General features: G+C 41.5%; 59 protein-coding genes. All 59 read left to right on the forward strand.

Annotation, left to right across the window (positions count from 1 at the left end):
• Nucleotides 1-750 (forward strand): ParA family protein (locus AKG39_RS06365; RefSeq protein ID WP_050739545.1); only part of this gene is annotated, 750 nt, incomplete at its 5' end.
• Nucleotides 751-759: 9 nt separating this feature from the next.
• Nucleotides 760-1,662: a ParB/RepB/Spo0J family partition protein gene (locus AKG39_RS06370; RefSeq protein WP_050739546.1), complete on the forward strand. Its 903-nt coding sequence runs from the start codon at nucleotides 760-762 to the stop codon at nucleotides 1,660-1,662.
• Between the two features lie 145 nt (nucleotides 1,663-1,807).
• Nucleotides 1,808-2,176, forward strand: coding sequence for a hypothetical protein (locus tag AKG39_RS06375; protein WP_050739547.1), 369 nt, complete (start codon nucleotides 1,808-1,810; stop codon nucleotides 2,174-2,176).
• 1 nt (nucleotide 2,177) lies between these two features.
• Nucleotides 2,178-3,044, forward strand: a complete 867-nt coding sequence (locus AKG39_RS06380; RefSeq protein ID WP_050739548.1) for a radical SAM protein — start codon at nucleotides 2,178-2,180, stop codon at nucleotides 3,042-3,044.
• A gap of 79 nt (nucleotides 3,045-3,123) precedes the next feature.
• Nucleotides 3,124-3,999 carry a ParB/RepB/Spo0J family partition protein gene (locus tag AKG39_RS06385; protein ID WP_050739549.1) on the forward strand — a complete coding sequence of 292 codons (876 nt, stop codon included), beginning with the start codon at nucleotides 3,124-3,126 and terminating at the stop codon, nucleotides 3,997-3,999.
• A complete protein-coding gene (locus AKG39_RS06390) occupies nucleotides 4,000-5,016 on the forward strand; it encodes a relaxase/mobilization nuclease domain-containing protein (RefSeq protein WP_050739550.1) in 1,017 nt (338 codons plus the stop codon). It begins immediately after the preceding gene.
• 308 nt (nucleotides 5,017-5,324) lie between these two features.
• On the forward strand, nucleotides 5,325-6,125 hold the full coding sequence (locus AKG39_RS06395; protein ID WP_050739551.1) for a hypothetical protein: 801 nt from the start codon (nucleotides 5,325-5,327) through the stop codon (nucleotides 6,123-6,125).
• A 13-nt stretch (nucleotides 6,126-6,138) separates the two neighbouring features.
• The gene (locus AKG39_RS20660; RefSeq protein ID WP_278277925.1) at nucleotides 6,139-6,264 is read left to right on the forward strand and encodes a hypothetical protein; all 126 of its coding nucleotides are present in this window, start codon (nucleotides 6,139-6,141) and stop codon (nucleotides 6,262-6,264) included.
• Between the two features lie 130 nt (nucleotides 6,265-6,394).
• A complete protein-coding gene (locus AKG39_RS06400; RefSeq protein WP_126981255.1) occupies nucleotides 6,395-6,742 on the forward strand; it encodes a hypothetical protein in 348 nt (115 codons plus the stop codon).
• Between the two features lie 24 nt (nucleotides 6,743-6,766).
• Nucleotides 6,767-7,309: a plasmid mobilization protein gene (locus tag AKG39_RS06405; protein WP_050739553.1), complete on the forward strand. Its 543-nt coding sequence runs from the start codon at nucleotides 6,767-6,769 to the stop codon at nucleotides 7,307-7,309.
• 77 nt (nucleotides 7,310-7,386) lie between these two features.
• Complete coding sequence (locus AKG39_RS06410; RefSeq protein WP_050739554.1) at nucleotides 7,387-7,806, forward strand: single-stranded DNA-binding protein; 420 nt, start codon at nucleotides 7,387-7,389, stop codon at nucleotides 7,804-7,806.
• A gap of 138 nt (nucleotides 7,807-7,944) precedes the next feature.
• Nucleotides 7,945-8,532 carry a DUF7768 domain-containing protein gene (locus AKG39_RS06415; protein ID WP_050739555.1) on the forward strand — a complete coding sequence of 196 codons (588 nt, stop codon included), beginning with the start codon at nucleotides 7,945-7,947 and terminating at the stop codon, nucleotides 8,530-8,532.
• Nucleotides 8,533-8,574: 42 nt separating this feature from the next.
• The gene (locus AKG39_RS06420) at nucleotides 8,575-9,585 is read left to right on the forward strand and encodes a DUF3991 and TOPRIM domain-containing protein (protein WP_050739556.1); all 1,011 of its coding nucleotides are present in this window, start codon (nucleotides 8,575-8,577) and stop codon (nucleotides 9,583-9,585) included.
• Between the two features lie 157 nt (nucleotides 9,586-9,742).
• Nucleotides 9,743-10,432 carry a hypothetical protein gene (locus AKG39_RS06425; RefSeq protein ID WP_050739557.1) on the forward strand — a complete coding sequence of 230 codons (690 nt, stop codon included), beginning with the start codon at nucleotides 9,743-9,745 and terminating at the stop codon, nucleotides 10,430-10,432.
• An 11-nt stretch (nucleotides 10,433-10,443) separates the two neighbouring features.
• Entirely contained in the window at nucleotides 10,444-12,384 is a 1,941-nt protein-coding gene (locus tag AKG39_RS06430; RefSeq protein WP_242852566.1) for a VirD4-like conjugal transfer protein, CD1115 family, read from the forward strand.
• A gap of 45 nt (nucleotides 12,385-12,429) precedes the next feature.
• Entirely contained in the window at nucleotides 12,430-12,675 is a 246-nt protein-coding gene (locus AKG39_RS06435) for a pilin (RefSeq protein ID WP_050739558.1), read from the forward strand.
• Nucleotides 12,676-12,720: 45 nt separating this feature from the next.
• Nucleotides 12,721-12,957, forward strand: a complete 237-nt coding sequence (locus AKG39_RS06440; protein WP_050739559.1) for a hypothetical protein — start codon at nucleotides 12,721-12,723, stop codon at nucleotides 12,955-12,957.
• A 116-nt stretch (nucleotides 12,958-13,073) separates the two neighbouring features.
• Nucleotides 13,074-13,310: a hypothetical protein gene (locus AKG39_RS06445; protein ID WP_050739560.1), complete on the forward strand. Its 237-nt coding sequence runs from the start codon at nucleotides 13,074-13,076 to the stop codon at nucleotides 13,308-13,310.
• A gap of 64 nt (nucleotides 13,311-13,374) precedes the next feature.
• On the forward strand, nucleotides 13,375-14,193 hold the full coding sequence (locus AKG39_RS06450) for a conjugal transfer protein TrbL family protein (RefSeq protein WP_050739561.1): 819 nt from the start codon (nucleotides 13,375-13,377) through the stop codon (nucleotides 14,191-14,193).
• A 17-nt stretch (nucleotides 14,194-14,210) separates the two neighbouring features.
• Nucleotides 14,211-14,441 (forward strand): hypothetical protein, encoded by a 231-nt coding sequence (locus AKG39_RS06455; protein WP_050739562.1) that lies wholly within the window; start codon nucleotides 14,211-14,213, stop codon nucleotides 14,439-14,441.
• A 36-nt stretch (nucleotides 14,442-14,477) separates the two neighbouring features.
• Nucleotides 14,478-14,798 (forward strand): hypothetical protein, encoded by a 321-nt coding sequence (locus AKG39_RS06460; RefSeq protein WP_050739563.1) that lies wholly within the window; start codon nucleotides 14,478-14,480, stop codon nucleotides 14,796-14,798.
• Between the two features lie 4 nt (nucleotides 14,799-14,802).
• A complete protein-coding gene (locus AKG39_RS06465; RefSeq protein ID WP_050739564.1) occupies nucleotides 14,803-15,402 on the forward strand; it encodes a prepilin peptidase in 600 nt (199 codons plus the stop codon).
• Nucleotides 15,399-16,118: a Flp pilus assembly protein CpaB gene (gene cpaB / locus AKG39_RS06470; protein ID WP_050739565.1), complete on the forward strand. Its 720-nt coding sequence runs from the start codon at nucleotides 15,399-15,401 to the stop codon at nucleotides 16,116-16,118. The genes AKG39_RS06465 and cpaB overlap by 4 nt, the downstream gene beginning before the upstream one ends.
• 46 nt (nucleotides 16,119-16,164) lie before the next feature.
• Nucleotides 16,165-17,064 carry a P-loop NTPase family protein gene (locus tag AKG39_RS06475; protein ID WP_050739566.1) on the forward strand — a complete coding sequence of 300 codons (900 nt, stop codon included), beginning with the start codon at nucleotides 16,165-16,167 and terminating at the stop codon, nucleotides 17,062-17,064.
• Nucleotides 17,061-18,395, forward strand: coding sequence for an ATPase, T2SS/T4P/T4SS family (locus AKG39_RS06480; protein ID WP_050739567.1), 1,335 nt, complete (start codon nucleotides 17,061-17,063; stop codon nucleotides 18,393-18,395). Before AKG39_RS06475 ends, AKG39_RS06480 begins: the two co-directional genes overlap by 4 nt.
• Nucleotides 18,392-19,330 (forward strand): hypothetical protein, encoded by a 939-nt coding sequence (locus AKG39_RS06485; protein WP_050739568.1) that lies wholly within the window; start codon nucleotides 18,392-18,394, stop codon nucleotides 19,328-19,330. Before AKG39_RS06480 ends, AKG39_RS06485 begins: the two co-directional genes overlap by 4 nt.
• Before the next feature lie 8 nt (nucleotides 19,331-19,338).
• The gene (locus AKG39_RS06490; RefSeq protein WP_050739569.1) at nucleotides 19,339-20,217 is read left to right on the forward strand and encodes a hypothetical protein; all 879 of its coding nucleotides are present in this window, start codon (nucleotides 19,339-19,341) and stop codon (nucleotides 20,215-20,217) included.
• 14 nt (nucleotides 20,218-20,231) lie between these two features.
• Entirely contained in the window at nucleotides 20,232-20,636 is a 405-nt protein-coding gene (locus AKG39_RS06495) for a DUF4320 family protein (protein ID WP_050739570.1), read from the forward strand.
• The gene (locus AKG39_RS06500; protein ID WP_050739571.1) at nucleotides 20,633-21,193 is read left to right on the forward strand and encodes a hypothetical protein; all 561 of its coding nucleotides are present in this window, start codon (nucleotides 20,633-20,635) and stop codon (nucleotides 21,191-21,193) included. The genes AKG39_RS06495 and AKG39_RS06500 overlap by 4 nt, the downstream gene beginning before the upstream one ends.
• A 57-nt stretch (nucleotides 21,194-21,250) precedes the next feature.
• Nucleotides 21,251-21,766 carry a hypothetical protein gene (locus AKG39_RS06505; protein ID WP_050739572.1) on the forward strand — a complete coding sequence of 172 codons (516 nt, stop codon included), beginning with the start codon at nucleotides 21,251-21,253 and terminating at the stop codon, nucleotides 21,764-21,766.
• 275 nt (nucleotides 21,767-22,041) lie between these two features.
• Nucleotides 22,042-22,896, forward strand: coding sequence for a Fic/DOC family protein (locus tag AKG39_RS06510; RefSeq protein ID WP_050739573.1), 855 nt, complete (start codon nucleotides 22,042-22,044; stop codon nucleotides 22,894-22,896).
• Nucleotides 22,897-23,169: 273 nt separating this feature from the next.
• Nucleotides 23,170-23,706: a hypothetical protein gene (locus AKG39_RS06515; RefSeq protein WP_050739574.1), complete on the forward strand. Its 537-nt coding sequence runs from the start codon at nucleotides 23,170-23,172 to the stop codon at nucleotides 23,704-23,706.
• A gap of 76 nt (nucleotides 23,707-23,782) precedes the next feature.
• Nucleotides 23,783-28,180: an InlB B-repeat-containing protein gene (locus AKG39_RS06520; RefSeq protein WP_050739575.1), complete on the forward strand. Its 4,398-nt coding sequence runs from the start codon at nucleotides 23,783-23,785 to the stop codon at nucleotides 28,178-28,180.
• Nucleotides 28,181-28,340: 160 nt separating this feature from the next.
• Nucleotides 28,341-28,616, forward strand: a complete 276-nt coding sequence (locus tag AKG39_RS19710) for a hypothetical protein (RefSeq protein WP_126981254.1) — start codon at nucleotides 28,341-28,343, stop codon at nucleotides 28,614-28,616.
• A 154-nt stretch (nucleotides 28,617-28,770) separates the two neighbouring features.
• Nucleotides 28,771-29,925 (forward strand): hypothetical protein, encoded by a 1,155-nt coding sequence (locus AKG39_RS06525; RefSeq protein ID WP_126981253.1) that lies wholly within the window; start codon nucleotides 28,771-28,773, stop codon nucleotides 29,923-29,925.
• A 42-nt stretch (nucleotides 29,926-29,967) separates the two neighbouring features.
• A complete protein-coding gene (locus tag AKG39_RS06530) occupies nucleotides 29,968-30,939 on the forward strand; it encodes a DUF8195 domain-containing protein (RefSeq protein WP_050739577.1) in 972 nt (323 codons plus the stop codon).
• 23 nt (nucleotides 30,940-30,962) lie between these two features.
• Entirely contained in the window at nucleotides 30,963-31,343 is a 381-nt protein-coding gene (locus AKG39_RS06535) for an ASCH domain-containing protein (protein ID WP_050739578.1), read from the forward strand.
• 61 nt (nucleotides 31,344-31,404) lie between these two features.
• Nucleotides 31,405-31,716 (forward strand): hypothetical protein, encoded by a 312-nt coding sequence (locus tag AKG39_RS06540; RefSeq protein WP_050739579.1) that lies wholly within the window; start codon nucleotides 31,405-31,407, stop codon nucleotides 31,714-31,716.
• Complete coding sequence (locus tag AKG39_RS06545; RefSeq protein WP_050739580.1) at nucleotides 31,703-31,966, forward strand: hypothetical protein; 264 nt, start codon at nucleotides 31,703-31,705, stop codon at nucleotides 31,964-31,966. Before AKG39_RS06540 ends, AKG39_RS06545 begins: the two co-directional genes overlap by 14 nt.
• A 3-nt stretch (nucleotides 31,967-31,969) precedes the next feature.
• Complete coding sequence (locus tag AKG39_RS06550) at nucleotides 31,970-33,682, forward strand: hypothetical protein (RefSeq protein ID WP_050739581.1); 1,713 nt, start codon at nucleotides 31,970-31,972, stop codon at nucleotides 33,680-33,682.
• A 124-nt stretch (nucleotides 33,683-33,806) separates the two neighbouring features.
• Nucleotides 33,807-34,553 carry a hypothetical protein gene (locus tag AKG39_RS06555; RefSeq protein WP_050739582.1) on the forward strand — a complete coding sequence of 249 codons (747 nt, stop codon included), beginning with the start codon at nucleotides 33,807-33,809 and terminating at the stop codon, nucleotides 34,551-34,553.
• A complete protein-coding gene (locus AKG39_RS06560; protein ID WP_242852567.1) occupies nucleotides 34,546-36,579 on the forward strand; it encodes a VirB4 family type IV secretion system protein in 2,034 nt (677 codons plus the stop codon). Before AKG39_RS06555 ends, AKG39_RS06560 begins: the two co-directional genes overlap by 8 nt.
• A gap of 2 nt (nucleotides 36,580-36,581) precedes the next feature.
• Entirely contained in the window at nucleotides 36,582-37,640 is a 1,059-nt protein-coding gene (locus AKG39_RS06565) for a peptidoglycan DD-metalloendopeptidase family protein (RefSeq protein ID WP_050739583.1), read from the forward strand.
• 25 nt (nucleotides 37,641-37,665) lie between these two features.
• Nucleotides 37,666-38,598 (forward strand): hypothetical protein, encoded by a 933-nt coding sequence (locus tag AKG39_RS06570; protein WP_126981251.1) that lies wholly within the window; start codon nucleotides 37,666-37,668, stop codon nucleotides 38,596-38,598.
• A 12-nt stretch (nucleotides 38,599-38,610) separates the two neighbouring features.
• Nucleotides 38,611-39,699, forward strand: a complete 1,089-nt coding sequence (locus AKG39_RS06575; RefSeq protein ID WP_050739585.1) for a hypothetical protein — start codon at nucleotides 38,611-38,613, stop codon at nucleotides 39,697-39,699.
• Nucleotides 39,700-39,960: 261 nt separating this feature from the next.
• Complete coding sequence (locus AKG39_RS06580) at nucleotides 39,961-41,046, forward strand: tyrosine-type recombinase/integrase (RefSeq protein ID WP_050739586.1); 1,086 nt, start codon at nucleotides 39,961-39,963, stop codon at nucleotides 41,044-41,046.
• Complete coding sequence (locus tag AKG39_RS06585; RefSeq protein WP_050739587.1) at nucleotides 41,036-42,478, forward strand: tyrosine-type recombinase/integrase; 1,443 nt, start codon at nucleotides 41,036-41,038, stop codon at nucleotides 42,476-42,478. Before AKG39_RS06580 ends, AKG39_RS06585 begins: the two co-directional genes overlap by 11 nt.
• On the forward strand, nucleotides 42,465-44,015 hold the full coding sequence (locus AKG39_RS06590) for a tyrosine-type recombinase/integrase (RefSeq protein WP_050739588.1): 1,551 nt from the start codon (nucleotides 42,465-42,467) through the stop codon (nucleotides 44,013-44,015). The genes AKG39_RS06585 and AKG39_RS06590 overlap by 14 nt, the downstream gene beginning before the upstream one ends.
• Entirely contained in the window at nucleotides 43,993-44,412 is a 420-nt protein-coding gene (locus AKG39_RS06595) for a DUF6262 family protein (protein ID WP_050739589.1), read from the forward strand. Before AKG39_RS06590 ends, AKG39_RS06595 begins: the two co-directional genes overlap by 23 nt.
• A gap of 4 nt (nucleotides 44,413-44,416) precedes the next feature.
• Nucleotides 44,417-44,608, forward strand: coding sequence for a hypothetical protein (locus tag AKG39_RS06600; RefSeq protein ID WP_050739590.1), 192 nt, complete (start codon nucleotides 44,417-44,419; stop codon nucleotides 44,606-44,608).
• Nucleotides 44,609-44,708: 100 nt separating this feature from the next.
• Complete coding sequence (locus AKG39_RS06605) at nucleotides 44,709-45,161, forward strand: hypothetical protein (protein ID WP_050739591.1); 453 nt, start codon at nucleotides 44,709-44,711, stop codon at nucleotides 45,159-45,161.
• A gap of 108 nt (nucleotides 45,162-45,269) precedes the next feature.
• Nucleotides 45,270-45,593 (forward strand): hypothetical protein, encoded by a 324-nt coding sequence (locus AKG39_RS06610; protein WP_050739592.1) that lies wholly within the window; start codon nucleotides 45,270-45,272, stop codon nucleotides 45,591-45,593.
• Nucleotides 45,594-45,597: 4 nt separating this feature from the next.
• Complete coding sequence (locus AKG39_RS06615) at nucleotides 45,598-46,062, forward strand: DUF6710 family protein (RefSeq protein ID WP_050739593.1); 465 nt, start codon at nucleotides 45,598-45,600, stop codon at nucleotides 46,060-46,062.
• 135 nt (nucleotides 46,063-46,197) lie between these two features.
• Nucleotides 46,198-47,238, forward strand: a complete 1,041-nt coding sequence (locus tag AKG39_RS06620; protein ID WP_050739594.1) for a leucine-rich repeat protein — start codon at nucleotides 46,198-46,200, stop codon at nucleotides 47,236-47,238.
• Between the two features lie 56 nt (nucleotides 47,239-47,294).
• Complete coding sequence (locus AKG39_RS06625) at nucleotides 47,295-48,008, forward strand: hypothetical protein (RefSeq protein WP_126981250.1); 714 nt, start codon at nucleotides 47,295-47,297, stop codon at nucleotides 48,006-48,008.
• A gap of 73 nt (nucleotides 48,009-48,081) precedes the next feature.
• On the forward strand, nucleotides 48,082-48,291 hold the full coding sequence (locus AKG39_RS06630) for a hypothetical protein (protein ID WP_050739596.1): 210 nt from the start codon (nucleotides 48,082-48,084) through the stop codon (nucleotides 48,289-48,291).
• Nucleotides 48,292-49,302, forward strand: a complete 1,011-nt coding sequence (locus AKG39_RS06635; RefSeq protein WP_050739597.1) for an ImmA/IrrE family metallo-endopeptidase — start codon at nucleotides 48,292-48,294, stop codon at nucleotides 49,300-49,302.
• A gap of 251 nt (nucleotides 49,303-49,553) precedes the next feature.
• On the forward strand, nucleotides 49,554-50,339 hold the full coding sequence (locus AKG39_RS06640; RefSeq protein ID WP_242852568.1) for a Fic family protein: 786 nt from the start codon (nucleotides 49,554-49,556) through the stop codon (nucleotides 50,337-50,339).
• Nucleotides 50,340-50,494: 155 nt separating this feature from the next.
• The gene (locus AKG39_RS06645) at nucleotides 50,495-57,055 is read left to right on the forward strand and encodes a DEAD/DEAH box helicase family protein (RefSeq protein WP_050739599.1); all 6,561 of its coding nucleotides are present in this window, start codon (nucleotides 50,495-50,497) and stop codon (nucleotides 57,053-57,055) included.
• Nucleotides 57,056-57,671: the final 616 nt, after the last annotated feature.

The following is a 57,671-nucleotide window of genomic DNA, read 5'->3' on the forward strand; positions in this document are numbered from 1 at the left end:
AATTTAGGTTGGGAACTTGGTGTTTTAGGAAAAAAAGTATTATTAGTTGACTTGGATTCCCAAGGAAATTTGACGATGCAGGCAGGTATTCTCAGACATGATGAATTAAATATGACAATCTCTACATTGATGACAAATTCTATATTTGATGAAAATCTTCCCAATTCAGAAGATGTAATTATTCATAAGGAAATGATTGATCTTCTTCCTTCCAATATCGATTTATCAGACGTCGACAGGCATTTAATCAATGCAACCATGAGAGAGTTTGTCTTGAAAGGAATATTGGATGAATTTAAAGCTTATTATGATTATATTTTAATTGACTGTATGCCTACACTGGGAATATTGCCAATTAATGCGTTGGCAGTAGCAGATACGGTTATCATCCCTTGTGCTCCTGAACTTTGGGGAATTAAAGGAATTGAAGCAATATATAACACGATTAAAACTGTCAAAAAGAAGAATATCAATCGAAAATTAGTGATTGGTGGAATATTAATTACTAAGTATACGCCAAAATTAAAATCAACCCAAGAAATGGAAAATATTATCATGGAGGTTTTTGGGGAACGAATCAATATTTTTGAATCTAAGATACCTTCGTTATCGAAGGTTGCGGATGCAGGAAAATTATCCTTGAGTGTCAGAGAACTGCACGATAAATTCACGACTAAAAAAGATAGAGAAAGTTTAATAAAAGCTGTTGATGCATATCATAATGTTGCTTGTGAAATAATCAATAAATAGGTGGAATAAGTGGATACTCAAATAAGAAGAGAAGGTTTATTTAACATCATTGACGATGAGATTGACAATGGATTAATCATGATTGAAACAGATCGCCTGATTGGATTTGGTGATCATATTTTTGCACCTTATCCGGAAGTGGATATGCTAGAATTGATGAAAAGCATTGAAATTAGAGGTCTTTTGACACCAATTATCATCAGGGATCATCCAATTAAAAACGGTATGTTTGAAATACTTGCCGGTCATAATCGAGTAACTGCTTGCAATCGATTGGGCATTGGTGCAATACATGCGCGAATTATGGATAATGTTTCAGATAATGAAGCCAAGCTAATTGTTATTGAAACAAATCTCTTTCAGCGAAATATGGAAGATTTTAAGCTATCTCATCGTGCGAGAATTATTGCTGAGTGGCATGCTCTAATGAAAAAACAAGGATTAAGAACGGATCTATTGAAAGAAATTGAAAACATTGATGTCAATCCAGGTGACAAAGGTGAAGAAAAGCCATTTCATCTAGGGAAATCTCAAATATGGAATTATGTTAAGATTAACGATTGTTTATCAGATGGTTTAAAGGATTTGATGGATGTTGGGAAATTACCCATTAAATCAGCAGTTGAATTAAGCTATTTGGAGCAAGAAGATCAAGAACTAGTTAGAAATTTTATTTTTGATGGTAATAGAATTTCAGATGCAAAAGCCAAAGCAATTAAAAAAATGGCTATGGAAAGAGGGTTAACAAAGGAATCTCTGAAAAAACTAATATTGCCTAAAGAAAAAGATAAAAAGAAAGAGTTTATGATTCCAAATGATCTTTTGGATAAATATTTTGATAATACGGAAGAATATGAAATCAGAAATATTTTAGAGCTGGCCTTATCTGTTTATTTTGAAAACAGAGGTTAATATTCTAACAATAATTAATTAGAAGCTCAGGTGATAGTTGAATACTTAAGTCTCGTTTTAACTTCTTCCACTCAGTGGAAGAAGTTAAAACGAAGAAAATATAAAGGAGGGGTATGATATCGAATAGATATCATACAACAAAAAAATGGCAAAATTAATTTGGGAAAAAGAATCAGGAACAAGATACTTTCAAGACGATTTATTAAAGTATAAGTGCTATGGTTGTGAAAAAGAGTTTATTGTGGGACGGAATCATAAAGAAACGTCAGAACAGTTAATCTGTCCCTATTGTGGTCAAGCCAAAGCTCTGGATGAAATATCAGAGTGTGGAGGGGAATGTCTGGAAGAACTTGAATTAGGTTGCTTCGGGATATATTTTACAATTGATAAGAATGGAGAACCGGTTACACAGCCAATTGATCTGTTTGAAAAAGAACTGTTCTTTAATCGAGAAAGCATGACTGAAGAAGAAAGAAATACCCTAAATGTCAAAATAGTGAAGCAGATTAATTAGGATGAATTCGAACAAGTCGATACTCAGAATTTTTCCAAAAAAAACCAGTTATACTCCGGAAGATCGGCTAGCCTATTATCCGGAGGGGATTATCCAGGCACCGATGTTTTCACTGTTTCCAAAGTTTGATGAAATACACATATCCTGTTCCTTTACCTGGGATAAAGATTATTGCATTAAACTTCAGGAACAATATCAGGCTTTCACGGATCAGCCAGTAAAAGTTGGGGGTCCGGCCTTTGTAAGTGTAGCGAAAGAATTTACACCCGGTTTGTATCTCAAGCCGAATATTGTTTTTACCAGCAGGGGGTGTAATAATCAATGCCCCTGGTGCATCGTTCCAAAAATTGAAGGCCGACTAAAAGAATTACCTATTTGTCCTGGAAACATTATCCAGGACAATAATTTTTTACAGACAAACAGGAAACACAAAGATAAAGTTTTTGAAATGCTGCGGGCACAACGTCGAATTCAATTCAAAGGCGGGCTGCAACCGAACCTGATTGACGATCACTTTATTGAAAATATCAGAAGTCTGAAGATTGATGAATTATGGTTGGCCTGTGACACGGATCAATCGTTGCCGGCGTTCAAAAAGGCATGTCAAATGTTAGTTAAAGGAGGTTTTAACCGAGAAAAGATCAAGTGCTATGTTCTGATCGGTGATGATATGGAAGCCAATGAAAACAGACTACAGGAAGTCTATCAAACCGGAGCCATGCCATTTGCCCAGTTACTAAGAGACTTCACATCATGTAAAACAGAGTATACAAAAGTATGGAATGCGTTTGCCAGGCAATGGCAGCGACCTGCTTCCATCAATGCTCACATGAAAAGAGGTACACAATTCAAAGACTATTCAACATAATATTCTGTTTCCTCGGGAAACAGGATTCATTGAACCCAGGAAGGGTTCTTTTTAATTTAAAAAAGAAAGGAAATAAAAAATGGCGGATTATACTGAGGCGTCAGTTTACGCAAGAATAGAAATTAACCGACTTATTGATTTTAAAGATCATATTTTTGCAAAATACGATGAAAGTAAAATGAAAAGTATGATGGAGTCCATTGAAGATTATGGCGTGAGAGAACCCATCTTAGTGCGTCCGCATAATGAGTTTGAAGGAATGTTTGAAATCATAGCCGGTCATAATCGAGTAGATGCTTGTAAAAGATTGGGGAAAACAGATATCCATACAATTGTTTATCATGATTTAAAAGATGATAGTGATGCTGAACTAATGCTCATTGAAACGAACATCAAACAGCGAAATCTGAGTGATTTTAAAATTTCAGAAAAAGCGAGAATTGTGGCCCGACGGCATGAACTTATGAAAACGCAAGAAAAAAGAAAAGCCCAATTGTCAGAAATAGATCAAGCTAAATTCAGTGAATTGGAAAAAGAGAATCCATTTAGTATTGGAACTCGACAGATTTTTTATTATGTTCAGATACATGAGAATCTGACAGCAGGACTCAAGAGCCTTTGCGATGCTGGAAAACTTAGTCTTAAAGCAGCTGTTGAATTATCCTATATTGCGGATAATGATCAGGATGTGGTAAGGTCGTTTATGCTGGAAGGAAATAAAATATCTCAACAAAAGGCAAATATAATTAGAAAAAAAGCAGAGAGCGCTCAAATTACGAAGGATGTTCTGAATGAAATATTTTCTTCGAAAGTAAAAAAGAAGACAGAAAAAACGTATAAAATATCAAGTGAAATCATCGAAAAATATTTTGAGAAAGATGGCGATGAAGATGAAGATGATATACAATTAACCATTGCAATGGCTCTTGAACACTATTTTTCCAAAGACAGTTAAATGGCAGTTTTTAAGATCATTAAATTTAAAAATAGTCAAACCAGGTCAGGTATGAAAAACTGCATTGATTATGTTAAGAAAATGGAAGACGAGAATCATCTTGTTTCTACAATCAACTGTTCATCCGATAGTGCATACGAAGAATTTTTACTCACTAAGAACATGTATCATAAAGAAAACGGACGCCTTTATATCCATGCCGAGCAGAGCTTTCCCCCAGGGATAAGCTGTGATCCTCAGCTACTTCATGATATTGGGCGCCGACTTATCGAAGAAACCGACATTTTTAAGGGTTTCCAGGTTGTGATCGGTACCCATACAGATTGTGATCATGTTCATAATCATTTCTGTATCAATTCAGTGAATGCCGAAACCGGGGCAAAGTGGCATATCAGCAAAGCGGATCTGGAAGATATTAAAATAAAATCTTTGGAACTGTGCCGTGAGGAAAATATTGCGATCTGGTGGGATAAGAAGAACAGCGCCGGGAAGGAAGTCCTTCACGAGCAGAGTGATGATAAGCTGCATACCGTCAAACAGGGAGAATATGAAAAGCAAAAGCAAGGACAAAGCTGGAAGTTTGAATTATTTCTGGCAGTCAAAGAGTGCACTAAACATTCTTTCAGTCAGGAAGAATTTATATCAAACATGGGAAAGCTTGGTTATGAGACACAATGGGATCAACATAAGCACATCACCTTTACAACTCCCGAAGGAAAGAAGTGCAGAAACAATAAACTTTATCCGCCAGAACGATTTACTAAAGAAAATTTACTAAAGCAGTTTGAGAATAATTGCGAACGAAGAAGTGAGCGCACCAGGAGAATACACCAGAAAGAAATGGATGATTTTGTGAAAAATGCAAGTACCGTGCTCACGGCTTTGAAAACCGGTAAGAGTAATGGAAGTAACTACTATCCCTTAACGCACATGAAAAAGAAACTGGAGGGGGAAGCACTGAGAGAGAAGATGAAGCAGAAAGAAAATAGTAGTTACGATTGGGAACAGGAAATGTAATGATGTTTCCCGAGGAAACAAGGAGTGTCTTCAAAAGAAATATAATTGAATATAAATAAATCGCAAAAAAGTGCACCCGGTGCAGTAGCAAAATGAGACAGATGCACTGGATCAAAAAGTGCACCGGGTGCAGTAGCAAAACGAAACAGATGCACTGGATCAAAAAGTGCACCCGGTGCAGTAGTAGAACGAGACAGCTGCGCTGGATCAAAAAACGCACCCGGTGCGTAAACGGAACATGAAAAATGGGACAAGGTAAAAGCACACAGAAAAGAAGTTAAAATTAATTCACAAGGAGAGTAAAAATTATGAAAAGCAGTAAGGGCAGATCATTTGATCAAATGCTGTTTAATAAGAAACCTAAAAAAACATGGGGCCAAAAAGTTGCGGATACAGTCATGGAATCGACCGATGAAGAGATCGAAGAAGCCATTGTTTGCGAAGTTGAGGATGATCAGCAATCAGACGATCGTCATTTATACCAGGAAAAGATTGATCAGGCAGAAATGGCAGAGTATGACACACCAGTAGCTGCTGTAAAAGAAAAGGAAGAATTAAAAATTCAAAAGAACAGTGAGATACCAAAAGAAAATAATATGATTCAGGCCAAGCAAAAAGATATTACAACGCTGGAGAAAATAATCACTCAGCTGCAAACAGATATAGAAGAAAAAGAAGCTGAAAATAACCGGATTAAATTTCATAACAGCGAAATGAAGGAAATTATCGTGAGTATGGGCTTAACCGGAAAAGTGGAATTACTGGAAAAATTAAAAAATGAAAATAACAAGAAAGATTTTCTCATAAAACAATTTGAAAATAAATTAAAAGACAACAATGCCTATATTGAAAACCTGAAAACCAATTTATTTTCTGGAATTAATCAGTTGTTTGAGCAAAAACCCATGATTGAACTTCAAATTGAAGAAATAAATAATGAAAATATTTCTAAAATTGCCAATGAGAGTGAAGAAGCCATAGAAAATAAGGTTTTAAATTTAAAAAGTGAGGGAAAGAGTCCCCGGCAGATCGCAAGCATCACAAATTTAACCACAATAAGAATTGAAGAAATATTAAAAAAACACGAAAAGCTGAAAAAATATGCCTAGAGGGAGGCCGATCGTGCGCGTATTTTCTTTTTCAATGACCGGGGCGTTACAAATGCCCATTTGTAACGCCCAAAAGACCGGAGTTGAGACGAAGGGCAAGATTCCCGAATGTTTACAGATGGGCGAACGGCCCATCTGAAACATTCAGATCTTGTTTTCTCTTGCCAGAGAAAATGAAGAATGGGGGATACCCCCAAACCCCCGAAAAAGAAAATGACTGTTTCCTCGGGAAACAAGTTTATATGAAAATAATGATGGAGGACAAACAAATGAATGAACTGGTTTTTAAAAATACGTTAGAATTTGCAGATTGGTCTAGTGGCAAAGAAATTTTCAACATGGAATATCTTGGCAGTTTAGATGGACATAAAAGCCAAAACTGTTTCGAAGTGGATATTGAAAAGAATGGTGTTTATTTGATCGGTATCGAAAAAAGCGAAAAGGAACTGTTCTTTAAAAGTGCTGAAGATTTATCAAAATGGACAGAAGTAAATAAAGTAGCAGATCTGATCAACAACGGATTAAGTGATATCTATGTTGGGTTTAATCAATTTGACTGTTTAAAAGACGGTCAGGAGATTCGGATCTACATTGATTCAGTCGCCTGTTCCCTATAAAATTTTGTTTCCTCGGGAAACAGGATGGAGGTGATTCCTATAAAAAAGAAAACATTAAGCAGCTTGCGCCTGGAAAAAAGGTTGTCCCAGGAAGCCCTGTCAACGATGATCGGCGTGGCGAGAAAGAAAATCTATCATTACGAAAATGGATTGACGCTACCCAGTGATGAAATGAAACAGCAGCTTTGTCTGATTTTTCACCTTGATCTGGAAGACCTGGAAGACATTATCGAAAATACGGTGGATGCTGCCAAAGAAAAAACGCGAACCTATCCCTGTACTATATCATTTCGCTGTACAGAGGATATGTATTTAAAAATAGAAGCAAATGCAAAGCTGGCCAATATGACCGTCGGCCAGTATGTGAGAGAAACCTATCACGGTGGACAGCTTGTTGTTTTGGATGGACTTAGAGAATTTTTAAGCGATCTTAAAAAAATCGGGACGAACCTGAATCAACTGACCGCCTTATGTCACATGGGAAAGATCACTGCACCGGACTTAAAATCAATACAAAAGACAATGAATGAGATTTTTATCAAGCTGAATCGAATGATCAGCAAATGATATGAGTTTTTTTTATTGAATGGGTTAATTCGTGTTTCCTCAGGAAACAGATTTAAAATAAATTCAAGGAGAAGATGATGAACAAAGTTATTTTAGTCGGAAGGCTAACCAGAGCGCCGGAGGTCAAGAACACGACAACCGGTAAGGCGGTGGCGACCTTCACCCTTGCGGTGGATCGTCGCTTTAAAAATAAAGATGGACAGAAAGAAGCCGATTTCGTACCCATCGTGGTATGGGGGAAGCAGGCCGAGTTTGCAGGACAATATTTAGGCAAGGGTAGTCAAATTGGTGCATCCGGAAGATTACAGGTGCGCAGCTATGATGGCCAGGATGGTCAACGCCGGTATGTAACAGAAGTGGTTGCGGACGAGATTAAGTTCCTGTCTTCCAAACCAAATAATAATAACGGAAATAACCACGGCGATCCACCGCCTGAACCCATGGGAATCGATGAAGACTTTCATTTAATGGCTGATGACGATGAGATCCCTTATTAAAATGAGAATGACTTTAGACATAATGCTGATCAATACAGAAACTTACCTAAACAGACATTACAGATAATGATCTGTTTTTTTTATGCAAATACTCAAAGCTGTTTCCTCGGGAAACAAAATTAAAGGAGGATAATCGGCATGAAGTTGGTTTATGTGTGTTCGCCACTAAAGGCAAACGAAGAAAGAAACATGGCAGAAAATTTAAAACAGGCGGTTGAGTGGTGCAGACAAGCGAGTGAACAGGGCGTTTTACCACTGGCTCCCCACACCATTTTCACCCAATACCTGGATGATACCATCCCGAGTGATCGGGAAAAGGGACTGTTAATGGGAATTGAACTGCTAAAGCAGTGCAAAGAAGTATGGGTTCATGGGAACATCTTGTCCCAGGGAATGGTTAATGAAATTATCATGGCGAAAACCCTGAACAAACCCGTCATTGCCAAGGACATGGATCGGGAAACCTACAAAGATCTGATGGCCTATCAGGGTGTTTTTAAAGAAGCATTTTCTGATGAACAGTGGGAAATGTTGTGCTTTGGGTTGGATGAGGGACTGGATGTTTCAAGCTATGCCAACTCCAGTATAGCAGCAAGTTGTATGATGGATCGGATACACCAGTTAAAAAATGGGCCGGATAATGACCCGAATATTATTGATATTTCAGAGATGAAACGCTATGAACCGGAAGCAGACTGTGAGGATGAATGGGAACAGGAAGCTTAAACCTGTTTCCTCGGGAAACAGGTCTACCGAAAGGAGCCGATAATGGGACGTTTGCCAGATGATGTGTTTGAAAAAATAACGCAGATCAGTATCATTGACTATGCGTTAAGTAATGGATATGAATTGCTTAAAATCGGGAATCAAGTCAAAATAAAAAATGAAGGTGGACTTTTTATTGATCCGGATTTAAACCGGTGGAAGTGTTTGTCTGATGATTCCAAAGCCGCCGGTGGTGGGATTATCCAGTTTGTGATGTATATGAAAGAGAAAAGCAAGGGCGACGTCATTCATGAATTGGCAGCCTTTATCAATCATCATCCGGAACCCAGCGAAGTCGCAAAGGACTATATCAAAAAAGCAAAAGATTATGCCAAAACCAATAACGGAAAATTTGAACCGCCAGAAAAGGCGATGAATTATCGACGGATTTTTGCATACCTGATCAAGACTCGCTGCATTGATCCGGAAGTGGTGAATTACTATATCAAGCATCACAAAATCTATGAAGATAAAAATCATAACTGTGCCTTTTGCGGCTTTGATGAAAAGGGTTTAATTAAAAGTATTTCATTAAGGGGAACATATGACGTACCTGACAAGGATGCGTTTAAGGGGATCGTAAAAAATTCAGATAAGAGTTATCCTTTTACGCACCAGGGAAAAGGGAATCGGGTTCTGGTGTTCGAAGCACCCATTGACATGTTGTCCTATCAAACCATCAAACGAAAAATTGGCGATATTAATCAGAATAAGGATCACTACATCGCATTAAACGGGGTAGCCCACATTGGATTGGTGCATTATCTGAAGACACACCCTGATATTGAGAATATTGTGATGTGTTTGGATAATGATGAACCGGGACAAGATAATACCCTATCATTGATTAACGCAGTTGAAGAATTACACCCCGGGAAATACAATTTTGATCTGAAACTGCCAACCGAACCCCATAAAGACTGGAATGAAGTGCTCAAAAACATTCACCAGGAGCGTGAAAAGGCAGTTGTTCGGGAGGACGATCCGGAAGACGAGTGGGAACAGGAAGCTTGAAGGAATTCTGTTTCCCCGGGAAACAGGAAAGAATTCGACTAAAAGGTTGAAAATCGTGTTTCCTCGGGAAACAAACGGATGAAGAAAGGACGGAGAAAGATGATATATTTCGATACCAGTTAAAGGGGGATTGAAAAATAAAGTGAAGGAGGAGTGATTGAAAATAAAAAAGTTAACATTAATAATGATGTTTGGGTTGATGGTGGTGATTACCAGTGGCTGTTTTGCAACAGATCTGTTTAAAACACCCGCAGTATCCGGTGACTGGTATCACAAAGACAGTAATACTTATATTGCTTTAAGCGATGATGGAACATTTACCATGGGTTATGGAAAAGGCAACGCCAACACTGGTGGAACCTATGATTATGACAAGAAAGAAATAACCTTGCATTTGGAATACACCGTATCAGCTGAAGGGAAAAAGGAGGATTGGGACACTAACAGCACGATCGGCAGTGGGGGAAAAATAGTAATGCCCTACGAACTCAGAAATGATGAAACCATGAAAATTAAATCCGAAGGAGGAAACCTGACCTACACAAAAATAGGCGGGGAACCAATCGAAACCACAACAGAGAATCTCATCGGCTCCTGGAAATATGAAAAAGGGGGTTTGCAGTTAGCGCTTTCCCAGGATGGAACTTATCGCATCACAGAAGATCATGGATCCCAGGATCAAACGGCAAGTGCCGAAGATCAGGGAACCTACACCTTTGAGAATGGTGTGCTCACCTTAAACAATGGGAGTAACATAAGACTGTTCAAGACCGAACTGGTCATGGCGGATCGTTTGTGCATGGAGAATGAAACCGGGACCTTCTTTTATACCCGGATCGTGAAATAAGGAGGGATGAGTTGACGCTGAAAATAATTCGCGCGGGGATGGCAGTGGCCATATTTGTGATTCTAGGCATTGGGTTTTTGTTTTTAATTCGAGAAATTGATGGTTTAATGACCGGACAGGGGCTTTTGTCCTACAATGTGCCGTTACAAACCGTCTTGGATGTTGTCCTGAATAATGAACGAACAAAAAAAATGTACTTACTCAGTTTGGCCTTTGCCTTTTCCATGGCATTGGTTTTTTTAATTGGACAGAATAAAAGCTACAAGAGCGAACTCAATTGCATTACCCCAGACATTGAAACACCCAAGCCAGCCGGACAGAATCAGCATGGCTCAGCACGCTGGCTGGACAAGAAAAAGAAGGACCAGGCATTTGATTACGTGGTCATTCACAAACACAACCCCTTTATTCAATTCTTATTAAAGAGTGGGAGAGCAGAAAGAAAGCAGATAAAAAAAGGGCATTATTGGGTTGATGAAACGGTCATGGAGAATAAAAAACCATTTAAAATGGGCGGTTTGGTGTTAGGAAAAGACAAGCAATTGATGGGAAATGAAAAAATTTATTTCATCGGGGAGGACGTTCACGGGTTAATCATTGGCGCCACACGATGTGGCAAAGGCAGAACCCTGGTACTCCAAACCATTGGCGTATTGGCAATGGCGAAAGAATCCTCCATTGTCTGTGACCCGAAAGGAGAGAACCATGATTACACAGCGCATTTTTTAAGAAAATGCGGCATTGATGTTTTTACCCTGGATTTTAAAGATCCCCTGAAAAGCAATCACTATAACTTCCTGCAATCCATCATCGATGCAGTGGCAGAAGGGAATCTATCCCAGGCCATTGACTATGTCTGGGATATTACCGGAGCGCTGGTGGGGGAAGCCAAGGGTGAGAAGTTATGGAGTAACGGGGAAGCCAGTATTATCGCCAGCTGCATTATGATTGTGGTGTTTGAAAATATGGATAATCCGGCGTATCAGAATCTAACCAACGTCTTCTATTTTATTGCGGAAATGTGTAAGGCACCGAAGCAGGGTGAAGAAATGGCACTGGCTCGCTATATGAAACAGTTAAAGGTAAAAAATCCAACCCATCCCGCGGTCGGACTGGTGGCCATATCGGATATTGCTCCATCCAAGACCCGGGGAAGCTTTTACACCAGTGCACTGACAACGCTAAGGCTTTTTACCAATCCACTGATTTATGAAATGACAAAAACAACAGACTTTCGGGCCCGGGATATTGGCACTAAACCTACCACAGTGTTTATGATTCTGCCGGATGGCAAAACTACCTATTACTCGTTAGCTTCGCTGTTCTGTACCCAAGTTTACAGTGGGTTGTCTGATTTTGCGGACAAGCTGGGCGGGCGGTTGCCGATCCGGGTGAATTACGTCCTGGATGAGTTTGGTAACTTCACCAAGATCCCGGAATTTGCAGGCCAACTTTCAGTTGGTGGCGGTCGTGGGATTCGCTTTAATCTATTTTTACAGTCATTGGCGCAGTTGGAAGAAAAATACGGACGGGAGATTGCCCGGATCATTCGCAGTAACTGTGAAACCTGGATTTATCTTCAGGCGGAGGATCTGGAAACCCAAAAAGAGGTTTCTGAACGACTGGGGAAATATACCACCACATCCTATTCCCTGTCATCATCTCAGCAGCACTATACATCAAATGCCAGTCAGTCCGTGAATCTGGTCGGACGTGAGCTGCTAACCCCGAATGAAGTCAGTCGCATCAGGCGGCCCTACAATCTGGTAACCAGCCGCAACGATCCGGTAATTATGACTTCACCGGATCTTTCCAAGTGGTTATTCAATGATTTCTATGGGTTGGGAAGCAAAGAGCATAATAATAAGTTGCGGATGATTCGCAGCGATGCCAGAAAGACGCACCAGGAAGAAGGCATTATCTTGTGGGGGATCTGGAAAAAATATCAATAGAGCTTCAGATAAATGAATGGTTCATGATGAAAGGAGGTGAAGGGATTGACTGGATTTGTTTGGGTAACAGGATTAGTTAGATTGATGTCGGATGCTTCAACGGCACTGTATATCATTTTACCGTTAATGGCGATATTGGTTGTTATTTGGAATATTGTACAGTATTTTCATGCCGATGATCATGAAAAAGCGAATTTTAAGAAAAACATTAAATACACAGTGATTGCGTTGATTGTCGGGATGACCGCCAATGGTTTTATAAACCTTTTGTTGGGTTATTTTCCAAGTTAAAGAAGCAAAAAGAAAAGCCTATTTTATAAATTAAAGGAGAGAAACATGGCACTTAAAATGTTAAAAGAAAAAGTATCGGACACGGTTGTATTGATTCATGCGCGTTTAACCCAGGTAAAGACGGATAAAGGCTCAGTCACCGAATATGCGGGACTGATTATTGTGGGTCTGGTGGTCGTTGGCGTCGTACTCTTTGGCTACCGGAATATCATCACCACCGATGTTTTACCAGCGCTTAAAACCAATATTTTAAATCTATTTACCAAAGTACCTACAGCCTAAAAGAGCAATGATGTCATAAACGGGAACGGTGAGGGCGTTGGTTGTCGGGATTTTAGTTGCTTTCAAAGTAAAAAGGAAAAAGCAAAGGTCTATTTTATTAATTAAAGGAGAAAAACATGGCACTTAAAATGTTAAAAGGAAAAGTATCAAACACGGTCGTATTGATTCATGCGCGTTTAGCCAAGGTAAAGACGGATAAAGGCTCAGTCACTGAATATGCGGGACTGATTATTGTCGGTTTGGTGGTCGTTGGCGTCATACTCTTTGGTTACCGGGGGATCATCATAACCGACGTTTTACCAGCGCTTAAAACCAATATTACAAATCTATTTTCCAATGTACCCACATCCTAAAAGAAAATGCCGGAACGAACGGAAGCGATCCGTTCGTTTCGACCGGGATTAAAGGAGGAGCGGGATGTATTCAATTTTCAAGAACTTTATATTTGATGCCGTCAACAATAGCGGCATTGTAACCGGGAGTATCAAAACCCTGGCAGAACATGTTTTTTATATCGAACAGTGGATTGGTGATGCTTCGGGTTTGGATTTTACCGCGTCACTGACCCATATTTTCTATCAATTGGCTTTGTTGCTGCTGGCCATCAAGTTTACCAAAAATGGGTTTGAAACCTACATCACCTGGACCGGTGGCGATCCGGATTCAGACCCCTGGGCGATGCTGCAACGAACGGTGAAAGCAGTTGTGTTAATCGTCGCCTTTCCGGTGCTTTATGATATCTTTGCCCGGGTTTGTACCGGGGTGCTCTATGAGATTCTCAACAGCATGAATACCAAATTTTTATTCGATGATAACTTTAGCAAAACTCTGACGGAAGCGAATATTGGACCTTTTGCACTCGGCATTTTTTACATCGGGGTGCTGGTGCTTTATTTTCAGATGGTGGGACGGGGGATCCAAATGTGGATGATGCAGATCGGCTTTCCGCTGGCCTGTGTGGGACTCATTGAAAGTGATAACGGCGTGTTTGCACCGTTTATGATGACCTTTTTTAAAGCCGGGGTGACAACCGTTGTCCAACTATCTTTGTTGTCACTGTCCTATATTTTAATGGCTACCGGTGATTTTATTATTGGTTTTGGGACCTTGACTGCCGGAATTGCGACCCCGGCCTTATTACAGCAGTTTATGGTGCATTCCGGGAATGCGAATTTATCCGGGAAAGCACTGACCATTGCCCGGGTGACAGAAGTGGCGGTGAGAGCCGTTAAATAAAAGACGAAAGGAATAACATGGAGACAATTGATTATTTTAAAGATTTGAACAGTCTCTACACAATGCTGTTAATGGGAATCAATGCCGGGGTGATCTTTCGGGTGGTCTTTTGCATCACGCATATGATTCACTCACCCGATGAACGGGGTGTTTATATGAGACGCATCCGAAACATACTGATCTTCTGTATTATGGCCAATACGATCATCCCGTTTCGGGAGGTGATCCTTTCATACATCATACGATAAATCTGTTTCCCCGGGAAACAGGAAAAGGAGGTAATAATGGAGAACCATGATGAGCTTTATATTCCCAAAGGAATTAAATCCAGTCGGGTGTTTATGGAAGGGATGGAAGTACGCGAAGTCTTTCTCCTGGGTGTGGTGTTGTGCGTCACGCTCATTGGATGTGCCCTTTACTACAGTATTACAAAAGACCCCATCGGCACGTTTTTCGGATTCTTAGGGGTGATGCTATCGGCCTATCTGATGCTCAAAAAAAGCGAGAACGATAATCAGTCGTTTCTTGATTTGGTCCAGCACATCTTAAGGTACTATCAGGGACAAAAGCACTATGCCTACATCCGCTTAAACGAGTGGGAGTAGATTGATGTTTATAGCAGCGATCAGCTTTATGTGTGTGCTCGGATTTTGGTTTTTGATGGGTATGGTATTAAAAATTCAGTGTAAAAAGGCGTCTTTTCCCAATGCATTTTTTTGGGCAACGCCTTTTCTATTTACTTTACTGGTTCTGGATAATCCGGTGACACTGTTGCGAACCGGATTATTTATATGTTTGATGTTTTACATCGGATACTTTGATGTTAAAACCCAAACCATTCCCCGGTTTGTCCATCCCCTGATTCTGCTTGTCGGGTGCATCGGCGCAAATTATGGGTGGCTGGTCGACCAGGCAATTCCCGGGATGCTCGTCATCGGTTTGCCGATGTACAGCATCTATTGGGTCTTAAAACGAACCATGCATTATAAAGATGCAATTGGTTTAGGTGATATTCGATTAATGACGGTGTGTGGCTTTTATCTGGGCCTGACGGTGGGACTGTTTGGACTGATTTTAGGTTTAATCTTTGCCATCGTCTGGTCAATCAGTAAACGGCTGAAACGGGATGAAGCCTTTGCGTTTGGTCCGTTTCTATGTACGGGTTTTATACTGGCATTAATGTTTAGTGAAAGGATGGTGTTTTTTTGAAAAATGGAGGAAAGATGCTCATCGGCTTTTTTTGTGTCGTTTTTTGCCTTTTGTTTGCCTTTGTCATTGTGCCAATGGGTACGGGATTAATAGGTAAGACAACGGAAATCGTCAGGGTGAAGGATACAATCCGAGTGGGTGATCAAATAAGTAATAAAAATGTGGAGGTTGTGGAGGTCAGCGGGTACAACTTGCCGGCGAACGTCACCAAAAAACTTGATCAGGTGGATGGCAAATACTCCATGGCCAAACTGGAACCTGGGGATTATGTCCTGGAAAGTAAATTGGTAAGCGATATGATCACCAGTGGCAATTACATGAGTTCATTGGATGGATCAAAACAGATTATATCCGTCACCATTAAAGAATTTGCCAACGGGATTTCAGGAAAGCTGATGCCCGGGGATGTGGTAATGGTTTTGAACAATGCCGAAGCAGCCAACAATCGCAGTACCGCCTATCCGGAACTCCAATATGTGAAGGTATTGGCAGTTACCGCCCAAACCGGGGTGGATATGGGCGGTGAGAAAGTATCGGATGATACAGAGCTGCCGGCGACGGTGACCCTGTTGGTTAATAAAACCCAGACACAACTGTTGACCGGCCTTGAAAAAAGCGGCAATATTATTTTTGCGCTGGTTTATCGTGGGGATGAAGACACCGCAAATCAATTTTTGCAAAAACAGGAGGAAGTATTTAAAGCCGGCGGTTTTTAAGTTGTTTCCTCAGGAAACAAAATAATCAGAAAAAGGAGACGTCATTATGGAAGTAATCGGAGTATGGGGTTCCCCCGGGGGCGGTAAAACAACCCTGGCCATGGAGTTGGCAAAGACCATCAGTGAGGAAACCAAAGAAAATGTGGTTCTGATCTTTACAGAAGATCAGGCCAGTCCTTTGTCTTACTTGTTTCCCGGACGCAATAAGGAAGGGGGATCACTGGGAAAGATCATCACCATGGCCGGGTTTGACCAGGATGAATTAATACGGACACTGGTCAATCATCCCAAGAATAAATATCTGGCTTGTTTAGGATACCGGAATGAGGATTGCAAGTTAAGCTATCCGGATGTGGTTGAATCTCAGGTCATTGATCTGTTTGTAACATTGGGACAAAAGTTTAAATATGCGGTTGTGGATGGTCAGTCAAATTTTCATAATGATTGGATTACGCAGTATGCTTTGCGGTATGGCAGGTGTGTGATGGTTGGAGGCGGTGACTTAAAGAGCATTGCCTTTTTTAATGCCACCACCACCTTGCTTCAGGATTTTCCCGGGTTTCGGGACTCGGCCATCCGGGTGGCTAATAATCCCTGGGATTTTGAAACATGGCGATTAATCGGTGAAAAATACGGAGGGGTGCAACACTATTTTCCCTATTGCATGGATGTTCAACTCGCCTATCTGGAAGAACGATCCATTGAATCTATCAAGACGACCAAACGTAACCGTGAGTTTGTCAGAGAACTAAGCCGATTACGGGAATCCCTGATGGCTGAAACATCCGAGTATCCTCATGAAAACCGATCAACCCGAAAACAGAAGCGATCAAAGAAAGAACGCATCCCAAAGCAACGGGTGGAGAAGTTTAAGAAAGAAAAAACAAGAAGAACACCGATCTTTAAACTGCCCTTTAAAAAAGTGAAGGAGGAAGGATCTGAATGAATAACTACAAGCGAAATCGGGAATTAATCGATGTGATCGCCAGGGTCCAGCAATATATCAATCAAATCAATTCCAAGGCATTGGGAGAAGCGAAAAAGAATGAAGAATTGATTAAAGCCACCATCAAGAAGTATATTCAGGAACATCGGGTAATGGTGGAAGGGTTTACCAGTATTGAGCTTCTGAATCGGATTTTCAGTGAAATGGGAGAATATGGGATCTTAACCCCTTATCTGAAAAATGCGGATAAGAAACTGGAAGAAATCAACATCAATGGATTTGACAATGTCGTGTTGCACTACAAAAACGGTGATGTGCTTCGGGCACCGGATACTTTCCTGTCAGCGGAATCGGCTAAAAACATCATGATCCGGTTACTGTTTCAGCAATCGGAAGAATCACTGTCAGCGGCCAACCCGATTGTCAAAGGATTCCTGGAAAATAACATCCGGATCACCGCCACCTGTTCTCCGATCATCGATGAGGAACGGGGGGTTCAGGCATCCATCCGGTTTGTCAATCCCAGTAAATTAAAGCGGGAGGATTTCATTAATAAAGAAACCCTGACCGATGAAATGTTTGATTTTCTCAACCTGAGTATTTCCTTCGGGGTCAGTATCTGTGTCGCCGGCTCAACCAACTCCGGAAAAACAACCGTGACGGGTGGGATTCTTGGAGAAGTACCCAAGCATAAACGGATTATTACCATTGAAGAAAAAATCCGGGAAATGGATTTAATCACCCGGGATGAAAATGGCGTTATTGACAACAATGTGATCCATTGGAAGACACATGGGGATATCACCCAAAGCGATCTTCTGGAAACGGCGCTCACCAGCAATCCGGATATTATTGTCCCCCAGGAAATGAAAGGGAAAGAAGCCTATGCCGCTCAGGAAGCAGCCAGAACCGGCCATGCCGTTATGACAACCACCCATGCCAACTCCTGTCGGGCAGCCTACACACGAATGCTGACCCTTTGTATGCTGGGATCCTCACTGGATGACAAGGTGTTGTACCGATTGGTCAATGAAGCGTTTCCCATTGCCGTTTTTACCAAACGGCTTGATGATTATTCTAGAAAGGTCATGGAAATAACCGAATGCATTCTTGATGAATATGGGAAGGCCACCTATCAAACCTTGTATGACTATGAAATCGACCATTCCGAAAAGATCTCTGATACAAAAACCATCATTAAAGGGCATTTTGTCAAGAAAAATAACATGTCCAGGGGATTTAGACAGTGGCTGGTTACCAACGGCGTACCAACGAGTACCATTGATCGTTTCATTGATCAGACCCTGGAGGATGGAGGTGTACCCTCGTGAATATGATCACCATGACGGTCTTTGTGTTCCTATTGGTTGGTACATTTCTGCTTTTTAACATATCGCCCTTTGAGCTGACCAGCCAGCTCATGGATCTGCTGATCTATGACAAAAAGGATATTAAAACCGTGATTAAAAAGACGGTAATAAACGATAAGAAATCGCCCTTACAGGGGATTATCAATACCATCCGGGAAGCTCAGCTGATCTTAAAAGCCACTGGTCGGGAAAGCGTGTTTGCAACCCTGGTCATGGTATCCACTATTCTCTTTATTGTGGGGATCGTTATGGGGTTAATGATGGAAAACATTGCGCTCTCCGGCGTTTTAGGTGTGGGTCTTAGTTTATTCCCCTTCTGGTATATCAAATTGACAGAAGTCAATTATAAGAAAGAATTAAACGATGAACTGGAAACAACCCTATCTATTATTGACTCATCCTATGGCAGATCCAAAAACATTGTGAAAGCAGTGGAAGAAAATCTGTATCACATCAATCCACCCCTTTCAACTGTGTTTGAGTCGTTTGTCTTCGAAGTCAGCTATGTCACCGCCGATATCCCAGGGGCAATATTACGACTCAGTGAGACGATCGATAATCAGGTTTTTAGAGAATGGTGCCGGGCGCTTATTGCCTGTCAGGATAATCCGAATCTCATTAACACGTTATCGGGAATTGTTTATAAGCTAACGGATATCAAACAGAACAATGACGACATGGGAATCGAAATGTTTGAACCGGTGAGAACGGCGCTCACCATGATTTGCCTGGTGCTTGGTGCACCGGTTTTGTTTTATCTGATCAACATAGAATGGTTCAACGCGCTCACCCAATCCTTTGGTGGAAAAATTGTCCTGGCTATTGCTGCCTTTGTGATCTTCATATCCATTAATGGTGCGGTTAAATTGACGAAACCCGTTGAATACAGTCGATAGGAGGATACATGAATAATACGCCCTACTATTTAGGAATTGCGATGGTTTTTGGCTATGGCCTGTTTCAGATGATTGGGGGAGCCTTTAATCTGCCATCGAATCGGGAGATTCGAACCCTCATGTCCATCAGTAAGAAAAAGAAAGAAAAAGTCCGCTTTTCGGATACCATTATTTTTAATCTGTCTTATCGCTGTGTGAATTTTATCAAGATTAATCCATATAAACGAAAAAAAATGGCCAACACACTTAAATCCCTTGGCATTACCGACACCCCGGAAATGGTATATGCCAAAGCGTTTGTAAGGTCAAGTTTTTACGCAGGACTGGGACTTGTTTTAATCGTTGTGCATCCGCTTTTCACCGGTGTGCTTGTTTATTACGCCATCCAGAGTTTCATGAAAGAAATTAAAAAAACGGATCATCTGATGCGGGCGCGTCGGGAAAAAATCGAACAGGAACTGCCCCGGTTTGTTGGAACCATTACCCAGGAAATCAAACAGCGACAGGATGTATTGGGGATCCTCATTGATTACCGGAAATATACGGATAGTATCCTGGGTGAGGAACTGGAAATCACCATTGCAGATATGAAAACATCCGATTATGAAAACGCCATATCCCGATTGAATGCCAGAGTGGGAAGTTCCCTTTTGTCCGATATAATCCAGGGTTTGATTGCAATTTTAAGGGGCGATGATATGTTGATATATTTTGAAAATCTCAGCATTCAGTTAAGAGCCTTTGAAAAGACCCGGTTGAAAATGGAAATGCTGAAACGTCCGCCAAAGATGAAGAAATATACAATCTTTCTACTAATTACGTTTCTCATGATTATTTTTTATGCCATTGGTTACGATATTATGAATACATTGCCAAATATTTTTTAGGAAGGAGCAAAACCATGAAGGTAGACAAAGGTTCAGCGGTGATTGAATTTGTAGTGGGAATTACCCTTTTATTTGTGGTGGTGTCCCTGGGTTTTAGTTTGTTTTCCGTATTCCCCCAGTACCAGAATCTTGATTATATTGCCAAAGAAATGTTACGGGAAGCGGAATTGGCTGGCAATACAGGAACAAATGTTACCAATCGGTATGATGATATTCAAAAAGTTGCGGGACTTGAACCAAAGTCAATCAGCTTTGACGGAACCAAATATATCGGCGGAACAAAAAACGTTCAGATCAATGATCGTATCCAGGTAACCGTGAAATCCGATTATACACTGTTTAGCAGTTTTGTTGGTGGCGGTTTTACCGTTGAGTTGGTAGCTACAACCAGTGGCAGAAGTGGAGTGTATTATAAGTGAAACGACTATCACGATTTTTTACTTCAAGGGATGCCGGGGTTTCGGCTCCGGTAGTGGCGGTGTTAATTCTGATTGTTGTGATGACGATGTGTGCCGTTTATGAACGCTTGAGAATTGTCACGATTGTATCGCAGCTGGATCAGGCGGTGGAGATGTCAGTCCAGGGTGTCGCAACCGAAAACTGGGATAACGTGTACCAGGGAGTCCGGGAAGGGTATGCAGGAACCTATACTAAAGACGCATTAACGGATGATTGGGAAGCGGTTATGAATAAGGAACAGATCCTTGATCAGATGAACCACATGATTGATTTTAAAGTGAAAGGGTCGACCTGGGTGAAGGAGGATGATGCCGGAAACGTTTTGTTTTCCATGAAGCCAAAGGAAACAACGGTTAAAATCATCAATACCTCATTGGCAGCAGACGAGGGGGACGCATTGACTGTAGAAACCACCAATACCATTACGGTTCCCTGGTTATTTCTCGGGGCCATGTTTGATGCACCGCCCATTGTGGTGGAGCGAAAGACGGTGTGTGGCTATACACCGAAGTTTTAGAAAAGACCATGTGATTAAAAGCGGTATTAAATAAAAAAAGTTGGGAGGGATACGGATGTGAGGAATAACATAACTAATTTAAGGCCGATATATGATATAAAGGCAGAACCGGAGCGATCCTATTTACTGGCAAAAGAAAAACCACTGATTGATATTTTAAACGAGATTCAGCCTAATAATCATTGGCAAACCGACTATTTTCATGCTCAATTTGACGAAATCGATATGAAGCCGATCCTGATCAGGAGTTTAAACTATTTAAAAGCACACCAAAAAGAGTATATCGATATGAGTTATGACGAAAATGCCGTTGTAAAATACCAGTCAAAAGAACTCATGGGACACCAGGTAATGATGGCCTGTAAAGCACTGCAATGCATTGAAAAAAGGAATTACAAGGATGCCTATTACCGATTGTGGTACTGTATAGACGGATTAAGCAGCATCACTTCAGAGGGGCGTTACATCAACTTAAATGAGTATTTAATTTATCGTTCTTTAATCAGTTATTTTATTCAATCCCTGGATCAAAAAGAAATGGCGATTAAAAAGAAATTAAGAGAAAGGATGTAACTATAAAAATGCTTGAATGTGTTATAATAAAGCTCAAAAAGGGGCAAATAGATTGAAAGTAATTTATTTACCGGAAGTTGGACTAAGAGCTCATTAAAGTTCTTTACAGATCATTTTTTAGGCATTAGGGTTTTTTATAAACTCCGCGAAATGAAAGGCAAATCGAGAATAATATAATTACCGATCATAACGATAAACCCAAAAATATCAGTTTAATGAATCCCGATGTTAAGCAACGTAAAATTTGATTAGGAAACGATTGAAAGGAATGCATTGTGAAAAACTATTTAACAACTTATGAAGAAATCGAAGAAACCAAAAATGTCGAACAAAAAGAAAAATACTGGAAAATCGGTTTTGGGTTAAATAAGATTGATTATCTAGAGCCATCCGAGTATCTAACCCAAACATTACTCCCGGATCACTTTGCCGGCAACCTCACATACCAGGAGGTCGAGAATGCGCTCGTTAGTCATTATCAGGTTCTGCCCGAAGATGCCCAGAATCTTAAAGAGCGGGAATGCGATATTGTTTCAACTCGGATTGCTAGTCTTCTTGATAACTCCGGATTTGTTCTAAGCCCAGTATCCCTAAAAGGTATCCATCGGGTTCTCTTTAAAAACGTTTTGCCGGAAGAATGGGTGGGAGAATATCGGCAGAAGAATATTTACAAGAAAGAGCCGGTTCTTAGTGGGGATACGGTTGCCTATGCCAATTATTTTATGATTGAAGATACGCTGCATTATGATTTTGAGAATGAAAAAAAGAAAAACTACACCGGGTTGGCGATTGACGAGAAAATTCGAAATATCGCCCAGTTCACATCTTCCATTTGGCAGATCCATCCTTTTCGGGAAGGAAACACCCGAACCGTGGCGGTGTTCATGGTGCAATATCTGAATTATCTGGGGTTTAATATTAATAACGAACCCTTTGAAAAGAATGCGACCTATTTCAGAAACGCTTTGGTACGGGCAAATTATACCAATCAAGGACGACAGATCAATCGTAATGATGACTATCTGATGAAGTTCTTTGAAATCCTGATGCTACAGACCAACGCTACTTTGGTGGATCAAGAACTGTACCTGCAATCAGAAAGTGAAACGGAGTGGGAGCCGGAACAATAAGTCTGTTTCCCGAGGAAACACAAATCACAGTTAGACTAGCAAAACAGATCAGGGACAATTTACGGATTGTTCTTTTTTATTGCGTTGACACAAAGAAATGCTGAAAAAAGTGATTGGAATAAAAAACAACCAATGAGATAGAAGTTTACGATGGGAACGACATTAGTAAGCAATACTAATAAATTTATAGATATTCAAATTAAACCTTGACAAGAAGTTAATTATGATGTATCCTGATATAATTTTTAGAAGTTGAAAGAAAGAGGTAAAATGATGAAAAGTAATGTAACAGCCCTAGTCACTTGGTTAAGCAAAACCAACTTGAAACAGCGAATGATTCTCGGCGTTGGCGGATTTTTGATGATCGGTATGATCGGCCTTGGCATTTATACACTTTTACCCAAAGATACAGCCAACCCAAATACTACCTCCAGTGATAAGACCGTTAAGGTTCAGGATATCAATACCGCCCAAACCAAAGCGGTGACAAGCGCGCCGGCGGAAACGAAGGTAGTGGAAGTACAGGCAGTAACGGATGATAGCAGTACCGTGGTGGAAAGCAACGTAACAACAGTTGAAACCCCGGCGCTTGAATCTGAACCAGTCTACACCAGTGAAGAAACTGGTGGACGCTATGAAGCACCCCAGGAAGAAACCGTTGCAGTTAGTGAACCCACCTATTCTGAACCCGTTGCTTCAACGGAACCTGAACCTGCAGCAAGCAGTGGCGGTGGATGGAATGGGGACTTTGAAGGGACAGCAGGAGATAATACCGGTTGGGAAAATGGCGGAACTGGTATCAGCAATTAATAAAACAATTTAATACTTCAATAAAGGAACAATTTTCGGATTGTTCTTTTTTATTGCCAAAATTTAGGAGGAGAACATGGACTCAATTGTACGGAAGCGGTTTAAATCATGGTGGCTTTGTCTATTAGTCGTTGTGATGACGGGTTTTCTTTGGGGAAGCTTTCCCAGTGTGGCCCATGGGGAGGACAATTCAGCTACGGTGCCGGGGAATGCGTCCTACACTGAAGATGCCTTTTACTATTCGGATCAATATATGTGGAAGGTATCACTTTTTGTGGCCAAGTCGGATACAGTGAATAAAGATTCCTCCACCATGGACGATTTTTACCGGATCGGTACTCAGGCGGTTTACTTGAACCCGGTAAAAAATATGAGCCAATGGTATGCAGGCGCACGGCCATCTAATATATCAGGATTATATTTTTCCAAGGAAAATAAAGTCGATACTTTAAATGAACTCCGGAGCAAGGGCGGGGATGTTAATGCCCTTGATTCAGTTCAGATTACGACTGGAAACAATGTTAACATGATAACTGGTGTTTCAAATCTGCCATTTGTCCCACAGCTTAGTGATGGCGATGTGTATGATAATGGCGTGACTTATGGGGATGCAGTTGGCAGCATCACCAAAGTTGCTAATTATTTTAATAGTTCATCAATGATGTTTACTTTATTAAATTTTTATGCTAATAAACAAGGAGTATCAAAAGAAGAAATGATTCAAAACCTTCAGTTCACCATTGATGGGGAAACTCGTACCGGGTGGAATCCTGAAGGTGTTTTACCGAATGTTATCAACGACAATCCAACAAATCAGGTGGAATGGCTGGTCGTCTATGAACCGGTTTCCATTATCTATGTAAAGGATACGACGCATCCCGGATCCTATTACGGCTACGCACTGACAGCCACGGACTTTGCGGTATCCCAGATCAAGCACCAGATGGACTGGCGGTATGATGAAACACGGTGGAGCGCATGGGCAGGACAACAGCCGGATGCCTGGAAAGCCAACAGTGACCGGCAGCATGTCTCACGGCTGGCCTTTTTACTGATGGGAAACTCGGTGATCACCAGTACCAACTGGTATGGATTGGAAGCAGGAACCGGGGTGGATCAGAATGCAGCCATTCCATTTAATCGCTGGTTTAGCGACAGACAGACCAAATACGGGGGGTGGGGCATGTCCCGGTGGATTAAGCCGGCAGAGTATGAAAAGCCCCGGGATAATGATTATCGGCCCAATACGGACGTTATTTTAAGTACGCCGGTTTACGCCAACGTCAATGCCACTCCCGGGAACGAGCTGACGGTTACCTATAAGATAAATGGCGAAGTCATCGGAACGGACAAGGTGGTGGCACCTATAAAAACCGAGTCCTACAGCTATTTGAAATGGCATACCCCAACCGTGGATACGGTCACTACCTATGATCTGGAAATGTCCGTATCGCCTTATCCGGAAGGAACCATTAACTGCGGTGGGAATGAATACACCCATCGGATCGTGACGATCCGGCCACTTGACGAAAATACGCCACCAGATCCCAAGGTGGACGACGAAAAGCCGGTAGACTTACCAGATATCCTGGTGCCACCAACCTCCGTTGAATCGGGGGATACGGTCGATCCAACGGTTGCTCCGGTGGTCAAGTCGGTTCAGGAAATGACCGAGCCGCCCTATTATAAAAATGAAACAGTTAAGATTCAGGTCGTAACCAACATGGCCACAAAAAACTTATCGTTTACCAATAGCGATACCGGGGCCGGAAAACAGTTTGGGGTGGATTCCCTGGGTGATGAGATGCTCATTAACCGGACCGTTAACAAACTGTCCAATGAGATTGTCTGGACCATCGAATTTATCCCCCTCAATCTGGGTACTAACAATTATCAATTTAAAGCCCTGAACTCGGAACAGGGAGAAAGCCAGGCTTTAGACTTTTCAGTTGAGGTATTGGTCGATCCGGATATGCCGGAAATCTTCGATATAACGATTAACCCCTTAAAAGCCATCTACACACTTTATGAAGAAACGGTGAGTCCGCCCCTTAAATATATGCTGATCTACAATACCAATGGTGGCAGCGATATGGATTCAGTGATGGCGGATTACAATAAAACTATTTCTGCACCGGGAAATCCGGTTAAGGTAGGGCAGAGTTTTAAGGGTTGGTTTAAGAACAATACATTAACTGAACTTTGGAACTTTTCAATGGATAAGATTACAGGAGTAACCACCTTGTATGCAAAATGGGAAATTAGCACCTATTCGGTTTCCTTTGATCTCAACGGAAAAGGATCACCCATTGCAGCATTAGTTTTAACTTATGGAGAAAATATTGAAAAGCCGGCCGATCCCGAAGCAATTGGGTGTGTTTTTGATGGTTGGTATCAAGACGATGCTTTAACGGATAGCTGGGATTTTAATAACGACACGGTATCGGATAATACGACGTTGCACGCAAAATGGAAAATCCTGGAATATGTGGCAACCTTTGAAGAAAACAAGGGAAGTCTGGTAGATGATGTAAAACAGGACTTTGGCACCAAACTGGTTGAACCTACAACCAATCGATTGGGATATACCCTGGATGGTTGGTACCGGGAAAACAGCTTGACCACTAAGTGGAATTTTGCCACAGATACCTTGCAAGATTCAATCACACTCTATGCCAAGTGGATTGCCGGCGATGCATTTATTGAGTTTAATGCCAATGAAGGCAGTGCGGTACAAAAAATGTCAGGTAAAACGGATCTGGCGATTGATACGACAACCTTGCCAGTCAGCACCCGATTGGGATATACCTTTGATGGCTGGTTTGAGAAAGAAGATCTAAGTGGGGACGCATTAACAAAGCTTCCGGATCAATACCCACCGGGTACAACGATCTACTATGCGAAGTGGACAGCCAACCCATCAACCATCAAGTTTGAGAGTAACGGCGGCAGTGCTGTAACTGCTCTTGTGGGGGTGACGGATCAGGTGATTACCGATAAAACCATGCCGATCAGTACCCGAACCGGTTATACCCTGGAGGGGTGGTATGCAAGTGTCGATCTAAGCGGTGCAAAGGTAGCAAATTTACCGGACAAATACCCGGTTGACGGCATTATCTATTATGCGAAATGGAACGGCAAACCCTCAACCATCAAGTTTGAGAGTAACAGTGGAAGTGCAGTAACTGATCTTGTTGGGGTGACGGATCAGGTGATTACCGATAAGACGATGCCATTATCAATTCGTGCCGGCTATACCCTGGACGGTTGGTGTGCAAGTGTCGATCTAAGCGGAGCGATGGTAGAATCCTTACCGGACAAATACCCGGTTGACGGCATTACCTACTATGCGAAATGGACCGCCAATCCCTCAACCATCAAGTTTGAGAGTAACAGTGGAAGTGCAGTAACTGATCTTATTGGGGTGACGGATCAGGCAATCAAGGATAAAACCATGCCGACCAGTACCCGAGCCGGTTATGCCCTGGAGGGTTGGTATGCAAGTAGTGATTTAAGTGGGTCAAAGGTAGCTCAATTACCGGATAAATACCCGGTTGACGGGACTACCTACTATGCCAAGTGGGTGAAAATATCATCAACGTCTATAGATTTGCCAGAAAGCTCAAATGCAATACAAACACATGAATTAACTTTAAATAATTCATATGATTTTCATTCAATTGCGTCTGATCAAGGTAATATCACTGTAATAAATGTTGGTGATAATCAAATTAAAGTCGAGTTATCAGGTGGAACATCACATCGTACAGGATTAATAAGCGGATCATATAATACTACATCAAAAGGCAAAACAGAGACACGTACATCACAAGGCTCAAATACTACACCGTCAAGCATTTATTATAACAGCAATGGTTATACGGGTACGCTATATAAGCAGACAACGACCACAAACGACGTACAAACAGGTGGTTCGTATGTGCCAGATGATAATAAAACAAAAACCGAGACACGTACATCACAAGGCTCAAATACAACACCCTCAAGCATTTATTATAACAGCAATGGTTATACGGGTACGCTGTATAAACAGACAACGACCACAAACAATGTACAAACAGGTGGTTCATATGTGTCAGATGATACTAAATATGTGACACATCATCACGAACAGCCTATCGAGGGGTATCCATATCCAGCAGCAAAGATAGGTTATAATTCGGGGGGGTATATGGGTACAATAAGTATGACCAGTATATCTTCGCGTAAGGGGAATTATTATGTAGAATATGGAGGTATGGCTACTAAACCTGGATATGATACCCGAACGTATCGTACTGATTATACTGCGACATACAGTGGAACAATTACTAAACCTGGATATGATACCCGAACGTATCGTACTGATTATACTTCGACATACAGTGGAACAATTACTAAATTTATTAGTGATACACGTGTATATGGCCCTTATTACAAATACACAGTAACTATAAACTACATCGAAAAATGATATTGAACGAGAATAGGTATTAAACAGGCTCTATGTTTAATACCTATTCTCTTTATTTAAAAAATTGATTACTTTTTAAATAAAGAGAAAAGAGAAATAATATGAAGCAAAAAAGAATACTTGTTTGTTTTATTGTATTGGCTATAGCTTTTCATCAGCCGTGTATAATAACAAGACAATTTACGCCAAGTGGTCACAAAACCCTATCACGACACCACCGACAGCGCTAAGTATATCAGCTTCATTGAGCGTAGCTAGGTTAACTTATAATACAGTGACGGCGACCACTAACCTTGAAGCAACCAGTGTCACGTTTTCGTTCCCAGAAGGAAATAACAGCGGAGCATTGATTTCAACATCAGGATCAGTGAAAACATGGAGAACAACATATTTTATGGTTGATGTGGAAAAAGATAAATTTAATAATATCAAATGAAAGGAGAACGTGGTAGACACTTTTTGAGGTATAAAAAGTAATAAATGAGCATTTTTCTTAATTATATACAGTTCATACAGTCTACTACTAAAGATAAATAATGCACAAAAAAAGAACTATCATCCTCGTATTACTTCTCAGCATCCTGATACCAATGAGCGTATTGGCTATGGATAATGATGACATCATGATCACCATTCACACCAATAAAGATGTGGATCAAATCATTGTTAATTCCGGTGCCGGTGAGTTTCTGCTTACACCGATCACCACCTATAGTGATGAACAGCTTAAGGGAAACAACCAAATCATGGACATGAACGGTGATCACCAGGTCGATGATAAAGACCTGGAAATATTACAGACCCATCTTGATGGGGGGTGCAAGGACTACACTGCAACAGCACGATGTTCGCATTGTGGAGCCACAGATATTAACATGGATGATAAAATTGACGATAAGGATTTGAAGCTTTTAAAAGCGCATCTTGATGGCAAATGCAAGCTTGATGATTGCTACTTTCATGGGATCAGAGAAAACCGAACAGAAACAGCCGATGGTTATATCTGGTCCTTTCATTACACGCCAACCATTCGGGGAATGGACGATATGACATATACACCGCAATCAATCACCACAACAGGTACCCGATCCGGCGAAGTCATGGCACTTTCGGTCCATGCGGAAGAATATAAAAATCCGGTAATATTGAAAAAAAGCACCCAGCCTAATCAAAATAAGTATTTAATCGGATCAAGTATTACTCTATCTGCTGTGACACCACTAGAAACCGATCAGGTCGTGTTTAAAACTAACAAAGAAACATTAATTGCCACCAGTCCGGATTCCACTGATTATGTGAAAAAGGAAAAGACCTGGAAGCAAAGCTTTGTTGCCGACACTGCCGGCAACGAAAATATTACCATTATTGGACAAGGCGAACAATCAAACAACACCTACCTACCCTCGGAAGTACCAGCTAATTATATAGAAAAAATTGTGGATCCCCGGGTACTCAGCACCGGGAGTTCAAGTACCCGGCATGAAAACCGATGGACTACATCCGCCACGGATGTTGATGGTAAAGTGACGATCACCGAACACGTTGATGTATGGTATACCATTACAGCCACAGCAACCGCCAATGCAGATACGGATTATGTGGTGTTTAACACTCCCAACGGGAATGTTACGGACAATTCCAGTTACAATTCCGGAGGAAATAAATGCTTCAGCACCTCATGGACGAGTGGCGGCAGTGGCGGATCGGCTGGGGCCACGGCTTATTGCAACATTATCAGTAAGTAAAGATATAGAAGATTTTTATTTTCAATAACCAGGAGGAACAAAATGATAAAGAATAAGTGGTTGAGCAGGGTTTTTACCCTGCTTTATTTATTGGGATGGTTTCTATTGCCATCCCCGGTTTTTGCCCATGATACAATCTCCGCAAATCAGGTATTGGCGACCCAGGATTCAGAAAAAACATTTACCATCACCGCTAATCACTTAAGCGCAGCAAACGGAATCAATGAACTGACCTGTAAAGTATGGAGTGCAGCCGGGAGTCAGGACGATGTTAAAACAGAAATAATGACAGTAAATGGGGACGGAAGTTATTCGTATCAAGTGGATATGGAGAAAGATCATAGTGTCATGAATGTTGCCCAGGTTAAGCACTATGATAAAGGAATGTACTACATCGAAATTTATGCAACGGACAACGGCGGGGTCACCGGGTTGGTGGATTCCACCTATATCGTCATTCGCACCGATTCAAATGAATGGAAGCGACACCGCTATGATGGAACCAATTTTTATGAAGATACGTATCGTGCGGTTTTATCGGTGGTGCCGGAGATTAAAAACGGAACCCAGGAAGCAAATAGTGGTGCAAGCTTTAAATCCGGATATGGTTATACCCTGTCTATTAAATCATTAGTGGCCAGCAATGCCGATGTTTCAGCGGATACCTGGTTAGCTGGAGCACAGAATGCCAGTACGGTTTTTCCGGAATTTGATTACAAGAATGGTGACACACTCAATGGAACCTTTGGTCAATACAACCGTTTATCCGATTGCACCGCCGTGAATAATGACAGTAACCGGTCAAACTCGGTGTTAGAATTTAAAGCTAACCCATTTTCCGCTAGCAACAACCGGGTGCATTTCACACCATTATGGTATCCAGACAAGGACTACACCTTATATGCAGAAGTCTTTGATGCCTGGACCCCAGGGGGGATGCTGGGAATCGACACCACGAATACCATGACCATTGAGGGAACGGTTTACGATGATTGGCAGGTAAACAACAAATAATTAATAAGAATGAGGGGGAGGACGTGAATAGAAAAGAGGATGTATTATTATCCATTAAACCGGAATATGCACGAGAGATCATCGCCGGACGAAAGCACTTTGAATACCGGAAGCGAATCTTTAAAAAGCCAGTCAATACCATTGTCATATATGTGACTAAACCGGTTGGTCTAATTGTCGGGGAATTTACCATTAAACAGATTTTGCTGGATACACCAGAAAATATCTGGATTAAAACAGCAGACTATTCAGGGATTAAAAAGAATGATTTTGAAGCGTATTTTAAGGGGCGTGAAAAAGCCTATGCGATTGAATTGCTTGAAGTTACGACTTATCACACCCCCATTAATCCGTTTAAAGTGTGGAAACGTTTTGTGCCACCCCAGTCATTTCGTTATATTTAAAGTAAGCAGGGTATTAAAAAAAGTCATTAAAAAATAAAAGGATGAATTTAGGAGGTTTAGGATGAAGATGAGAATTTCTGGAGAGAGAAGTGAGAAAAAAAATTGTGGTCTGAAGAACATCCTTCAGACCGGACAAACGGTAAAAACAAAGGGTTCCGGATTGGTCAGTGATAAACTTGACAAAAACAGGAAGGTATCAAAACCGGGAATCGTTCTATGCTGTTATGAATTTTTTATATTGGTTCAATTGGAACACGGTAAAAAATGTTTTACCCATGATGAACTGGAAGTCATTTCTAAAAATGACTATCAAAAACTGGTATTAAAAAAGGATAAACCCAGGATTAAGGTCTTACACCATGGGACGAATTAATGAAGAATATCACCGCTTTTTGCCCTTGCCTTTAAAAAATGAGGAATTAAAAATTGAGGTTAGGGATCAAGACCGGTGGTTATTCTATTGGGATAGTGAAAGCGACAGTGTACCGTATGTGGTGATTGAAAAAAATAATCAGAATCAACCGCAGATTAAAACAACGCGGGATTTAATGGAACGGGAAGCGTCTCTTTTTTCTAATGAAAAGATGGCGCTTATTTTTATGAATAAATTTAAAGGAGAATAAAAAATGGCAAATGGACAGAATGCAGATGTTAGTGTTGGCATGGATCAGATTTTACAGTTGGGTGAGGTGGCAACCAAAATTTTAATGACCATCGTTGAATCGCAAAAGGCAGAATTTTTGAAACAAGGGATGCCGGCAGTGCCACTGGATAATGTTGAAAAAGCAGATCCGGGGAATTTAATGGGGACATTAGCACCGGAGAAAATAAAGGCAAATCTGAAAACAAGTAGTGGGCTTGTGGATCAGGAGCTCATCAGAAAACTGGATGCCGCGTTTAAGGAATTTCTGCTGGTGAGCCGGGAAGTCATCAGTCAGACAAAAGAGCCGGTGATTGATTTAGAAAACATGGAACAGCTTATTGATCCGAAACCCATCACCCGGGAAGAAAAAACACTGGCAAAAGATATCACCGAGCTTGACCAGGCGGTGGAGCGCTCCTCGGAGCAACTCAACCGGTTTAACATCGCAGCTCAGGATAATCGCATTAACCGCCGGTCGGTGATGCGAACGCTCGGTGAAAAAATGATTCAGGTGGATGATAAACGTCTCGCCGTGGCACAAAAAATTGAAAATTATTTTTCAAATGCGAAGAATCGGGCAAGGGTTGGTTTTGCATCCTGGATGGTTAATCAGTTTGAGGGCATCAACAGCCGCTTTGAACAGATTAAAAGCGTTGCCAATCAACAGATCGAAGAAATAACTAAAGCAGAACAGTTTGATATTCAGGATGTGCCGATGCAGGATGGTTCGGTTGTGATTGATCCGCAACTGCCGGTAATGGACAAAATAAGGGTGCTGCTGGCAAACATGGAGAATAACATGCTGGATCTCACCAAGGCCATTCATGACCTCGGTAAAGCCCCCACAGACACCAAATCAATCAGGAATGAAGCCAGTCCATTAAAGACCAGCGAAGGGGCGAAAATGAATGATCCGGAAGCCGAAACCAGTCAGGAAACCGAGGCGGTGGGCAGTGCGCCAAAGACCGACAAAATTATTCATGCGGATGAATATGGGCACATGCTTCTGGATCTCCATGATGGGTTTGATTCCGATCCCGAGCGCTTGGCTGACTTTCTACAATTCTCAACCCGGTTTCAACAGTACACCACGAAGAATCAGCAGCTTATCTTTGGTCAGAATAAGAGTGCCATAAAAGTTGCCAATCTTCAGGATTTAATGGAGGACGGTTTTCAAGTACTAAAAGGCGAAAAAGCCATTAAAGTCTTTATCCCCAATCAATCGGAATCGGGACCGAAGTTTATTATGGGTTCCGTTTATGACCTGACCCAAACCGATTGTTCCAAAAGTGAATACCCGATCATTCAAAAAGCCAGTCCCCTGGAACAACAGGGCAGAATGTTGATTACCAGCATCCAGAACTATTGTCGGCAATACATCAATCCGGACTTACCCGAACTGGAAGCCCAAGGGGTGACAATGATGCTGATCGCTAAAAATAATATGGAAACGACACCCGAATTAAAAGAAAGTCTGATCAACAGCTATCAGGCATTCCGACAATCACAGACAGGATCAAGCAAGGATTGTCAAAAAGGTCTGGATGCGGCTTTTAAGAAAATTAATCAGGTTTATGAGGCCCACGCTGAAAAACTGGATCAGTATTTAAGCCATGAACCGGTAACAGCTGAAGAAATCGCCCTGCAAAGGGAAGTGGATGAACGGCGGGAAGAAGTTTGGGAGCCGGAACAATAAGTCTGTTTCCCGAGGAAACAAAATGTCTAAAAGTTAAAACCTGTTTCCCGAGGAAACAAAATGATAGAAAGTCAAAAATCTGTTTCCTCGGGAAACAGAAACTAAATTAAGAACAGGAGTCGAAATGGATAAAATCATACCAATTATCATTTGCTGTGTGGGTGTTATCGCACTGATTATCATGAATGTCTGGAATAAAAAACATAAAAAGGTTCAATTTCAGGGAAAAAAGAAGGAACCGGAACACAACAGTGTCCATGATTTTATTAATGTCAAGGATATCAGGGGAAACTTCCTGTATACCAAAGACAATAAAATTTGCGCCTATTACCGGGTCGATGCCATTGCATTGGATCTACTGTCACTCAACGAAAAACGCATTCTGTGTCGCCAGTTATGTGCCCAAATGGCAGCAGAATCAGCATGGCGATTTCTTTCGGTGGAACGACCGGTCGATATTTTTCCATTAGTAGAAGAATACTCCCGGATCTGGACACAAACCACCGAGCCGGTGGTAAAAGATATTCTCGGAAAGGAAATGCTGGAAATGCATCACTTTGCCGAGTCCGGTGAAATCGTCCAACGTCAGTTTTATTTCATTGTATGGGAAAATTATGAATCGGGGATTGAACGGGATTTTCTCAAGCGGGTCACCGACATTGAAAGCCGGCTGGCCAGCGGACACATCACCGGTGAAATTTTAAAGCAGCAGGAAATTGTCAGACTATGCAATCTCATCAATAATCCGGCCTACTGTCATTTGGAAGATATGGAATACGGCACCCAGATTACCACAATTATGGATTTATATAAAAACTCCCATGAAAGTCAATTTATCGACAATGAAGAAAAGGAGGTCGCATATGCGTAAACATGAAAAAACAAAGGAAAGCCGCAGTGACTACAGTAAGCCGATCAAAGCGAAAGCACCGAAAAAAAGCCGGTGGTCATTCTTTGGTTTAAAAAAGGGTTCGGTTAAAGGGGCACAAACCCAAACGACGCAACGGGAACCAGCCCGGTTTGGTCGCACTAAAAAAGAAGAAATTCAGGAAAATAAATCCCTGATGAATATCATTTCTCCGGTCAATATGGAAATCAAGCCCAATGAGTTATGGATCGGTGAATACCTGGCACGCGTCTATGGGGTGATCCAATATCCGCCCCATCGGGATTACGGGTGGCTGGGGCGATTATCCAATATTCCGGGAACGGTTTTTTCCATCGAGTTTGACAAAATCGACAATGCGGATTTTATCAACGACCTGAATCGATCCGTCAATCAGCACCGGGAAAAAGCCTATGCGGCCAAGAACAAGGATACTCTGGCCGAACTGAATGCGACCAAACGGGAAGAAGATTCCATCAAGATGCTCAAACAGATTGAGTTTGACCAGGAAGTGGTGGGCAATGTTGGAATCTCGGTGATGCCAATGGCCAATGACCGGGAAGTGTTCACCAAAATGTGTCACAAGGTTCAGAGTACTTTCCTGATGGAAAAAACGAAAATCCGATCATTCCCATACCTGCAGAAAGAAGGTTTTCGCAATCTCTTTCCCGCCTGCACCCAGGAAAAGGATGTCCGTCAGATTATCAAGACGGTTATGCCATTGTCCTCGGTTTTAGGAGGCTTTCCCTTTGCCAGTTGCGGATATAATGATCAGGAAGGTTTCTTATACGGTCGGGATTCCACCGGCGGGCGGGTCATCCTCAATCTCTGGAAACGTGGTAAGGATCGAACCAATTCCAGTGTGGTTGTGTTAGGTGATGTGGGCTCTGGAAAATCCACGGTGATTAAAAATATGGCCCTGATGGAATATGCCATGGGAACCCGGATTATCTTCATTGATCCGGAACGGGAATATCAGGATCTGTGCCGAAATCTCGGTGGCGACTGGATCAATGCCGGCGGGGACGGGAAACACTTAATCAATCCCCTTCAGATTCTGCCCCTGGAAGAAGATATGTATCAGGAAAAGGACAATGAGAAAGAACGTGATCTGGAAATGGTCAATGACGCCCCGAAAGACAAAAGAAAGTTCGGCGCCATGGCCCTGCATTTAAAGACGCTGGACGTCTTTTTTAATTTGTATTTTAAGGATATTACCGACATCCAAAAAGCCCTGTTAAAGGATGCCGTTATCACCCTGTATAACCGTTTTAATATTTTCTGGGATACGGATGTGACCACCCTAAAGAACACTGCTTTTCCAACCTTTAAGGAGTTGTATGAACTGCTCATGGAGAAGGAAGCAAGTGAATACGAGAAAGGTGCCAGTGAGAAAGCCTATATGGATTATCGTGATCTGGCCATCATTTTTAAAGATCTGGCCATTGGCGGTGATTCCTTTCTCTGGTCTGGGTACACCAGCTTACGATCGGATGCCCGATGTGTGTGTCTGGATACCTTTGATCTGAATAATTCATCCGATACCATCAAGTCCACCCAGTACTTTAATCTATTATCCTGGGCATGGCAGGAAATGAGCCGGGATCGCCATGAACGGATTCTTTTAGTATGTGACGAATCCTACTTAATGATTGATGAACGGGTGCCACAAAGCCTGGTATTCCTCAGGAACGCTATGAAACGCTGTCGTAAATATGAAGCCGGGATTATGATCATTTCCCATGCCGTGGAGGATTTTCTAAATCCCAGTATCAAAATGTACGGCCAGGCGCTGTTGGATCAACCCTGCTATAAAATCATGCTGGGAACCACCGGACAAAACCTTCATGACTTAAAGAAGCTTTACAATTTAACCGAAGCGGAACAGGAAGTCTTAACCGCCAAACTTCGGGGGAAGGGGCTTTTTATCATTGGTCGGGATCGTATCAGCATGTCCTTTGATGTGGCAGATTATAAATTCAAATACTTTGGTGACCGGGGCGGACGTTAGTCATGGCGGTACCAGTACTTGTAAAAGCAGCTGCCGCGGTAGCTACGGACAAGAATTTAAGAAACATCGCCCTGGGCGTGATCGCCGGCTTATTGGGATTGATTTTCGGTTTAATCTTAACACTAGTCTATATCCTGACCACCCCGATTACGATGCTCAGCAGCATCATTACCAATCCGGAGATACTAGCGGAGGTGCTTTCGTTAAAGTCAGAATATCAGTATTTACTGCCCGGCAAAGCCAATGGCAGCGGACAGTATGCATGGCCGCTTGATGCCCAATACAAGCTTGATCGCTCCGATGAAACCAACTTGTTTGGCGAACGGGTACATCCTATTTACGGTGATATACGGATGCATACCGGAATTGATATACAGGCCCCCAACGGATCAAATATCTATGCCATCGGAGATGGAATGGTGGTTTTTGCCGGAATGAATGGGGGATGGGGGAACACCATCATTCTTGATGTGGGCAAGACCAAGGATGGCAAGACAATCACGGCTCACTATTGTCATTTAACAACCGGATCATGGTCGCTAAATGCCGGCGATGCAGTAAAGCGGGGCCAGCAACTGGCCTTGACCGGCGCGACGGGCAGTACCCAGGGTGGCCATATTCACTTTGAGATTAAAGCCGATGGTCAATATGTTGATCCGATGCTCTATATCAGTGATAGTGATGCAGCCGCATCCGGAGAAATTGACCTCGGTCAAGCACAACAAGTGAATGCCCAAATAACCGCTTATTGTGATTATGGTACAACCTCGTCTGGAACCACAACCGCGGCTAACCGAACGGTAGCGGGTTATCCCAGTCTGGAGGCCGGCACCCGGATTTATATCGCCCTTCGTGCAGATCAGCCAAATGGCGGTGTTTATGTGGTTGAAGACCGTGGCGGAGCAGTGGACGAAGAACGGAAAGTCATTGATATGTGGCTGCCGACCGAAGCAGAATGTCTCTCATGGGGACGGCAATATTTGCCGATTTATATTATACAGGAGGATAGCGCCACTAAAAAGCAACGGATTGTTGACTTAGGGGGCTATGATTACCGATAAATTTCTAAATTTGAAAGGGAAAAAAATGAAAAAAGTTGAAACGAACAAGACAAAGGAAGCGAAAAGCTTCAGGGATGATATGCTTAAATTGATGCAAACCCTTAATGGGGTGGATGATGAGAATCTGTCTCAGGAGGGGGCGGAAACACTCCAACAGGGGATTGAAGAATTTGCTTCGCAATTTATCTATTTCAGAGAATCCTATACCCAAAAAAGTTCGCACATTCGCCGCATCTCAGCACTGATGGAGGATATCCGGGAAGTGGTTGGAGATTGTAAAGAAAAATACGAAGTCACGGAAAATGTCGAGGAAGCAAACAGTATTCTTTATGAAGCGGTTAATGGTGTGGTTGGCAAGCTAAGTGACGTGGAAGGCAACCTGGAGGAAGCCGAACAGGAAGAACTGGAGTTTAAACGAATCGAGAGCATCGAGCGGATTTTCATGGAAGCAAACATCAGTGTCCAGGCTACCGAAATCGTTGTGAAAAAAGTCGGTGAACAGATCAAAGAACACATGGAAAACTTCCGGGAAGTCATGGAAAACATGGATCTTCAATTAGCAGTTTTTGAGAAAAACGCCGTCGAGATCAAAGAACAGTGCGACAAGATATTGGGCACCGGGGAAATGTGGGCAGGAGCGTTTAAAGAATGGAAGCAGGTTTCCCATAAACAGGTGGAAGACGCATTCAAAGAGCTGGCAGAACTGGTCAAGGAAGCGAAGAAAGAAATGATCGTGGATCGGGATAAGGAATTAAAAGCGATCACGGATAAGTATGAGGAAGCCATCACCCAGATAACGGCGAAAACAGACAGTTTGCTGGGGAACATGAATGCCCTGGTCGAGAAGACCCATTCCTTATTATCCGCCGAAGGCTTTAAACAAGTGATGCTTTATATGGGTTGTGGCTTTTCAGTTATTAATTTTGTGCTGCTAATTGTATTCATCTTTACTAAATAGGAGGAAGAAAAAATGTTAATTTACGTAACCAGTACTCAAAACAACGGGATTTTTGATTTTCTTAATACCAAAGCCACCGGAATGCCCATAAAGAAATTCATCGGGGACTATGAATTATCCGCTTTCGTGGACAATGATCTCAGTAAGTTTCCCAGTTATCGTTATCTGGCAGTGGATCTCGAATGCATCATGGATATGCCGGAAGGCCTATTCAAGGCCGTTGAAGCCATCAATGACTGGTTTGAACTCCGGTTGATTATCTTTGCCAGAGAAATTAAACCGGAACTCAAACAGGAGCTGATTAACCGGGAAGTCTATAATATCATCACCGGCGATCCCCGGGAATATGAAGAATTGATTAAAAAAGCAGTCAGCCGAAATGGTATTACCTATCAAGATCATCTCTTAAAAGATGAAATTCACGATGTCGTCGCCATTGAACAGCCACCGATTGCAGAAGTCATCCGCAAACCTAGCATGGAAGAAACCATTACGATCGACGAACTACCATTACAAGAAGTAATAAATGAGGAGGGTGAGCGTGTCGAACGCTTTATCTGTGTGGCTGGATCGCAACGCCGAACCGGAACCACGACCACGGCCATTCAATTAGCCAACTATTTAGCCAACCAGGGGAAAATGGTCGCGTACATCGAAGTAAATGATCATCATCACCTAAAATCAATTATTGAAGCATACCGGATGAAGAAGGAGGAAATCGAAGATGGGGAGTGGTATCAAACCAAAGGGGTTGACTATTTTTATCAGGATGGAACACTGATGAAAACATACGACTATATCATTGGTGATATTGGCGTATTAAGCGAGGATGTGATTGATGTTTTTGAAACTGGGGATATAAAAATCCTTTGTGGCGCCGGAAAGTGTTTTGAACGTAACGCATTGAATGCAGTCCTGGAATTGAATCGCGACCACTCAATTGAGGATGCGAATCTGATCTTAAACTTTATCGCACCGGAAGAACAGATGATTTTAAATGGTTTCTTCCCAGCGGCTCAGTTTACCGGTTATACCCCGAATCTTATGGGGTGGAGTGTGAATAAGGAATTGTTTAAATCGTTATTGAAAATAAATGAATAAGGGGTAGAAAAAAATGATATCTTTAGTGGATAGCGTATAAGATGTATATAGCTAAGTGTATCTCTAAATAGCCTTGTAAATATGCGGGCTAGAAGGTTGTGGAACTGTCTATGAAGTAAGTTGGCAAATAGCAATGAATAATTAAATATCATTCAGTAAAATAAAATATTGAACATGCGTTCTTTATATGCTACAATATAGCTATAATAGAACGTTGTAACTAATTAGACACATGCTTAATGTAAAGGAGGTATCCGGTACATGGAACTACACGTTATAGAAGATGCCGAGAAAAAAATTGTTGTTTTACTGAATGATGAGATGCGAATTGTCAAGCCTGTGTACAACTACCTGAAATTCCAAAGGCAGAAGGATAAAGCTTTCAACACCCTTAAGGCAAATGGAAGTGATTTGCGGACGTATTGGAAATTTCTTGCTGAAAATGGATACGAGTATGATCAAATTACGCCAAACATGATTGCTGAGTTTATTGATTATTTAAGAAAAGGCGACAGCGATATTCCATCCATTCACAAGGAAAGCTCACGGACAAACAGAACGATCAACCGAATACTCAGTACCGTTCACCGATTTTATCAGTTTGAGGCTGATATGAAGGAAATTGATAATCCAATACTGATGCGCGAGGTCAACCGACCATTCAACATGTTCAAAAGCATTCTGCATCATGCAAAATCGGACAATAAAACAAAGCAGTCGATCTTTAAGATCAAAGAAAGTCAAAGAGCGGTAAGGCTTGTTACAGATGATGAAATGGAGCTGTTTTTAAGCCATCTGTCGAAACGCAGGGATATTCTTCTTTATAAGGTGCTCTATCTTACAGGAGCGAGGATACAGGAAGTCCTGGATCTGGAAATCGAGTCCGTTTCGGTTCCCGATCTGTCAAAGCCAGTCGGGGTTTTTCAGCAGATTAAATCAAAAGGTAAGACCAGAGATTTGTACGTTCCCATGTCACTGATCGCAGACTTGGATGATTTCATTTTTGAGGAAAGGAATCGGATCGACACGGATCACAGTTTTATTTTCGTTTCAGAGCAGAAGAAACAGTTGGGTAAACAGCTGACCTATCGGGCAGCCTATGACAAACTGAAAAAAGTACAGAATGAAATCGGGTTTTACTTTAACTTTCACGATCTCAGACATACCTTTTGTTCCAATCTCATTCAGTCAGGGATGGATGTCAGTGTGGCAAAGATTATTATGGGGCATGAACACATCTCAACCACCCAGAAATACACACATTTATCTGACCCGTACATTGAGGACATTCTTTCACGCTATTGGCAACGGAGTTCGCTGATTGGAGGTGGCTTTGATGAAGAATAGCCGACCAAAAGGTGATGGATGGAACGTTGTTGATAATGATCGGGAATCACAGTATTACCGGAAAAACTTTAAGTTTGACTTTTCCTGTATCGGCAGTGAAGAAATCAAGGATGTTGTTAAGGATTATGTCTGGCAGAATTACAGGACTGGAAACAGTGCACTGAATAAGTTATATATCAATTTGTCCAGATTTCATCATTTCAATGCATTTGCAAACATTAGAAATATATCCAGTCTTAAAGAATTGACCAATACAGATATCGATCACTTTGTATCGTATCTACACACGGTGATTTCCGATAGTTCAAAAAAACCATTGTCATATATCTATCAGAAAGGCGTGTTGGATGCTGTCAAATCAATCATTCACTGGTGCCAGCTTCATCAACCAGAGATGGTTCCTGAGAGAGCAATTTTTACAGGTAATGAATATACCGGCGTGAATCGGAAGCTGAAAATTGATTTTATACCCGATGAAACATTGGCAAAGATCAATGAATCTTTAAAAACGGAGGAAAATCCCTATATCAAGTACGGAATCGTCATCCTTCAATCCACAGGAATGCGCATTGGTGACCTGCTAAAGCTCCGTATTGACTGTTTCAAGCCACATTTGATTAGCGGGTATACCATGACATGGTTCGACCATAAAAATCGCAGAGAAAGACAACCAATGCCTGTCAGAACCGAATGTGTGCAGGCCATTGAGAAACTGATTGAAGTAACAAAGGAACTTCGTGAAGGAGTTGATGAATCTGTTAAAGCTATGCTTTTTCTTCATAGAGTAAACAGAGGAAACCAGCACGGAAAACTGAGAGTAATTGCATCCAATACGATTTCAAGCTGGTTAAACGATTTTATCAAACGGAACAACATCTTAGATGCCAATGGGGAACTTTACAACCTGACAGCCCATCAGTTCAGGCGCACACTGGGCACCGATATGTTCTCCAAAGGAACGAATATCAATGTCATACAGCAGGTTTTAGGCCATACCGATCCATCCGTTACGAAACGCTTTTATGCCGATGTAAAGGATAAGGAACGGGCTGAAATCTTTAAAGGTATTGGCATTATCGGAAACATTAATCAGCTTGATGCATCAGTCTTTGACAGTGTGATCGAGATGGAATGGTTTAAGGCGAATAAGGATAAAGATGCTTGTATGAGTGATGGCTTTTGTACAAAACCCGTTGTAGATGGTCAGATATGTGACAGACTACTAAAACGGCAGAAATGCTATACATGCAGGCGTTACATCACGACACCAGAATATCTGGAAGCACACAAAAACCATCTGGCGTCATTGGAAAGACAGATTGCAGAAGGTGCAATTTACGGCGAACACTACGCAGAACATTTCAGATCTACGATTGAAGTGTTGAAAGTGATCATTGAACGATTGGAGGTATTGCAGAATGGCAAAAACTAGATTAGCTTTAAAATCAACGGTTATAGAGCCGGATACCGATCTTGATCAGGTTATGATTGGCAGTTCGCGGTTCAGTGATGATCTCTGGGATTTAAAACCATTCATATCAGCCAAAGCAACGAAAGATTCACAAAAAAAGTTATTTTTCGAGTATATCACAGAGCCTGAAATGAAACAGACCGTCAAACACTATGCGTATCATATGCTGGGAAAAATAAAACCTCAATCGGTAAGAAATCAAATCAACAGCCATCTTCCGAGATTCATTGAATACTGCTCGTTAAACGGAATAAAGAGTTTTGTGGATGTAACACAGGATGATTTTCTTTGCTTCAACATCTGGCTAAAAGATACCAGAAAAATGTCGCAAAGCGGAGGATATAACTGTTCGCATGTTGTTGAAAATATCATCAAGGTCGGTCAGATCAAAGACTGGCATGTTCCGAAGGATAATATTTTTAAAGGGTTTACATCCAATCAGTTATGGGATATAAAGCAGTCGCTTAAACCCAATAGAACAAAACCGATTCCAGAGGATGTTTTTGACCGCATATTGCATCATGCCGTTCATGATGAAACGGATATATTAACCAAAGCGGGGATCATTATTCAAAGCCAGACGGGACTTCGCATTAGTGAGGTATTGTCAATCCAAGAAGGCTGTGTGAAGGTGATGCATGATGGCGACAGCACCTATGATTATATGGAAGCAACCCTTCCGAAAACTGAAAAAGGGGAAGCAATTATTCACAAGGTATTCATCAATGAAATGGTTAAAAATGTAATTGAAGAATTGACAAAAGCCACAATATATTTGCGAAAAGAAAGTGGTTTAAAAGAACTGCTTTTGATACGCTATCATGGAATTCGCGTTTTGAATTCTTCGAAATGGACAGAGAACAGACTCAAAAATTTTATTAAGCGTTGGGATATCCGTGATAATAAAGGTGTTCTGTATCCACTTAAATCTCATCAATTCCGTGCAACATTTGTCCGTGAACTGATCAAACAGAAAATACCGATTGCAATGATTATGAAACAGTATGCTCACGTTTCGATTGAAATGACCGCTGGCTATTTGACCTTGCAGGAAGAAGAAGTCAAAGAAATCTATGCCGATATGATATTAAGTCCAGAATCAAAAATTTCAGGTCTACGTGCAAATGAGATTAAGGATCAGCTTGATAACTTGTTTTATGGAAAAACAGAGGATGAAATCGACTCGTTGATCGACGACCTTTCGAAATCAATGAGCTTTAATCCCCTTCCTACCGGAGTGTGCCTGTATGATTTCAGACGGGGAAATTGTACGGATGGGGATGGATGTTTTATGTACAACTGTCCGAATTATATCACCGAAGTTCGGTTCTATCCAATTTTAAAGATCGAGCTGGATCTACTGGAAAAAGAAATGGGCAGATTAAAAACTCTTGGCTACGAACGTGAATGGCAGAAACAGCATGTAAAGCACGAATATCTAAAACCGCTGGTAGAAAGTTTGGAGGTGCAGTTACATGAAGAAACAAGTATCCGCTGAACAGGTTTCAGGCATCAAAGCTTATGCTGAACAAAAAAACAGAGAAACAATTGAAAAGGTCAGCAAAGCCATTGATAAGCTGAAACGTAAAAGCCAGCCAATTAACTTCGAAACGGTATCTAAAGAAGCAAACGTAGCAAGAGCTACATTGTATAATAATCCTCAGTTGAAAGAGCGTATATGGAGTCTCAGAGCCATTTCAAAGGGTGTTCCACTGGATAATATCGTGGCTGTCAAAAAGGATAAAATACAGTTGCAGGAAAAAAAGGTAATGGCACTACGGGAGAAAGTCAAAAAGTTAGAAGACGATAAGCGAAAATTGATTGCCCAGTTGGTTGATCATGAAGAACTAAAAGAAGAAAACGAACGACTGAAACGACAGCTAACGAAAGGATAACGTGATGAAAAATAAGGTTTTGGTTGATTTATTGGAACAATTGAATCCAGATGATGAAATCTGTGTTGAGATCAATGAGGGCACGACAAATCAATTTGTTGACTCAACTTATGATGTTGGATTTAAGATGAATGAGTATGACCAGCTTGTGTTAGTGGTTGATGTGGAAAAAGGTAAATTTAATAATATCGAATGAAAGGAGAACGTAGTAGACACTATTTGATGTATAAAAAGTAACGAATGCTTGTTTAAGATATTTATATACATTTTATACAGTTTGCTACTAAAGATATAAAATGAGCAATGATCTAAAAAAAGGGGACGTTGTAAAGTCCCCGGGTTCCGATCAGACCATGGTGTTGGATGTGCAGGGCAGTGATGCCCTGCTTTTTACTGGAAACCAGTTTATTAGAGCATATGGCTTTCTGATGGAGGATGACTTACTGGGGTGGAATTTTGGAATTTATTATTCATCCTTTGATCAGATTCCAAAGAACTATGAAAACCTGGATTTCCAGGACATTAAACAGGATTTAGCCAGCATGAAGCAGACCAATGAACGGGAAATGATTAAGGCACTGCTAGTTATTGAAAATCATTTTGAAGGCCCGGAGCTGCTTGACCAAATCCATGAACGGTTTGAAAATGAAGGCTTTAATCTGCTCAATGAGGGGTTTGATCGGGTTCATGCAGCGCTAACCCGGGAAGATGATTATGTGCTGGAAGATGACTGGGAGCCGGAAGCATAAAGATAATGATGTTTCCCGAGGAAACAGGAAATCGGTATGCCGATCATTTAACACATTTGTTTCCCGAGGAAACAAGAAAATCAGGAAACAAAGGAGGAATGAATAGGAATGGACACCGTTACAAAGGAACTGTTTGACATCTTTGGGAAATATCATTTTGATTCCAAAGCAGCATTGAATATGGAAGCTAAAGAAGCGCTTTGTCTATTTCTCAAAAAACTGAAGAAGACGAAAAGCCGGAAGTCGTATCAAGGAAGTTCAGAGTATATGTTCTATTTACACTATTTGATGATCATGCGCAGGGGCTTGATTGAGAAAAACTATCTTATTGTGTGCAATGAACTGGGCAGTTTGATTTATCGTTTTTCGCCAACAGAAACCCGAATCAAATTAATTATCATCGAACTGCTTGAAGACTATTTAAAGGGGTGAGCCTATGTTTGGAAAAAAGAAATCAAAGAAGCCAATGATATTAATAGATGGATCTAAGTTCCATTTTGACCAGACGTTTTTATTTATTCAGGAAGGCATTTCCCAGGAAAAGGATATTGTTGGGAAAATTGCTTGTCTGGATTTTGCCCTGAAGGTTTTGCACAGTGATCTGAAACACTCGATCCTTTCGGAAGCTATATATAAAAAAGATATCACAGCTTTAAAGGATAGCTATATTCCGGTAGTAACGCCATTAAAAACAGATGGTCAAAATTGGATCAACCAACAAACTCAAGAAATAATAAAACCGGTTTTGGATTTTCGGATTGCAATTATATTTGAAGTTGAAAAATTAAAAATCGAATTGCAACAAGAACTTGAAACCGTTGATAAAAAGCCGAGAAAGCGCCATGCTATTCCAGAAGCATGGCGTATTTTTATTGTTTCAAAGTATCTGGATGCCATTTAAACAGTTTAAAAAGCTGATCCTGTTTCCCGAGGAAACAAAATGACAGAAATATGAATCCTGTTTCCCGAGGAAACAGAATAACAGAAATAAGAATCTTGTTTCCCGAGGAAACAGAAAACTCGAAAAGGAGAAGAAATGAAGGAAATAAAGAAGGTTTTTTTTGCAAATTATTTAGTCACGCTGGCTGCTCAAGAAAATGACTTGCTTTTATTCAATGGGGATCAATTTATTTGGGCCTTCGATGCGATGGCTGTCAATGGCGCTGAAAAATTCAGATGGGAAGGGGCCTATTACTTTGATAATTATCAGATGGTTCCACCCCTGGCTGAAATCAAGAAATATTATGATCAGCCATTCTGTATCAAAGAAGGTTTATCATTTGCCATTGATGCAGAAAATAACCGAGCGGTATTGCAGGGGTCAAACTTCCATTATGAAGAACGTCCCATAAATAAGCGTGTGTTGATTCCCGATTCGATTGAGTATCAGGGGATTCTTTATCCGGTTACAGCCGTAGCCGACTGGGGGTTTTACAATGATACCAGTGTCACCGATCTGATTCTACCGGAGACAATCACACAGATCGGAAATTATGCCTTTGCCAACTCGATCATTAAGGATGTTAAAATGTCCCCTGATCTCATCATGGGGAACAACGTATTTTATGGTTGTGACCATTTAAATGAACAGTTGAAAGATGTGGTGAGAAAAAACTGGTGCTTCGACCATAATCAGGAACTGATAAAAAAAGAAGATGTGGATTATATGAAAAATCTGATTGAACGCATCGAACAGGGTGGCATTAATCAGGATGTTGAAGAATGGTATCATGATGCAGTTTTGAAATATACGTCAATGTGCGAAAATTATGCCGAACAGAATCCTTTCGAGAAAGCATTAAACGCCCCCATTAGAAACGACCAGGAGCAACAGTTGAATGCGATTAAAAAAGGCGATGTTTTTCAAACTGATGCTTCCAGTCAAATGATTGTACTAGATGTAAAAGGGACGGATGCCCTTTTATTTACTGGAAAACACTTTATTCAGGCCACCAATATTCGCCTGGAAGACAACAGGTTACAGTGGGATGAAAGTGCGGTATATGCCCAATTTAGCAATATTTCAGGACAGCATCATGAAGAATCTGTTGAGGATGACTGGGAGCAGGAAATGTAAGTTTGTTTCCCGAGGAAACAAGAAATGAAAAGAGATCCGAAAAGGTCTCTGTTTTTATGGAAAATAATAGTGGATTCATTGTCAATAAATATATGGAGGTAGAAATGGATAGGAATGAGCGTTTGAAACAGTCATTATGCATTCTGTATGATGGTGCCGTGGTGGAAGTGGACAGCTTAAAGGAGGGCATGAAGCTGGCTGATGAAATGGTTAGCGAAAATGGTTCAGATATTACCATTGTGCAAAACGAAGAAGTTGTTGCCAGACGGGAGTGGTTTGCTGAAAGTGACCATGATCAACCTTTTGGAGATCCGATGGAAGCTGAACTGGATCCGATTGAATTTGAAGGTTATGGGTTTTATTCCGATTGGTTAATTGATGACAACTATCGCGAAATGAACAATCTATTAAAAACATTTGGCGAGCTTTTAAACAGTAATAAAGAAATTGACTGTGAGTTGATTATCGGGAATGTAGAAATGCCGGCATCCTTTGTTTGGAATGAAAAAAGTCGCATCACCCCGTATGGATATGATTACTTTAAACCATTGATGGAGTGCAGTTATGAACTGCTCGAAAATGGCAACATTACGATCGACGATGGCGATGAAGCAATGGGAGAAAAATTTACCTGGGCTTGCGCCGGTTATATTTCAGAATCAGAATCAAAGAAGATGTTTATTGAAATTGAGCTGGATGAAAAAGAGCACAATTGCTCAGAAAATCAAAGCGATCAAGACAGTGAAGATGAATGGGAACCGGAAATGTAATCCTGTTTCCCGAGGAAACAAAATAAAAAATGAAAGCCTTGTTTCCCGAGGAAACAGGAGGAAAGGAAATAAAATGAACGCGCAATGTATTGAAAATGAAGTTATTGGTTATATGGCAGGAAAAGCCATTGTCAAAGATGAAGAAGGTCGGTGGTTCTTTGTTGAAATACCCGAGGAATTTATTATTGCCGGAGAACAGATCTTTGAGGAAGATTTAAGCCCACTTGAATTGCTGCCAAAGATGGTGCAGTCGTATATTTTAAAAGAAATGGGTGATCGCTAAATGGCAAAGTATGAAAAACGCAGTCCCGAGGATATAAAAAAGGAAATGGACGGTTATAATCAAAAAATTATGACCCTGGGGGAAAGCTTTAAAAAAGATCCCACCGAAATGGCTGATTACTTTGCCTTTGCTGCCAAGTTTTACCAATACAGCCCGAAGAATCAGCAATTGATCTATCATCAAAATGAATTCGCTTCGTTTGTTGGATCGTTTATGTCATATAAAGAAAAAGGCTATTGCGTCGAAAAAGGACAAAAAGGAATGAAAATATTTGTTCCGGTTAAATGCTCATATTTTTATCGGGATGGTGAAAATACATCCACGCGTTTAGCTGATGCCACCCCTGGGGAAAAAGCCCGGATCAGCCGAGGGGATATTGAAGTGAAATCGGGCATCAAGTTTAAATTGGGTTCGGTATTTGATATTTCTCAAACCGATTGTCCGGTTGAAGATTATCCGAAATTCATTAAATTTGGTGAGAACTCAAGACCCCATGCCGAACTGTATGAAAAGTTAAAAGGGTATTGTGAAAACCAGGGATTTAAAGTGGCCGAAGCATCCCTCCGATCCATTGATCTCAGAGGTCAGTATTGCCCATCAACCAAGGTGATCGAACTGAATCACAAGCTTCAGGACACCCAAAAGCTGGGTACGTTTCTTCATGAAATGGCCCATGGTTTTCTGGATCACCAACGACAACCAGAAGATACGCCCATCATCGATTTATTAAAAGAATTCGAAGCCGATGGATTGGCCATTATGTTTATGTCCCATTTTGGATTTGAAGTAACCGAAGGGACCAAGAGCCACCTTGCAACCCAGTACAACGGTTTTAATCAGGCCGTCAATGAGCTGGACGAAAGTGATAAAGAAGCTTATTCCCTGGAGAATGCCTTTAAAAATATCAATGCTATCTACAAAGAACACATTGAACCGATGGAAGCCTATCTTGAACAATTCGATCGAATCAATAGCAATGAGAATGAGGATGAGTGGGAACAGGAAATGTAATGCTGTTTCCCGAGGAAACAAAAATTTCAGGAAACACTGCAAAAGGAGATCGAATTAGATCTCTTTTTGCATCTAATCGCAACGATAAGCTCATAATGACGAAAGGCGAATAGAATGAATTGGCTCGTTTTAATATAATGATGGTAGGGCTTTAAAAATTATTTGCTAAGGATGCCATTAAATATGTTATCATTAGCTAAACATTTTATCGTTGCCAAAGAAAGTATTATAAGAAAGTGAGGGATGACGCATTGAAGATTCAACAGCTATTAGAAGAAATTGAAAATAAAAATAATGTCCTTCAATCCTGCCGACCTTTAACTCAAGGTGAAATAGAACGACTCAACGAATCATTTATGGTTCAGTTTACCTATAACTCCAATGCGATTGAAGGAAATACCCTAACGCTTGGTGAAACAGCCATGGTTTTAGAAGGGCTTACCATTGATCAAAAACCCTTAAAAGATCACTTGGAAGCCATTGGTCATCGGGATGCATTTGAGTATATTAAAGATCTGGTCCAGGAAAAAACACTTTTATCCGAATCGATTATTAAAAATATTCATTCACTGGTGCTTATCAATCGACCCAAAGACAAAGGCATCTACCGACGCATTCCAGTCACCATTGCCGGGGCATTTATCCAACCGGTTCAACCGTTTCAAATACAAGCACAGATGGAAGTACTCATAGAAAAGAATGAAGAATGGAAAGCAACGCTCAATCCCATTGAGCGACTAGCACGATTTCATTTAGAGTTTGAGGGGATTCATCCTTTTATTGATGGGAATGGTCGAACGGGTCGATTAATTCTTAATCTAGACCTGATGCAGAATAATTATCTGCCGGTTAACGTCAAATTCTCTGATCGCAAAAAATACTATGCAGCATTTGATACATATTTTAAAAATGACGACGTTTCAGCCATGACCGAGCTGATTGGAAACAATCTTCTGGAACGGATAAATGACTACATCAACATCCTGTCCTATGCCCAAACGCAGGAAGACAAGGATGATTGGGCGCCGGAAATGTAATTCTGTTTCCCGAGGAAACAAAAAACAGAAAGTCAAAACTTGTTTCCCGAGGAAACAAAATATAGGAAACAAATCACATTGAGATCCAATTAAACGGATCTCTTTTTTATTTTCAATAACAATGACAAAATTAAAATTGACGAAAGGCGAATAAAATGAACTCAAGAGAAATACAAGATTTTCCCCAAATAGCACAAGAAAATTTCCAGACACCTGAAAACTGGATGACCTTTCTGGAACGGTCATCCTGGCATTATAAACAGACCTTTTACAATCAGATGCTGATTGTGTTTCAACGGCCGGATGCAATTGCCGTAACCGGCATTGAGGCCTGGAATAAAAAACTTAATCGCACCATCAATGTTGGTGCGAAGCGAATTCTGGTGATGGATGATCCTCAGAAGTATAAGTTTAAAAATGTATTCGATGTGAGTGATACCCATAAGCGCAACCCCAATGGCTTAGATTTTAAATTGTGGAGCCGCAATGGGATAGCTGATGAAGTGATTATTGACCAATTAACCGAGCATTACCAGGAGCTTGATATTAAACACAGCTTGCCGGAATATATCATCACCGAAATAAAAGAACGCAATAAAGATCTGTATGATTATTTTAAATCTAAAATACGTGATCCAATCAATCTGTATCTCAGTAATCTGGATGTAAACGGCTTTGCCGAGCTATTTGATAACAGTGTTACCTATCAGATTTTAGCCCGATGCGGTTATAATCCCAGAGATTATTTTAAACCGGAAGATTTTGTACAAATAAAAAACATCAAAAACTTTAAATCTTTGATATTCTTAGGTAATAATGTGACGAGCACGTCCAAACCCTTTCTCATTGAACTTGGGAAAATGGTACAAACCATTGAAATGGAACAATTGAAAAATAAAATAGAAGGAGAACTAAAAAATGAGCAAGAATCAAGAGACATTCAAGCCTTTGGAAATGACCTATCATCAGGAAGGGGAGTTTCTGACCCCGGATATACGGCCGATGACCCCACCAAGTCAGGAAATCGGGAAATACGGAAACTTGAGGAACCAATATCTGAAGGAGCACAACCCGGATCTGTTAATGGAATTGATCTTCGAGGACAAGATCAACGAACATCTGGTGGACGTGGACAAAGCAGCCAAGAACCGGTTGGATCTGATCATGAAGAACCTGATCAAGAGCCATCCGGCACCGGACAAGAAAACGAAACCCATCGAATGGGCGGGACACATGAACAACCTGCAGGCACAAGCCAACGAGATCGTGCTGCAGGAACTGATTTACAGTTAAACCTGTTCCCAACCGGACAGGAGCCAAACCTATTATCTAAAAAAGCGGAGAGCCAAAAGCCCTCCGCTTTTTCTATGCCACAACTTAAGACCCCCGAGCTGAAATCAGAAATACCACAAATTCCAATGGCCGAGATCAATCATCTGCTCATCACCATGACCCCTGATCACTATACGCGTCCGGTCATTTGTGACTTGATAGCCGAAACGGAAAATGATGAAGACTTTGGTGAAGCGATTAAAAATACTTATTTATTTAATAATGTGACCGTTCTCTGGAAATTAACCGATCGCTACCGACAAAAGATTGAAGCAAACGGGATCCTGTTTGAGAAGGCGTCTGATCCATCCGTGAATCGGTTTATGCCATGGACGGATATCGCCACACAAGTGCGAGAACTGATTCAAACCGGTCAATATATTGACTTGGAAGCAAACCAGGAAATGGACCCCGAACCATTTGTCGAGAGTGCCGGTGAAACCGAAGCAGATCAGAACATCGAGTTCGAAGAACAGGCAAAAGAAGGTGCTGCTTTAAATCAGGAAGCACAGCCGGAAACCAAAATGCATAACTATAAAATCACGGCGGATGCATTAGGCACCGGGACACCACGGGAGAAATTTAAAGCGAATGTATTGGCAATCAAAACCCTTTTGGGGATTGAAAAAGAAAACCGAATGGCATCATCCGAAGAACAGCAAATCTTATCCCGGTATGTGGGATGGGGAGGGCTACCCCAGGCATTTGATGCCAGTAACATCTACTGGAAACTGGACGCTGAAGAATTAAAAAGCCTATTGACTGATGAAGAATATCGTCTGGCCAAAGGATCAACTTTAAACGCGCATTATACCGCCCCGATCATTATCAAAGCCATGTATGATGCCCTGGATATGATGGGTTATAGCAACGGCAATATCCTCGAACCAGCTTTGGGGGTTGGTCATTTCTTTGGTCTGGTACCAGACTCCATGAAGGATTCGAAGCTTTATGGCGTGGAGCTTGACAGTATTTCGGCGCGGATCTCCAGAGCGCTTTATCCTGAAGCCGACATATTTGTGGGTGGGTTTGAAGAAACCCAGTTTTCCAGTAATTTCTTTGACGTGGCCATTGGGAATGTACCCTTTGGTGATTACAAAGTTTATGACAAACCCTATGACAAACATGGCTTTCAGATTCACGACTACTTTTTTGCCAAGTCCCTGGATAAGGTCAGAGACGGTGGTGTCGTCGCCTTTATTACCAGTAAGGGCACCCTGGATAAAAAGACGCCCATGGTCCGGAAATATCTGGCCGAACGGGCCGAATTAATCGGTGCGGTGCGTTTGCCGAACAATGCCTTTAAAGACAACGCCGGCACCGAAGTCACATCGGATATCATCTTCCTGAAAAAGCGTGACCGGATGGTATTGGCCAACGAAGAAACCTGGGTGCACCTGGGAATGGATGACAACGGGATCCCCATGAACCAATACTTTATTGATCATCCGGAAATGATCTTAGGGGAAATGCAGATGATATCCGGCCGGTTTGGTGAAGAAACCGCCTGTTTGCCCATCGCCGGAAACGACCTGCAGCATGAACTGGCAAAAGCCCTAGGAAATTTAACATATGCATTTCCTCAAAATGAAAATGAAGATGTGTTATTTGAGGAGGATTATCAGATCAGTATTCCCGCCGATCCGGATGTTGCCAATTACAGCTACACCCTGGTGGATAAGGAACTTTACTACCGGGAAAATTCCCGAATGAAACGGGTGGAAAAACCGGAAGCCACCAAAAGCCGGATCACCGGACTGATTGGAATCAGGGATTGCACCCGGGAACTGATTGCGCTCCAACTGGAAAATGGCAGTAATCGGGATATTGAAAAGAAACAGGACGAACTGCACACGCGATATGATGCGTTTACCAAAAAACACGATCGGATCAATGCCACCGGGAATAAACGGGCCTTTGATGAGGACGGTTCCTATTGGCTTTTGTGTGCCCTGGAAGTGGTCAATGAGGATGGCACCTTTAAACAAAAATCGGATATCTTCTATAAACGAACCATTAAACCCCATGAGGTGGTCACCGCCGTAGATACGTCCAATGAAGCCCTGGTTGTGTCCATTAGTGAAAAAGCTAAAGTGGATCTGGAGTACATGAGCAACCTCACCGGAAAAACCCCGGACGTTATCATTGCGGAACTGGAAGGCTTGATGTTCAGAGACTTCGGTGATCTCGATGTGGATCAGGTATCAGGAACCGTTTTCGATGTAACACAGTTTCCCTTCGTTGCTGCAGATGAATACCTGTCCGGAAACGTTCGTAAGAAACTGGATCTGGTGCAGCGACTGAAGGATGTGCTACCCCAATCCCAGGCACCGGTCATTAGCCCAAACATCACCGCCCTGGAAGCGGCACAGCCCCGGGACCTGGAAGCTTCGGAAATTGAAGTACGGTTGGGAGCCACCTGGATCGAACCTGAATATATCAAGGATTTCATGGTGGAAACCTTTAAGCCGGCAACCCATCTGGTGTACAGCGATGCCATTAAAATTGATTATTCCCCGTATACCGGGGTTTGGAATATTCATGGCAAGAATGCCGATACCTATGATAATGTCCTGGCAAATGTCACCTATGGAACCAAACGAGCCAATGCCTACCGGATCCTGGAGGATGCCCTTAACCTGAAGGATATCCGGATCTATGATACGACACAAAACGCCGAAGGCAATGACGTTCGGGTCATCAATAAGGAAGAAACCATTCTGGCCAGTCAGAAGCAGGAAACCATCAAGGAAGCCTTTCGGGACTGGATCTTTAAAGATCCGAAACGTCGGGAAGTATTGACCCACAAATATAACATCCAATTTAACAGTGTGCGTCCCCGGGAATATGATGGCAGCCATGTGATTCTCCACGGGATATCACCGGAAATAAGTCTCCGGGATTATCAGCTCAATGCCATTGCCAGGGCTTTATACGGAGGGAATACGTTGCTCGGCCATTGCGTCGGAGCCGGTAAGACCTTTGAAATGACCGCCATTGCCATGGAAAGTAAGCATCTGGGATTATCCAACAAATCTTTATTTGTAGTACCCAATCATTTAATTGGACAATGGGGATCCGAATTTCTGGCCTTGTATCCCGGAGCCAATGTCCTGGTGGCCAGGAAAAAAGATTTTGAACCGAATAACCGCAAAAAGTTTTGCTCCCGAATTGCCACCGGTGATTATGATGCCATTATCATTGGTCACTCCCAATTTGAAAAAATACCGTTATCTCGGGAGTTTCAGAAAGAATCCCTGAATAAGCAGATTGGTGATGTTATGATGGCATTAAACGATGCCAAGCAAAATGACGGGGCCCAGTTCACCATTAAGCAAATGGAAAAAACCAGAAAATCATTACAGGCTCGTTTTGACCGGCTGAATGATGATACGAGAAAGGATGAAGTCATTACCTTTGAAGAATTGGGCATTGATCGGCTGTTTGTCGACGAAGCACATAATTATAAGAATTTATTTTTATACACGAAAATGCGAAACGTGGCGGGGATCGGACAAAGCGAAGCTCAAAAAGCCACGGATATGTTTAATAAATGTCAGTATTTAGATCAATTAACCAATAATAAAGGGGTTGTTTTTGCCACCGGCACACCCATTTCAAACAGTATCACCGAGCTGTACACCATGATGCGCTATCTTCAGTATGACACTTTAATGGATATGAATCTAGGCCATTTCGACGCCTGGGCATCCACCTTTGCCGAAGCCATCACCGCCATTGAACTGTCCCCGGAAGGAACCGGGTATCGATCCAAAACCCGACTGGCCCGGTTCTACAATCTGCCGGAGCTGATGGCAGTATTCAAGGAAGTGGCGGATATTCAGACCCCGGATATGCTCAAACTTCCGATACCCAACGCCATCTTTAAAGATGTGGTTATTAAACCATCGGAGCATCAAAAGGACATGCTGATGGCACTGGTTGACCGGGCCGATCGGGTTAGGAATAATCTGGTGGAACCCTATGAGGATAATATGCTTAAAATCACCAATGACGGACGCAAGCTGGCCCTGGATCAGCGACTCATTAATCCACTGCTGCCGGATGCCGACCGTTCAAAGGTAAATCGGAGTGTCGCCAATATTTTCAAGGTCTGGGAGGACAGCATGGATAAACGATCAGCCCAATTGGTATTCTGTGATTTATCCACCCCGAATAAAGACGGACGGTTTAATGTCTATGAGGAGATTAAAAGTAAAGCAATTGAAAAAGGGATCCCCGAAGATGAGATTGCCTTTATTCACGATGCCGACACCGATGCGAAGAAAATAGCACTTTTTGCCAAGGTAAGAAGCGGATCCGTGCGAGTTCTGATTGGATCAACGCCTAAAATGGGCGCTGGTACCAACGTCCAGGATAGGTTAATTGCTCTACATCATCTCGATGTACCGTGGCGCCCAAGCGATATATCTCAACAGGAGGGGCGCATATTGAGACAGGGCAATGAGAACCCGGAAGTAACCATTTTTCGCTATATCACCGAAGAAACATTTGATGCGTACAGCTGGCAGCTCATCGAGAATAAACAGAAGTTTATCGGACAGATCATGACCAGTAAACTCCCCGGGCGCTCCTGTGAGGATGTCGATGAGCAGGCTTTATCCTATGCTGAAGTCAAAGCCCTGGCAACCGGCAATCCACTCATTAAGGAGAAGATGGATCTCGATGTGAAAGTTACTAAGCTGAAGCTGATCAAAGCCAATTTTGTCAATCAACGGTACCGTTTGGAGGATAACATCTTAAAAGCCTATCCAAGAAACATCGGTGTGCAAAATAATGATATGAATTCTTTAATTGAGGATATGAAGCTCTATGAATCAAAACGGCCATTAAAAGATCAGTTTGAAATGACAGTGGACAGTATTTTTTATACAGATAAGAAAGAATCGGGCAATGCCATTCTGAAAGTAATTAAAAACCTTAATGACAACGAACCAAGAGAAATCGGTCAGTATGCCGGTTTTAAAATGATTGTTAGAATAACCCAGTTTGGTATGGTAGAACTGTATCTGAAGAATCAGATCACCCATACCGTTCATTTAGGTACCGATCCCCTGGGAAATATCACCCGCATCGGCCATGTGCTTGAAAGCATCCCCGAACAGGTCAAAAAATGTGAAATGAATATCCAGGACACCAGGGAACGTCTGGAAAACGCAAAGGATGAAGTTAAAAAGCCTTTTCCCCAGGAGGAGGAACTAAACGGTTATCTGCTTCGATTAAACGCGTTAAACACGGTTCTCAGCATGGAAAAAACCGATATAACCCAAGATAGCCAGGATAATGAAGAAAATCTGGAGGAATTGCTAGAAGAAATGGAAATGAATGCCATTGACGAAGGTGAATGGGATCTGGAACAATAATATATATTAAGCAGTGATCTTAAAAGAAAGGAATAGAAGAAATCGAATGGGAAAAACGATCAGTCAGGAAGCATCGAAACAAGGAACAGGCTCGTGCATGATGGGGTGTGTTAAACCAGATATTAAAAATAGAAACATTCGTATCTCACGTAAGTTGACTATTTCTTTTCAATAACAAAGGGGTGTGTAGCAGTCGCTAGATTGCTGCACACCCTTTTTGTTGTGCTTAAAAACTAAATAATGAGGGTGGGGACAACGTTAGACCACTATAAAAAAAAGCGTAGTGTGGTAGAGCTTAAATAGTAAATCTACTCGGCGTTTTAATGTGCTGCTGCATTAAAGGGTCGTCATTGGGGATGAGAACGTAAACCCAAGTAAAACAATCACGGTTCGGGGGAAACTTCGGTAGAGATTTTGGATTCGTTAAGGTGTCGATCACCTTTGTAGTTTGGACGAAGGATAATGAGAATCCAGTGGTCATGAAAAAACCACCTATCCAGCAGCCTTTTTTAAAAGACGTAGAAATGACAAAGATTCAACTTTTTGATTTTAGGATTTCTACGCCCTTTTTTAGTGATTGAAAAAGAAAATAATAGCTTTTTGATCTCATTCACAA

Origin of the sequence: Acetobacterium bakii, assembly GCF_001263355.1 — a bacterium.
GTDB classification, from domain to species: Bacteria; Bacillota; Clostridia; order Eubacteriales; family Eubacteriaceae; genus Acetobacterium; species Acetobacterium bakii.

What these genes read in the sequence shown, in the direction of transcription:
- AKG39_RS06375 (WP_050739547.1), top strand. Translation starts at nt 1,808, where the DNA reads ATGGCAAAATTAATTTGGGAAAAAGAATCAGGAACAAGATACTTTCAA.
- AKG39_RS06380 (WP_050739548.1), top strand. Translation starts at nt 2,178, where the DNA reads ATGAATTCGAACAAGTCGATACTCAGAATTTTTCCAAAAAAAACCAGT.
- AKG39_RS06385 (WP_050739549.1), top strand. Translation starts at nt 3,124, where the DNA reads ATGGCGGATTATACTGAGGCGTCAGTTTACGCAAGAATAGAAATTAAC.
- AKG39_RS06390 (WP_050739550.1), top strand. Translation starts at nt 4,000, where the DNA reads ATGGCAGTTTTTAAGATCATTAAATTTAAAAATAGTCAAACCAGGTCA.
- AKG39_RS06395 (WP_050739551.1), top strand. Translation starts at nt 5,325, where the DNA reads ATGAAAAGCAGTAAGGGCAGATCATTTGATCAAATGCTGTTTAATAAG.
- AKG39_RS06400 (WP_126981255.1), top strand. Translation starts at nt 6,395, where the DNA reads ATGAATGAACTGGTTTTTAAAAATACGTTAGAATTTGCAGATTGGTCT.
- AKG39_RS06405 (WP_050739553.1), top strand. Translation starts at nt 6,767, where the DNA reads ATGGAGGTGATTCCTATAAAAAAGAAAACATTAAGCAGCTTGCGCCTG.
- AKG39_RS06410 (WP_050739554.1), top strand. Translation starts at nt 7,387, where the DNA reads ATGAACAAAGTTATTTTAGTCGGAAGGCTAACCAGAGCGCCGGAGGTC.
- AKG39_RS06415 (WP_050739555.1), top strand. Translation starts at nt 7,945, where the DNA reads ATGAAGTTGGTTTATGTGTGTTCGCCACTAAAGGCAAACGAAGAAAGA.
- AKG39_RS06420 (WP_050739556.1), top strand. Translation starts at nt 8,575, where the DNA reads ATGGGACGTTTGCCAGATGATGTGTTTGAAAAAATAACGCAGATCAGT.
- AKG39_RS06440 (WP_050739559.1), top strand. Translation starts at nt 12,721, where the DNA reads ATGGCACTTAAAATGTTAAAAGAAAAAGTATCGGACACGGTTGTATTG.
- AKG39_RS06445 (WP_050739560.1), top strand. Translation starts at nt 13,074, where the DNA reads ATGGCACTTAAAATGTTAAAAGGAAAAGTATCAAACACGGTCGTATTG.
- AKG39_RS06450 (WP_050739561.1), top strand. Translation starts at nt 13,375, where the DNA reads ATGTATTCAATTTTCAAGAACTTTATATTTGATGCCGTCAACAATAGC.
- AKG39_RS06455 (WP_050739562.1), top strand. Translation starts at nt 14,211, where the DNA reads ATGGAGACAATTGATTATTTTAAAGATTTGAACAGTCTCTACACAATG.
- AKG39_RS06460 (WP_050739563.1), top strand. Translation starts at nt 14,478, where the DNA reads ATGGAGAACCATGATGAGCTTTATATTCCCAAAGGAATTAAATCCAGT.
- AKG39_RS06465 (WP_050739564.1), top strand. Translation starts at nt 14,803, where the DNA reads ATGTTTATAGCAGCGATCAGCTTTATGTGTGTGCTCGGATTTTGGTTT.
- AKG39_RS06475 (WP_050739566.1), top strand. Translation starts at nt 16,165, where the DNA reads ATGGAAGTAATCGGAGTATGGGGTTCCCCCGGGGGCGGTAAAACAACC.
- AKG39_RS06480 (WP_050739567.1), top strand. Translation starts at nt 17,061, where the DNA reads ATGAATAACTACAAGCGAAATCGGGAATTAATCGATGTGATCGCCAGG.
- AKG39_RS06490 (WP_050739569.1), top strand. Translation starts at nt 19,339, where the DNA reads ATGAATAATACGCCCTACTATTTAGGAATTGCGATGGTTTTTGGCTAT.
- AKG39_RS06495 (WP_050739570.1), top strand. Translation starts at nt 20,232, where the DNA reads ATGAAGGTAGACAAAGGTTCAGCGGTGATTGAATTTGTAGTGGGAATT.
- AKG39_RS06515 (WP_050739574.1), top strand. Translation starts at nt 23,170, where the DNA reads ATGAAAAGTAATGTAACAGCCCTAGTCACTTGGTTAAGCAAAACCAAC.
- AKG39_RS06520 (WP_050739575.1), top strand. Translation starts at nt 23,783, where the DNA reads ATGGACTCAATTGTACGGAAGCGGTTTAAATCATGGTGGCTTTGTCTA.
- AKG39_RS06525 (WP_126981253.1), top strand. Translation starts at nt 28,771, where the DNA reads ATGAGCGTATTGGCTATGGATAATGATGACATCATGATCACCATTCAC.
- AKG39_RS06530 (WP_050739577.1), top strand. Translation starts at nt 29,968, where the DNA reads ATGATAAAGAATAAGTGGTTGAGCAGGGTTTTTACCCTGCTTTATTTA.
- AKG39_RS06540 (WP_050739579.1), top strand. Translation starts at nt 31,405, where the DNA reads ATGAAGATGAGAATTTCTGGAGAGAGAAGTGAGAAAAAAAATTGTGGT.
- AKG39_RS06545 (WP_050739580.1), top strand. Translation starts at nt 31,703, where the DNA reads ATGGGACGAATTAATGAAGAATATCACCGCTTTTTGCCCTTGCCTTTA.
- AKG39_RS06550 (WP_050739581.1), top strand. Translation starts at nt 31,970, where the DNA reads ATGGCAAATGGACAGAATGCAGATGTTAGTGTTGGCATGGATCAGATT.
- AKG39_RS06555 (WP_050739582.1), top strand. Translation starts at nt 33,807, where the DNA reads ATGGATAAAATCATACCAATTATCATTTGCTGTGTGGGTGTTATCGCA.
- AKG39_RS06560 (WP_242852567.1), top strand. Translation starts at nt 34,546, where the DNA reads ATGCGTAAACATGAAAAAACAAAGGAAAGCCGCAGTGACTACAGTAAG.
- AKG39_RS06565 (WP_050739583.1), top strand. Translation starts at nt 36,582, where the DNA reads ATGGCGGTACCAGTACTTGTAAAAGCAGCTGCCGCGGTAGCTACGGAC.
- AKG39_RS06570 (WP_126981251.1), top strand. Translation starts at nt 37,666, where the DNA reads ATGAAAAAAGTTGAAACGAACAAGACAAAGGAAGCGAAAAGCTTCAGG.
- AKG39_RS06575 (WP_050739585.1), top strand. Translation starts at nt 38,611, where the DNA reads ATGTTAATTTACGTAACCAGTACTCAAAACAACGGGATTTTTGATTTT.
- AKG39_RS06580 (WP_050739586.1), top strand. Translation starts at nt 39,961, where the DNA reads ATGGAACTACACGTTATAGAAGATGCCGAGAAAAAAATTGTTGTTTTA.
- AKG39_RS06585 (WP_050739587.1), top strand. Translation starts at nt 41,036, where the DNA reads ATGAAGAATAGCCGACCAAAAGGTGATGGATGGAACGTTGTTGATAAT.
- AKG39_RS06590 (WP_050739588.1), top strand. Translation starts at nt 42,465, where the DNA reads ATGGCAAAAACTAGATTAGCTTTAAAATCAACGGTTATAGAGCCGGAT.
- AKG39_RS06595 (WP_050739589.1), top strand. Translation starts at nt 43,993, where the DNA reads ATGAAGAAACAAGTATCCGCTGAACAGGTTTCAGGCATCAAAGCTTAT.
- AKG39_RS06600 (WP_050739590.1), top strand. Translation starts at nt 44,417, where the DNA reads ATGAAAAATAAGGTTTTGGTTGATTTATTGGAACAATTGAATCCAGAT.
- AKG39_RS06605 (WP_050739591.1), top strand. Translation starts at nt 44,709, where the DNA reads ATGAGCAATGATCTAAAAAAAGGGGACGTTGTAAAGTCCCCGGGTTCC.
- AKG39_RS06610 (WP_050739592.1), top strand. Translation starts at nt 45,270, where the DNA reads ATGGACACCGTTACAAAGGAACTGTTTGACATCTTTGGGAAATATCAT.
- AKG39_RS06615 (WP_050739593.1), top strand. Translation starts at nt 45,598, where the DNA reads ATGTTTGGAAAAAAGAAATCAAAGAAGCCAATGATATTAATAGATGGA.
- AKG39_RS06620 (WP_050739594.1), top strand. Translation starts at nt 46,198, where the DNA reads ATGAAGGAAATAAAGAAGGTTTTTTTTGCAAATTATTTAGTCACGCTG.
- AKG39_RS06625 (WP_126981250.1), top strand. Translation starts at nt 47,295, where the DNA reads ATGGAAAATAATAGTGGATTCATTGTCAATAAATATATGGAGGTAGAA.
- AKG39_RS06630 (WP_050739596.1), top strand. Translation starts at nt 48,082, where the DNA reads ATGAACGCGCAATGTATTGAAAATGAAGTTATTGGTTATATGGCAGGA.
- AKG39_RS06635 (WP_050739597.1), top strand. Translation starts at nt 48,292, where the DNA reads ATGGCAAAGTATGAAAAACGCAGTCCCGAGGATATAAAAAAGGAAATG.
- AKG39_RS06645 (WP_050739599.1), top strand. Translation starts at nt 50,495, where the DNA reads ATGAACTCAAGAGAAATACAAGATTTTCCCCAAATAGCACAAGAAAAT.